The following is a 53,582-nucleotide window of genomic DNA, read 5'->3' on the forward strand; positions in this document are numbered from 1 at the left end:
CCCTTATGCTTTTAGCATTTACGGTGTTGTCGAGTATTGAGCTAAGCGAAATAAAATCTCGCACTTCAGTGTCAATCGAGCAAGAAGCTGAAGAAGCACGGCTGCGTTACGAAACAACCGTCTTACAAACCTCTGCCTTGTCTTCTCAGTCGAAGCAATCAGTGATTGATGCCATGCTTCGTCAAATGGTATTGCAGCCGTTTTTATCTGCAGCCAAAGTCATTGATGTCGAAGGAAATGTGTTTGCGAAGTACGAGCGCTCGCCTAACACTATTGTTCCTAATTGGTACTTACAGCTGGACTCCGCACCTGCCGTTAACAAGAAAATTCCTTTTTCGAACAATGATGGTTATTTGTTAGTTACGTCAGACACGTCTTATATTTACACTGAAATCACCGCTATTCTCATCAAAAATGCTGTTATCTTTTGTGGGCTATTTTTCGCCCTCGCGCTATATATCGTCACGGTAACCAAATTTGCTAGGCGCCCCATTGCCAACACCATTAAGAAGCTTAATGAGATAAATAGCCACGACTTCACCCCCTCGCAGGTAAATGCGTTTACAACAGATTACCGCCAACTTACCAGCACAGTGAACACCCTAACCACGTCGTTAGCATCAAAATTTAATGACATTGCTCAGCAATCTGAGCGATTCAAAACAGAAGCCAATAAAGATACATTGACGAAGTTGTCGAACCGCAGTGCATTCGAGCGACACACTCGCGCGCTGTTGTCTGACACGTCTAATTTCCAAGAAAAAGAGCTTATTCTCATCAGGCTCGCTCAACTTACCACTATAAATACTAAGTTGGGCATGTTAGCTGGTGACAATTATGTAAAATCTATCGCGGACTTTCTTGTGCATGAGGCGAAGCACAATTGCAAAAGTGGCTTTGTATTTCGGTTATCAGGCGGAGATTTCGCCTTGATAAGTGAAATTATGGGGCGGGACGAACGGGATTTGATGTTAGAAAATATGTCGAAGCAGTTTGCAAACGCCACGCCACTTCGAGATGGAAGCAAAGCAACGTGGATGGGCGTTACACGTTTTTCTAGCCAAATGTCGTTACAGCAGGTAATGGAAAGTGCTGACAGTGCGTTGATGGCGGCAATGAAAACGCAAAAAGGATGGCAGTTTTCTTCAGAAGTGTCTCAGGTTCATAGCAATACAAAATGGCGTGAGCGCCTCAATTACATCGTGTCGCAGCAATATGCCGATATTCTCATTCAACCGGTGATGAATGTAGAGCGAAACGCACCAGCATATTACGAAACGTTTGCTCGATTTAAAGACAAAGACACCAATGATGTTATACCCATGGCGCAACTTATCCCCGCATCAGAGCGATTGGACCTTATTCCTCAAGTCGATAAGTTGGTAGCAGGCATCGTGTTTAAAAAACTAACGGTAACGTCTCATCAGGTTGCTATAAATATTAGTAACGCCTCAATTGCCAACGGCGAGTTTAGAAAATGGTTAATTGAAGAGCTTCGAACCCGGGAAACGCTATGCCCAAGACTTATTTTTGAAGTCGAAGATGCAGCGCTTATTCACCATCGAGAAGTAGCCGAGAACTTTTGCCGTCAACTCATACAGCTGGGCTGTAGAATTACCATAGAGCACTTTGGCGATAACTTTGCCTCGCTTGCGGGTTTAAGGGCAATTCAGCCTCAATTCGTTAAGCTTTCGGGACGGCTAACCCAGGGAATTCATACCAACAAAGATAATCAGTTATTTGTCTCTAGCCTTATCAATATTGCGAAAGGCCTTAATATCCATGTTATTGCGGAAATGGTAGAAAACGAGGCTGAGTCTGTTGCACTGAGCAAACTAGACGTTGAACACCAACAAGGCTATTACTTTTCTAAACCCTCACTTTGGACAATGTACTAAGTGTAAGCTCGCTGGTCTGAGGCACTGAACGTCAGGATAAGTATTGACGCTTTATGTGAGACCCCGCGCTTTATACGAATTTATTGTGCGTCGATTCGATGAAACGTTTAAGGTGGTGTTGTGAAAATCTCTTTCATATACACCTCCTTTGAACCGCATTTACTGTTCGTTAAGCAGCTTTACAATGGCGTCAGAGCTAATGGGTTTTGAATACAGAAAGCCTTGCACATATTCAACGTTAAGAGACTTGCAGTAGTTCGATTGATTTTGAGTTTCCACGCCTTCAACAACAATGTTTAAATCGAGTTTGTGACCAACATTCACGATAGCCTCCATTAACGCGCTATCGTAGGCATTTTCCGGTGCACCTCTTAAAAATGAACGATCTATTTTTAAGTGGCTAACGGGAAACTGTTTTAAATAACTAAGCGAAGAATAACCTGTACCAAAGTCGTCAATCGATATTTCAACGCCCTGGTCGCGTTGCACTCTCAAATTCTCTAAAATCGTATTGTCAGACTTAATAAGCACATTCTCAGTAAGCTCTAACCCAATATCTTTAGGCAGTAAACCGTGCCGCTCTCGACACTCCCTTAAGCGTTCGAAATAAGCATTCTGCTCTAACTCTTTTCCTGAAACATTGATATCAACGCGAATATCAATGCCCTGCTCTTTCCATAACTGTGCCTGTTTGCACGCCTTTTCTAACACCCAATTTCCAATGTGAACAATTAACTCACTGCGCTCAGCGATGGGGATGAAGATATTGGGTGGAACAGCCCTATCCTCACCTTTAGGACGCCACCTTAACAGCGCTTCACACGATGCCACTTTTCCAGTGAGCAAATCGATTTGAGGTTGATATAAGAGTTCAAACTCATCGTTAACCAAAGACTCATGCAGATAGGCTGCTATACTTCGCTGTTGTCGAACTTTCTGACTTAAAGCGTGGGTGAAAAAATGAAAACGGTTTCGGCCTTCAGCTTTCGCCTGATACATTGCGACGTCTGCATTTTTCAGAAGATCATCAATCTCACTTCCGTCTTTAGGGTACATACTAATACCGATACTTGAAGTGATATGCACGTTTTCAGTGCTAAGCGCGAAGCTCTGCTTGAAACACTCAGTAAGTTTCTTAGCAATGTCAGCACTTTCATTTTCAGAGGTCACTTGTGTGGCGACAAAAACAAATTCGTCTCCACCGAACCGAGCCAGTAAGCCTTGTTCGCTCAGACAATCTGACAAACGCTTAGAAACAGAGCGCAGTAATTCATCACCCCAGGTATGCCCAAGCGTGTCATTAACTTCTTTGAACATATCTAAGTCAATGAAAAACAAAGCGAAGCCAGACTCATTGCGCGATGCATCCTCGATGGACGACGTCAAAAACTGCTCTAACAAGCGTCGATTAGGCAACTCGGTTAACAAATCTGTGGATGCCATTCGCTCAAGTTCTTGCCGGATGTTGTGCTGCTCACTCAGGTCAATATCCACACAATACATTTCGGGTGAATCTGTGCCTTCTTTCAGCATAACGTGAGATGAGAAAACATGGATAGGCTCGCCACTTTTCTTCTCAAGCACGAGTTCGTCTGAAGGAATTGCCTCACCGTAATCTATCCATCGCTGATGTAACTTTATCACTTCACTTTTCATGAACGAGGGAATAATGAGATCTTCAAGTTTTTGACCTAGTGCTTCGCACTCACGAAAGCCATACATGTCTTCACTTGATTTATTCCAGTAGATAACTTTTCGGTGCTTGTCATAACCTTGCACCGATACCTTTGGCAAGGCACTAATAAGCTGAAGGAACCGCCTTTCAGCCGAACCATGTTGTTCAAATAACGGGGGCTCTTGGTATTTCTGTAAGCTCATCGTACTCCCGCGAGTGCTAAATTGTTAGATAGCAAAGATATAAAAAACGGCCACCATTCTTTTAGTGTAGTCCAAATCACACAGACCACCCGACATTAAAAATGTTAAATTACTCATGAATATCGCTGAATAGAGAAAAGGGTAGCAGTGCGTGTTACGCAGAACTTGGGTAAATAAAAGATGAAATTAAATCGTAAGATGGTGCGTCTACCCTGATTCGAACAGGGGACCTCTACCATGTCAAGGTAGCGCTCTAACCAACTGAGCTATAGACGCATATAGAATTTTGTTGCACCTGATAGGTGGGCGAATGCCAAGCAACGGCGCGTATAATACTTAGCACGAGCGTTGCCTGCAAGGAAAACTTATCAAATGACGATTCAAGTGACTAATTTGACAGCAATTAGCCATTTTCTTCAACAATTGCGATTAACTTAAATCATTTTAAATGGAAGCGGCTTGATAGCGTCTACTAAAGATCCGTCGTTTACAGCACGCATAAAATACTCCCCCAATCTGTCGGTTTCTTTTAAAACCGTTTGCCAATATTTGATGCGTGTATCTGCATCGAGCACCTCGAAATCTTTTCTGTCGGGGATTTTGCTATAAGGTAAGTTCGCCACAAACGATGCAGAAGGCACAAGCATTACAACGTTATCGTAGCTTGAACGATGAGGCACTCTGCCCTTCAAGCCCTTGTCGAACCAGCCTGGAATGGGCTTGTCATAAAAATGAGGGTATAACACTAAGCCATCATCTGGTCCGAAGGACAAGTCGAAATGGTAGTCAATAATACCGCCATCTCGATACATTCCGGCTGGCGCACCTTCAATTTGCTGTACGCCCTCAATTACCACAGGAATAGAACCAGACGCTAGCAGCGCGGTATGAATATTTCCACGTGTTAATGCATGGTACTGAGTAGGCAGTTGATACGGATCGTTTATCGCAAACTCCGTACCCGGCGTTGAGAACACATAGCGCTTGTATAAACGAGAAAGGTGTCGTCGGTTCACTGTATTGGCCGCTGCACTCATCGCCAAGCCCGAAAGTTGCCTAAACTTACTTTCAAAACGAGTAGCACCTAAACATTTAGCAACGATCAGGTGAGCTTTAAAGCGGGAGTTAGACAGCACTTCTTGCTTACCTGCTTCATCCACCATTTCTTTCAGCAGGTCTTCAGCTTTAGCCGTAATTTCTCTAGGCGTAGGCTTATCACTGCTATAGGTCGTTGTTGAATAAGAAGAGGCTAGACGATTTATGGCTGCTAGGGGATCATTTTGAACAGCGCAAATGGTACGAAACGCACCTGCTGAAGAGCCAATCACGTGAATTTGATGCTTAACGTTGGCAAACCACTCAGGGAACAGTACGCGATCTAGACCAGCCAGAGAAAACCATTTCGGGCCGCCAGATGCCCCCAGAAAATAGCTAAATAACTCAGGCGTAAATCCGTTTTTCATTATGGATTCACGTGCTTTTTTACCTGCGTATATTTCTAAGGGTGCCACTCAATGTCCTCGCTGTGCGCCGAATAGAAGCGCTTGATAAATATTTAGGGGGTAGCAAGCCATGACTAATAAATCCAATAACTTCCCCATTTAATTAGTTTCGGGGGAATTTAACAGTTAAAGGCGCGAAAGTAACCTTTATAGCAATGCCCTCACATCTGCTCAGACCAGACTTTTCAACGACTTCACCCGAATCTTAAGGCGTTAGTGCATCTATCACTTTTACAAATATTCGATACTCATCTTCAGTGATATTTTCCAAACGCTTATTTTGCCAAGCCACAATTTTAGGCAACAGCGCCCGATAGATTCGTTCTCCTTCCACTGACAATGAAATTAATGTGGCCCGTTTATCTCGCTTGCTCACACGCTTAACGATAGCATCTCGCTTAACCAATCGCTCCAGCGCTCGCGAAACCTGCACTTTATCTAGTCGTGTTGCAATAGCGATTTCTTTTGCCGTTAGCAGTGATTTTGGCGAGCTTTCATTTCGGCCGCCTAATGTGGCTAAAATTCGCCACTCTGGTTTAGTAAGTTTATATTCTGCATATTCTTTTGAGAGCGATTCACTTAAATCGCTCGCAAGCATGGCTACCTTGTAGGCAAGCATATCTTCTAGCTGCATGTTTTAAGCCCTTATCACTGTATTACTCTTGCTATTTTTACTTCTGCGACCGCCCTAAAAGCCATGGTTGTTTTTCATTTACCTTAGGCGTTACTTATACCCAAAGTGTCGCTACCATCTGTCGAGCGTTCAGGCGCGTTCAACATTAACCCAGGTAACTTTCACAGCTAACATCGTGCATTAAAAACACGCAATACGTGTAACCTTGTAGTGGCCCTCACATAAAAGGTGTAAAGCTAGCGTACCAAATGACGTTGGCTCCAATCCCTCTACTCGCCCACGGCCATTGATTTACATTTCATTTACCTCTAGCCTAAACCACATAGTTTCATTTGTAACTACTTTATTTAGCATTCATCTGTACAGCCACATCGATGGCCGCCAGTGGGAGGGTTTATGGATAATTTGTCGTATTTAACGGGTTTTAATAACGAGCACGAGACAGAGGCACTGCCGGGTGCCCTTCCTAAAGGCCAGTTCAGCCCACAAAAAGTGAATTATAAGCTTTACGCTGAACAGTTTAGCAGTACAGCATTTACTGCCCCACGAGCAGAAAACCGCCGCAGCTGGACATATCGTTTACGCCCCTCTATTGCTATGGGCGACTTTGAAAAAATTGATAACGGCCTGTTAAGAACAGCACCTGAGTCTGATGTCCATTGCCCTCCGAATGTACTTAGGTGGGACCCTGTACCCTTACCAGAAAAAGACGTTGATTTTGTAGACTCGCTTGTAACCATCGCCACTAACGGTGACGCTAAAGCCCAAGTAGGTATGGGCATTCACTGCTACAGTGCCAGTGCTAATATGCAAAATCGTGTTTTCTACTCATCAGACGGAGAAATGCTTATTGTCCCCCAGCTAGGCGACATGCTGATCACCACCGAGTTTGGTAGGCTCAACTTATCTGTAGGTGAAATAGCCGTTATTCCTCGTGGCGTTCGTTTTTCGGTTAACCCTATTAATGGGCCAATTCGCGGATATATATGCGAAAACTACGGTCATCCTTTTGTGCTGCCAGAGCGTGGCCCTGTAGGCGCGAATGGCTATGCGAACCAGCGTGATTTTTGCTATCCCACGGCGTGGTTTGAAGATAATGAGACGCCTCACACTTTGGTAAACAAGTTCTGTGGAAATTTGTTCGAAGCAAAACTCGATCACTCTCCCTTTGATGTGGTGGCTTGGGTAGGTAACTCTGCCCCTTATAAATATGATTTGTCCCGTTTCAACGTTATGAACACCGTAAGTTTTGACCACCCGGATCCGTCGATATTTACCGTGCTTACCTCACCATCTGAGCTGGAAGGTACGGCGAACGTTGACTTCGTTATTTTCCCTCCAAGGTGGATGGTTGCTGAAAATACTTTTCGCCCACCGTATTACCACAGAAATATTATGAGCGAGTTTATGGGGCTAATTGAGGGGATGTACGACGCCAAAGAACACGGTTTTGTGCCCGGCGGCATGAGCCTTCACAACTGTATGACTCCCCATGGCCCAGAAGCTGAAGTATTTGAAAAAGCCTCGAACGCCGAGCTTTCACCACAGCGCTATGAAAACACGCTGGCGTTTATGTTTGAATCTCGCTATGCCATTGCGCCAACGGAGTTCGCTTTAAACAGTGATATTCGTCAACGAAATTATTTGGCGTGCTGGAAAGGCCTTAAAAAGTACTACGATGGTGAAAAATAAGCGCCCTGGGATTTGTAACGTTACACGTACCGATACCTAAACAAGCAATTGTACTGATTTTTGAACACTACCGACAAGCATCACCTTTGCTTAATAGCATTTATTTTCAACAAGTTAGGGAAAGTTAGCTTTCCCTAACTCAGCATCTCACTCACGGGTGAAAACAAAACGTTACAGCTTTGCTTTCCATGCCCAAAATCCTTGAACTCGACACCTATTGCTTGCTTTTTCACTGCGCCCTTACAATCAGGTAACAATTATAAAATGTGATTTACGTTGAGGATGTATCGCTATGGCTGATTTGTTTGAAAACCCTATTGGTTTAGACGGGTTTGAATTTTTAGAGTTCACTGCGCCTAAAAAGGGCATGTTGGAACCCATTTTTGAAGCTATGGGCTTTACCCTTGTTGCTCGCCACAAATCAAAAGACGTGGAATTATGGCGACAAGGCGACATCAATTTATTAAGTAACTACGAAAAAAAATGTCATGCAGCCTATTATGCCGAAGAACACGGTCCATCAGCGTGTGGTATGGCATTCCGCGTTAAAGATTCACAGCACGCATATAAAGAAGTGCTTGCCCGCGGTGCTCAGCCTATGGATACCCATACCGGTCCAATGGAACTGAAACTTCCTGCTATTAAAGGTATTGGCGGTGCGATGCTTTACCTTATAGACCGTTATGAAGGCGAAAATACCATTTACGACATCGACTTCAATTGGATTGAAGGCGTTGATCGCCATCCTGAAGGATGTGGCTTCCATACGCTCGATCACCTCACCCATAATGTGTACCGCGGCCGCATGAATTTCTGGGCAGGGTTCTACGAAAAGCTATTCAACTTTAAAGAAATTCGCTATTTCGATATTAAAGGTGAATACACGGGTCTATTATCGAAAGCAATGACGGCGCCAGACGGTAAAATTCGCATACCGCTAAATGAAGAGGCGGTTGGCGGTGGTGGCCAAATTGAAGAGTTCTTAATGAAGTACAATGGTGAAGGTATTCAGCATATCGCTTTCGCTTGTGACGACCTAGTGGCGTGTTTAGATAAGCTTAAAGCGAAAGGTATGAAGTTTATGACGCCTCCACCAAACACTTACTACGATATGCTTGAAGAACGTCTTCCTGGGCACGGCGAAAACGTAGATGAGCTACAAAAGCGCGGTATTCTATTGGACGGCACAACGGAAAATGGTGAGCCTCGCCTACTGCTTCAGATATTTTCTGAAACCGTTTTCGGCCCAGTGTTCTTTGAATTTATCCAACGCAAACAAGACGAAGGTTTCGGCGAGGGTAACTTCAAGGCACTATTTGAGTCAATTGAACGCGATCAGGTAAATCGCGGCGTACTAAACAAGTAAGTAGATAGCTAACGCAATACTAGGGCAGCAAGTCTCATCACTTGCTGCCTTTTTCATAAAGCGCGCACGCAGCGCCGCTTGGGTCAATAATGACACAAAAGCTGTCTTTGCCATGATGACGTATATCACCCGCCTGTTTTCCACCTTTGGAAGTAACTTCTTTCAACGCGGCATCTAAATTATCTACGGTAAAGTAATTAATCCATCCGCTTGGGTACTGCGCGTTTACACCCCGCTTATGACAAATGCCGCCCACAGGTGTGCCGTCGGCCTTCATCATGACATAATCATTGTACCCACCCATATCTATGGGCTCTTTCTTCCATCCAGTTATACCAGTCCGCATAGATAATTACCCACTCACAAGGCGCTGGCAAGTTTCCTAGCAAAGCGTGGGAATGCAGGAATGGCTGTTCCCTTTCAAATTCCCAGAATGAAGCTAGGAAGCTTGCCAGACCTTCCCGAAGGGCGAGTTTAAAATGTCCGTACTCTTTGTTGTGTCACCTTGATGTAGAGCCACTATACCTGCGGTAACACGCCGCGATTACGAACATTTTAACTCTCGCTGAGTGGGTAATTATCTATGCGGACTGGTATTTCAGCTTCATAAAAGCTGACAAGTTCGTCTGCGTTTTCTACCGTAATATCGCACCATGAAGAATCTGACATTGTCTCTCCCTCTGTTTTTTGTTTAGGGCTGTTGTTTTGTTAGGGCTCTATTTATGGTTGAGGCATTTTTTCTAGTCAGCGCTCTTGTTCTGGTTAGAGATCAGATACCTAGTAAGCTACATAACTGATAAGCGCAATGCCCCATTGCTTCAATAAGCAAAACCCAAGACTAAATTAACTACTAACAGTAGTACCTTACTGAATATTTGTTAACTAATAGATCATTTTAATGTACCGATGTTTTAAAGGTAAAAAGGCTAGAGTCTATTGACCTTTGCTGTACATCAAAGATCAACATGGCAAAAAGAGTTCGATCATTTGAATCTCGCGTTTTAGTAATACGCAAATTTCTGAAAAAAGCCATGGTTGTCAAGCTAAGAAATTGCAAAATTACAAAACATTTTTTATTTTAGTTGTAGACATGGCCTGTGGAAAATGCTTGTGAAATTGAGAATGTTATCCACTGAACATTGTTTGTACAGTTTATTTATCCCTTTAAATACATACACTTACAACAAAGCCCCAAACTACTCAACAAACTTATCCACAGATTAAGTGGATAACACGTAGCACTTAATCACAGTTAGTGGTTTAATGTGAATATCTTCGAAGTTATCTTTTTTTCGGTTTCTCATGCCCAAACAAACACTTTTAGTCAGAGAATCTTTGTTTACCATTCACAGCTTGGATCCTGAAACCAATATCCCCGCATCTGTACTTAATAGCCCTCTTTTTTTCTTAGGTAAAACAGAAGATGAACTATCTATTGTTGTGCCTGACTCGGTAGACGTACCGTCACTAGATAGTGATGAAGGTTGGCGTGCACTTGAACTGTTAGGGCCTTTGCACTTGTCCATGGTAGGGATCATGGCCCAAATCGGCCAAGTGTTAGCATCAGCAAAAGTGGCCATATTTGTGGTATCAACCTTCGACACTGACTTCTTTTTAGTAAAAGACAATAAACTAAAAGATGCCATTAGTGCGCTTAAAAAAGCTGGCTATTCGGTAAGTGAGGACGTCTAATACCGTGAATGCTAAGCAACTACAATACGCACCAGACAGTTTTACCAAGCAGTTTGTAACTTTAAGCCCATTTTCAGGGCAAGTGGTTTCACTCTCACACATTGACGATCCCTATTATAAAAGTGGCCTTATGGGGCCTGGTGCAGCAATAAGCTCAACATCAAATACTGTTTTATCGCCTTTCGCTGGCAAAGTATTGAGCGTTTCCCCGCTAGATTACGCTATCGACATACAGTCTAGCGCGGGCCTTAGATGCAAGATTAAATATGGTGGCGATACTAGTCATTTGCATGGCGCACAATTCGCCTGTTCTTTGAAACGGGGCGATGAAATAAGACTTAAACAAGTACTTTTTACCGTGAATGCTGCATGGCTAAAGCAGCGCGGTGTTAGCAATACCTGTTCAATGACGTTGCTTAATGCAAATGCGCTTATCGGCGTGGTGCCTACGCATCAAAAGTTTGTCGAAGCGGGCGAAGATACGTTGTTGACACTTTACCTCTAAGGCCTGTTGACCTAATTGTAAAACAGGCTTTCAGCCCTGAGTGATTTACTATTAAAAATCATCGCAAGTGAGTTTATCAACGTATCAACAGCTTGTATGATGGAGCACATTGAAAAACAAAAATGTACAGGCGCACTGTTTTCGGGCTATTGCGGTTTTCTATTTTCTCTAGCTCTTCGAAACAGCGCCACATAATGGCACTGTTCTAACCAGCGTCTTTCATTTACAAACAACAAAGTAGTACGGAATAAATCACCATGAGCACAATCCTTTATGGGATCCCAAACTGTGACACCATTAAAAAAGCAAAAAAATGGTTAGCAGACAACGATATCGCTTTCACATTTCACGATTACCGCAAGGATGGGATAGATAACGACTTTCTTGTACGAGCAGAGTCTGAGCTTGGCTGGGAAGCAATGCTCAACAAACGCGGCACGACCTTTCGCCAGCTAGAAGAGCAAGAGAAAGCGAATCTAGATAAAGATAAAGCACTGGCCCTGCTAGAGCTTCATCCTGCCATGGTTAAACGCCCTATCCTTGTTCATGACAACGCGTTTTATATTGGCTTCAAACCCGCGCAGTATGAGGAAATATTTTGTTAAACGACTCTGTTATTGAAATTGCTAAACAATTAATAAACCGCCGTTCTGTAACGCCAGAAGACGCAGGTTGCCAAGAAGCCATGGGCGAGTTTTTAGGTGCTTTAGGGTTTAATAATGAAACCATGGTATTTGAAGACACGACGAACCTTTGGTCTCGCAGAGGTAAAGAAGGCCCGGTATTTTGTTTCGCAGGCCACACTGATGTAGTGCCTAGTGGCCCTGAGTCAGCATGGAAAACACCGCCATTTACCGCGACAGAAGTTGACGGCTATCTGCATGGGCGGGGCGCAGCTGACATGAAAGGCAGTCTTGCCGCTATGCTAGTAGCCACCCGCGAGTTTGTGAACAAATACCCTGATCACAAGGGAAGTATTGCGTACCTTATTACTAGCGACGAAGAAGGCCCTTTTATAAACGGTACCACCCGCGTTATTGATACCCTTGAAGCCCGCAATGAAAAAATTGATTGGTGTATTGTTGGCGAACCCTCTTCAACCGACGAAGTAGGCGATATTGTTAAGAATGGCCGTAGAGGTTCATTAACGGGTGATTTAGTAGTGAAAGGTGTCCAAGGCCATGTCGCCTACCCTCATTTAGCTAAAAACCCTGTTCACAGTGCAATGGCGGCCCTTGACGAGCTAGCTAAATCTCATTGGGATAACGGTAACGACTTTTTCCCTCCCACCAGCTTCCAGATATCAAACATTCACGCGGGTACAGGTGCGGGCAATGTGATCCCGGGCGAGATGCACGTTTGCTTCAACTTCCGTTTTTCAACGGAAGTAACCGACCAAATTCTCATTGAGAGAGTCACGGCAATTTTGGAAGCCCACGAACTGGAGTACGAGATTAAATGGACGTTTAACGGTCAACCCTTTTTGACCGATACGGGTGCCCTGTTAGAAGCCACTCAAGGTGCAATAGCGGCGGTTAAAGGAACACCTACCGTGCTGTCTACTGCTGGCGGTACATCTGATGGTCGCTTTATCGCGCCAACAGGCGCACAAGTGATAGAGCTAGGCCCGGTGAATGCCACTATTCACAAAATTGACGAGTGCGTGAAAATGTCTGACCTTGAACAGCTTGCTGATATGTACTTCGGTATCTTAGAACGCTTGCTGGCTCAATAGCCGCTATTGATGGTTATGAATCAAGTGCCAGAAAAAGCGTGGTTAGGCCAGCACAACGACTATCTCGTTGATGCTGGCAACGGCCATAGACTGCATCGCGACGTGATATCGCCGTTTCTTGCCATGCAAGATGCTGCGCAAAAAGACGGTATAGACTTACAGTTGGTCAGTAGCTTTCGAGATTTCGACAGGCAAACTGCTATTTTTAACCGCAAATGGGCAGGTCAAGCACAGCTTCTTGATACCAACGGTGATGAACTGCCATTCGAGGCACTAAGCGATAATGAAAAGCTTCATGCTATTTTGACATGGTCAGCACTTCCCGGCGGCAGTCGCCACCACTGGGGCACTGACATCGACGTGTACGACAGAGCTGCCGTGCATAACTGGGGGGGCAAGTTTAATCTTGTCGAACGCGAATACCTTTCTGGCGGACCGTGCCATGCCCTTTCATGTTGGCTAGCTGACAATATGGAACAGTTTGGCTTTTATCGCCCTTTTTCGGTTAATACGGGTGGCGTCGCAGTAGAGCCATGGCATTTAAGCTTTCGAAACACAGCGTGTGCTTTCGAAAATGCCAGGCACTTAGATGGCTTTACGAAAGCCATCGAACAAAGCGATATAGAAGGCAAAACATGTATTTTGCCACAGCTACCTAGCTTGTATAATCGCTATGTATTGAACAAAGGGCTGTAGCCTACGGAATTTTTATGAGTACTACCTGGGTCATCATCATTATTGTTTTAGTATTGGGCGTTGTGATTGGGAATATCACGCTGCTTAAATACAGTGCTAGATTTAAATTTCCGACACCTTCTAAACCTTATGATGATAGTGACGACGATTCAAACAAGGGCAGTGAAAGCGCGAGTACATCCCTTAAAGACCATGACCAAGATAAAGACAGCAACACCCCAATGAAATAACCCTATTCTAATAGCGTCAATCGCGGCATTTTAATCGAAGCCTAAGTAAAGCTTTTATAATTCGAGGCTTTTATAATTAGAGGCTTTTATAATTAGAAGCTTTTACCCATTGTTTATGCCGACGCGGGCACTTCAGTATTAGGGCTCTCAATTATTCATTCACAAATCACTTTTCACATTTAAACACACTCTAAGAGGTTCTAGACGTGTCTAAAAAACAATCCTTACTGGGCAATATCGGCGTACAAGTTGTCATTGCCATGATTATTGGCACCGCTGTTGGCGCCTTTATGGGTGAAAGCGCTGAAATGTTCGCACCACTAGGTGCCATTTTTATTAATTTAATTAAAATGCTGGTCATTCCACTGGTGGCAGTAGCGCTTATCTCTGGCGCTGCGGGGCTTGGCAACAGCACTAATGCAGGAAAAGTGGGGCTATCTACCCTTGCTTATTTTGCGTTAACGTCAGCACTTGCCGTAACACTGGCCCTCATTATGGGTGAGGTGTTTAAGCCAGGAATAGGTATCGACGTTTCTGCGGTAGAAGGTATGTTCTCTGGTGAATACGCCTCTAAAGGTGAGCTACCTTCATTTTGGGCTACCGTTACGGGTATGATCCCCACTAACGTATTTGCCTCGTTAACCAACGCGAACATTCTTCAAATTCTGGTGTTTTGCTTGTTCTTTGGCCTCGCCCTTTCTAAACAGCCTAAAAAGAACCGCGAGCCTATTTTAAATGGCGTGAACACTATCGTTGATGCCATGGTGTGGATGATCAACTGTGTGATGAAAATCGCGCCTATCGGCGTATTTGGTTTAATGGCAGAGGCGGTAGGAACATTTGGTTTTGCCGCGCTCATGGTGGTATTCAAACTCTTCTTGGTGTTTACTGCGGCAATTTTAGTATTTGGTTTTGTGGTTTACCCCCTTTTGGTACAGCTATTTACAAAAACGTCGGCTAAATCATTTCTCGTGGCTATGAAAAAGCCTCAGGCGGTAGCTCTTTCGACCGCGTCATCCATGGCGACACTGCCGGTTACTATGAACACAGTAGAGAATGAGCTAGGTGTAAGAAACGCAACGGCATCTTTTGTACTGCCGTTAGGCGCCACCATCAACATGAGCGGAAATGCCATTTATTATGGCTTGGTAGCGGTGTTTTTTGCGCAGCTTTTCAATATAGATTTATCAATGGGTGCATATGTTGCCATCGTCCTAACCTCTACCCTTGGCGCGGTTGGTCAAGCGGGCGTTCCTGGGCCATCATTCTTGGTCGTTGCGGTGTTGCTTGCTGCCGGCATTCCCATTGAAGGTTTACCCCTGCTATTTGCCTTGGACAGAATTTTCGACATGATCCGCACTGCGCTAAATATTACGGGTGATGCAGCATGCGCAGTGATCGTAGATACGATTGCCATTGATGCTGATGCTGTTGAAGAGCAAGCAATAGAAAATGCGGCCAAATAAAGCCTAGTCTTACAGATAGAAAAGGGCAGCAAAGCTTTTTGAAACGCTTAGGCTGCCCTTTTTTGATTGGATTGTGTCGCTTTTTGCTTATCGCTATTTTATACCAGTCCGCATAGATAATTACCCACTCAGCGAGACTTAAAATGTTCGTAATCGCGGCGTGTTACCGCAGGTATAGTGGTTCTACATTAAGGTGACACAACAAAGAGTACGGACATTTTAAACTCGCCCTTCGGGAAGGTCTGGCAAGCTTCCTAACTTCATTCTGGGAATTTGAAAGGGAACAGCCATTCCTGCATTCCCACGCTTCGCTAGGAAACTTGCCAGCACCTTCTGAGTGGGCAGTTATCTATGCGGATTGGTATTGATCGGCACTTAATTGATAAACGTTAATTCACCAAAGCATACGCCCTTCATAATCTTATAAAGGGGTTGTTTTCACCGCGGTACCGCTAATGCTCACCATAAGCATACTGCCTTTATCGCCAATCACTTGATAGTCTAAGTCGATGCCAACCACTGCATTTGCGCCCATGCTTCTCGCCTCGTGCTCAAGCTCCGTAAACGCTAACTTACGTGCGGTGGTTAACTCTTCTTCATACGATCCAGAACGACCGCCAACGATATCGCGAATAGAAGCGAAAAGATCTTTAAATACGTTTGCGCCCATCACGGCCTCGCCCACAACAATACCGTAATAAGCTTCAATTTTATGCCCTTCAAGCGTTGGGGTAGTTGAAACAATCATGCGTAACTCCTTTTAATGTGAACTGTTTATTTGTCGCTATTAAGGGCGTGCGCCCTCTAGCTGTTGTCTTCAAACCACTGCTTAACAGACTTAACAAGTGCCTGAGCATCGTTAGTGTTATATGCCACTGCTGGCTGGTTGCCCCACACCGGTTTTGGCCACGCACAATCATTTTCAAAACGTGCGACGTGATGAACATGAAGCTGCCTTACCACATTGCCTAGTGCTGCCACGTTAAGTTTAAGCGGTGAAAACAAGGCCTGCATGGCTCTTGATGCCAATGCAGACTCTTTGAGTAAAGTAATCTGATCTTCTTCTGACAAGTCGAAAATTTCCGCTATGTCATTTTTCATTGGCACTAAAATAAGCCACGGAAACTGACTATCATTCATTAACAGTACACGACACAGCGTAAGATCACAGACAAAAAATGTATCATTGTGTAAACGGCTATCAAGTTTAAACATCTAGTTTTTCCAGCGTAGTAGGCACAACGGTTAATAAGGCGCGTTGTCCAATGGCCACTTTTGCATTCGGGAAAACAATGGCTTCGCCATCCTGCTCTGCTATGTACTCTTTACCCGGTTCAGAAGCCAATACCGTGCCTTTAGGGTAGTCAGTGAAGTTTGGCGTATCGTCATTGAAATGAAGCGTAAACTGTTCTTCATTTCGATTAATGACTTGGTTAACGCGATAGATATCCAACTCATTCATATCGACGGTTGGCGCGTATTCGGATTGGGTAATGAGCTGTGTAATTGCTTTCCTAGCATCTTCAAATCGACGCATATCGTTTTGCCCAAATGGACGCACTTTGCCAAGTTCAACCGTAAACGCGTGCGCGTTGTATCGATATGACGAGAAATAGCTAAAGGTGGTTGTCGAACTTTCCGACAGCAATATGGTTTTCACGCCACACGCTGCGAGAAATGCCAGCTGCCCTTTGCTGTGTATTCTGTCATGAAGATAAGGATATACCGCAAACTTTTCATTTTTAGAGGCCCGAATTGCAGTGTGTAGGTCGTAGTGATATCGGGTGCCCTCACCCGCTTCAAAGAAAGACGCCACAGCATCTTCGAGCTGTTTAGCACGAACGCGCTCTGCGTTCACTAAACCTTCGCCCTTCGAGTGTGCACCGCTAAACAAGCGGTTCATGTTTTCTTCAACGAAACGCTCTGCAATATCCATCGCGGGCAGGTTGCCAAATAAGAACAAAACATCATGTGCCAGCGTTATGTTCCCTGTAAGGATCCCCTTAACCAAATCATCACAGATTTCGATAGGTGCGGTTTCATTACCGTGAACACCACACGATAAAACAATGCGTTTATTAGGCTTAGAGGTTGGTTGAACTGAAAAACTAATAATGCCAGGTGCGGTAATATCGACGAGCGTACCATTAGCTAATGTAAATTGATGAGAGCGTTCAAATAATGCGGAATTACGGCGAGAAAGTGTTAAAAATTGGCCGCTTTCGATAAGTTCTTGCATAAGTGTGAGCTTTGTCTACGTTGTCTAATCTCGAATGCTTCCAGTGTACCCAGACAGACCTTCAAAATCACGTTATCTCACTGTTTAATTCCCAGTAGCTGTAAGCATTGAACAACGGAACTACAGATTGCCGCACTTTCAGATACTATGCTTGAGCGCGTCTAGGCGAGTTTCCGATAATTATCTCTTGTTGGGTAAGCTGTACGAAATCATCGAATGGAATGGCGCGAGAGAATAGGTATCCCTGCCCTTGTGTAACCCCTATTTCTCTGAGTATGTGAAGCTGCTCTACGGTTTCTATGCCCTCGGCGACTACACAGCACTCTTTTGCATGCCCTATCACTTTCGCCGCTTCGATAATGGCGCGATTAACAGGGTGAGCTTCAAGTTCCATCACAAAGGATTTATCGATTTTCAGCGCATCCAAATCCAGATCTCGAATATAAGCAAGATTTGAATACCCTTTACCAAAATCATCTACAGAAATAGATACGCCTAAGCTTCGCAGCTCATCTAACTGCTTTTTCACCATTAATGAATTAGACAGTGCCACGTCCTCGGTAAGCTCCAACTCGATTAACGAAAGCGGCATTGAATACGTACGACTCAGCATCGTCAGGGTTGGAACTAACTGGTTGTCGTATAACTGTGTAGGAGAAATATTCACAGACAGCATTAGAGACCGCCTCATTAGGTCCAATTCCGAGAGCGCCCTAAAGGCTTGCTCAAGCGTCCAGTAGCCCAGTTCGCTCATCATATTATAAGACTCGGCCGCTTCGATTAGCGGACCTGGGAATAAGACGCCATCAAGAGGGTGATTCCAGCGAAGTAAGCACTCAGCCCCCACTACTTCTAGCGTTGTCAGATCGACTTTTGGTTGATAGTAAAGCTCGAGTTCATTTTGTGTTAATGCACGTTTTAAATCTGCTTTTAGCGCCAAACTTCTGCCCGTGTCGGTTTTGTCTAACTTAGTCAATGCGAAGTAATTTTCGTATTTGTTTTCTTTTGCTTGTTTTAAAGCCGCTTCTGCTCGGGAAACAAAGGAAGTGATATCAAAGTCATTCTTAATACTGCACACCACACCTACGTTAAAGTCTGCAATAAAAGCCGTACCGTCATAGTGCATAGGCGTTTTGAAATGCTCGACTAAGCGTTCGAACATCTGTCGCATTACAACCTCATTGCTTTCATTAGGAAAAACGATGCCAAAAACATCACCGCTGATACGCCCAATTGATACCGATTGCCCAAAGAGAAGTTGAATGCGGTTGGCTATTTCAAGTAAAAAGCGATCGCCTACATGAATGCCCAGACTGGTTGTTACATCAGAAAAACGTACTACATCGACCAGCATCAATGAAATAGAAGCACTGCGAGACGCTTGCTTCGAAATGCTATCGATAAACGCATAGCGATTGGGAATGGTTGCCAGTGATGTGTGTTGGCTCATGATGTTTTCCTTGAGCTTTACGCTTCGAGGTACTAAAAACAACTAGTTATATAAAACCATGGCGCTACGAAAGGCGCAACGACAGTAGCGTATTATTTTGCATACCGTCTTATACTTTTGTACAACATTAGCCTAATTATGGACAAAAAACATGGCTGTAGTACTTATTTCTGGTGACGTTAAGAACAAACTGTGCCGTATTTTGAACCCGATACGAAACAATGAAGAAGTATTTAGAGGGTAATAAAAAACCCGGCGAGTGTACCACTGCCGGGCTATTTCTTTACGGTTCTGCGATTAGCTTTCAATCTTACACGGTGAAAGTTTCCAAACGCGTTCTACGTAGTCACGAATTGAACGATCTGAGGTAAACTTACCCATCTTCGCTGTATTGATGATGGCCATTTCCGCCCAACGCTCTTTGTCGCGGTATGCAGCATCAACTGCAATTTGTGCATCAGAATAAGCACGGAAATCTGCAAGCACCATGTACGGGTCACCGTTGTCAAGTAAGCTTTGCTTAATTGACACCAATGCACCTGGTTTACCTGGCGTAAAGTAATCCGTTTCTAACCAATCCAGCACAGCTTTAATTTCTGGATCTTTATAGTAGTAGTCATGTGGGTTATAGCCATTCGCTTTAAGCTCGTTCACTTCTTCTACTGTAAGTCCGAAGATAAAGATGTTGTCATCGCCGACTTCTTCAGCAATTTCAACGTTTGCACCATCAAGTGTACCAATAGTTACCGCACCGTTCAGTGCAAGCTTCATATTACCGGTTCCAGATGCCTCTTTACCTGCCGTACTGATTTGCTCAGATACGTCCGCCGCTGGAATCATTTTTTCAGCGAGTGATACACGGTAGTTTGGTAAGAATGCTACTTTAATCTTGTTATTTACGCGCGGATCATTGTTGATCTTATCCGCTACCTTGTTAATAGCGAAGATAATATCTTTCGCAAGCTTGTAGCCCGGTGCGGCTTTAGCACCAAACACAAATACACGCGGGTGCATATCGTAATCAGGGTTTTCTAGAATACGACGGTATAGCGCCATAATATTCAGAAGCGCTAAGTGTTGACGCTTATACTCGTGCAAACGCTTAATCTGCACATCGAAAATGGCGTTGACGTCTACTTCTATATCAAGTGACTTGCGAATTTCCTCTGCTAGCAACTCTTTGTTCTCAAGCTTCACTTTCATGAACTGCTTCTGGAACGTTTTATTGCTTGCAAATTTAGCCAACCCTTGCAGTTTGTCTAAGTCGCGCGGCCAGTCGTCACCAATCTTTTTATCGATTAGCTTAGACAGCGCTGGATTACACGCTTTCAACCAGCGGCGTGGCGTAATACCGTTGGTTACGTTAGTTAGCTTACCAGGATATAGTTCATCGAACTCTGGGAACAGAGACGACTTAACAAGACGAGAGTGCATTTCTGCCACACCGTTAACAGCAAATGAACCGATTACCGACAGGTGGCCCATACGAACCATCTTCTCGTTACCTTCTTCAATGATTGAAAGCTTAGCTTTCATGGCATTGTCGCCAGGCCACTTCTTATCAACCTCTGCCATAAAGCGGTGGTTAATTTCATAAATGATTTCTAGATGACGAGGAAGGATCTTCTCAATCATGCGCGCAGGCCACTTTTCAAGTGCCTCTGGTAGCAAGGTGTGGTTGGTATATGCAAATACTTTTGTACAAATCCCCCACGCTTCATCCCAACCAAGCTCTGCGCGGTCAACAAGAATGCGCATTAGCTCTGGTATAGAAATAGCTGGGTGCGTGTCGTTTAGCTGAATAACAACCTGATCGGCGAAACGGCTCCAATCGTCACCATGAGCACGCTTGTAACGACGGATAATGTCTTTAAGCGAGCACGAGCAGAAGAAGTACTGCTGAATAAGGCGAAGCTCTTTACCCGCTTCGGTCTCATCGTTTGGATAAAGTACTTTTGAAATAGTTTCAGCTGATACATTTTCACGCTGTGCATCAACATAACCACCAGCATTGAATACGTCCCAATTGAAGTAGCCAGACGCTTCTGACTGCCACAACCGCAATACGTTTACGGTTTTACCTTCATAACCTACAACAGGAATATCCCACGGCACACCTTTTACAATTGAGCCAGGGTGCCATTCTTTCAGCACACGACCGTTGTCGCCGTATTTAGTCTCTACATAGCCGTAAAGTGATACTTCTTGAATAGATTCTGGACGGCAAATTTCCCAAGGATTACCGTAGTGACGCCAGCTGTCTGGACGCTCGATTTGCTCACCGCTTTTAATTTCTTGGCGGAACAAACCGTGCTCGTAATGAATACCATAACCTATTGCAGGTAATTCCATTGTCGCTAATGAGTCGATGAAGCAAGCCGCTAGTCGGCCAAGGCCACCATTACCCAGCGCCATATCTGGCTCTTCTTCAAGAATGTCTGAAATTTCAACACCTAGCTCTTTCAACGCGCCACTCGCTACATCGAATAAGCCAAAGTTTTGCAGGTTGTTTGAAAGCAAACGGCCCATTAGGAATTCAGCAGAGAAGTAATGAACGGCGCGCGTGTCGTTCAGGTAATGACTTTTCTGGGTTTTACGCAACCCTTCAAGTACTTGTTCTTGAATGGCAGCACAGGTTGCTTTCCACCAAGCGTGATTGTTTGCTTTGTTTTCGTCGGTGCCTAGCGTGCAGTGTAAGTGTTTAATAACCGCTGCTTTGAATGCAGCCCTATCGATCACTGGAGAGGGTTGCGTCTTGGTCGCTTTTGCGTTCATTTTGCGTCTCACTCTTAAGTAGAAGCGGTGTTTACACACCGAAAACGTAATTTAATTACAGAATAACTTCAGAATATGACAGCAATATAGCAGCGCTTAAACGATTATGTTGTAATAATTTTGTTAAAATAACAAAAAATCGCATGAATTCGTATGCATTCATGCGATTTTTAACAATTAATTTACAAAAAGGAATTTAAAGTGATTCATTTTTGTACTTATTTGATTATTTTTCCGACTAAGGCTTCGGCTTCAGCAATTAGCTCCTGTAAGTGGCTTTCACCGTTAAAGCTTTCCGCATAGATTTTATAAATTTGTTCGGTGCCAGAAGGACGCGCTGCGAACCAGCCATTTTCTGTCGATACTTTAACGCCACCAATTGCCGCGTTATTACCTGGCGCATGGGTTTGAACGGCCGTGATAGGCTCGCCCGCCAACGTATCGCTAGTGACGACAGATGCATCCATCGCCGAAAGCTTTTGCTTTTGTTCAAGGGTTGCTGCCACGTCAACACGGCTGTAAACCGGCGCTGCAAATTTTTCCGTTAGCGCTTTGTAGTGCTCGCCAGGATCTTTGCCTGTGATGGCTAGGATTTCAGCTGCCAGCAAACAAAGAATAAAGCCGTCTTTGTCTGTCGCCCACGTGCTTCCATTGCGTTCAAGGAAAATTCCACCAGCACTTTCTTCACCCGCAAAACCAATAGTGCTGTTTGATAAACCATCAACAAACCATTTAAAGCCTACCGGCATTTCAGCCAAAGGTTTACCTAAACTGTTGGCTACGCGGTCAATCATACTGCTAGACACCAGTGTTTTACCGATATTTAGATCGCTAGGCCATTCTGGACGGTGGGTATAAAGGTAGTTAATAGCCACGGCCAAATAATGGTTTGGGTTCATTAGGCCCGCGCTTTTGCACACAATACCGTGACGATCGAAGTCAGGATCATTGCCCCAAGCTAAGTCAAAGTTATCTTTCAGCTCGATAAGCCCTGCCATCGCATAGGCAGACGAACAATCCATGCGAAGCTTACCGTCTTTGTCGCGGCGCATAAAACCAAACTGTGGGTCAACCGCGTCGTTAACAACGGTAATGTCCAAGCCATATTTATCTGCAATTCGCGACCAATAACCTATGCCTGCACCACCTAATGGGTCAGTACCTAACTTCAAGTTAGCTTTTGCAATCGCTTCCATGTCGATAACGCTTGCAAGGTCTTCAATGTAAGGTTCCATGAAGTCTTCTTCACGAACCAATTTGCGCGCGGTAGCTTGACGAATATCAATGCGCTTAACGTTTTTATTGCCATCGGCAATTAGTTCATTCGCGCGTTCTTGAATTTGTTTGGTTACATCACTATCGGCAGGCCCACCATGAGGCGGGTTGTACTTAAATCCACCGTCTGAAGGAGGGTTATGAGAAGGCGTAATGACGATACCATCTGCCTTGTCGGTGTTACCTGCGCGATTGTAGCGAATAATAGTACGTGAAATAACAGGTGTCGGCGTATAGCCCATGCTTTCATTGTCTGCGCGCTGCACCACAACATTGACACCGTTTGCACACAAAACTTCGATAGCGGTAATCATGGCAGGCTCAGATAACGCGTGGGTATCTTTACCAACGAACAGCGGACCGTCGATACCTTCTTGTTTACGATACTCTACCAATGCTTGGCAAATTGCACTGATGTGGGTATCGGTAAACGTAGCGTTGGAAGCTGTACCTCTGTGACCTGACGTGCCAAAAGAGACCGCTTGACCCGGGTCATTCATATCCGGTTTATAGCTGTAATACTGGCTCACTAACTGCGCTACGTTAATGAGTTGCTCTTTTGCTGCATGCTGTCCAGCCTGCGGATGTAATGCCATGAAAAAAATCCTTATTTAGAAGTTTCGTTGTTCTATACCTTGGCTTGCTATTTACCTTCTGAAGAGAAACGCGCAATCACGGTTTCAATAACATCGGGTTGATAGCCTAAGTTACGCAAAACTTGTTCCAGCATATTCGTTTTCTTGGCAGTATTGTTATTTGTTACCACCCAGAACGGGCTATCAGGGATAGCTTTAGGATTAGTACTGCTGCCGTTTTCCAACAATGCCGCCTTACTTGTCGCAAAGTACGTACGGTTTTTACCTTTTATACTTTCAACACGAGTAAAGTTTTCTGCATTAAGCTTGTGCGCTGCACTTAAAACAAACAGGAATTGATCAACGCGCTTGGTAAATGTGCCTAATGCATCTTTTGACACCGCTTCAAGAATGTCTCTTTTCGAGTGAGATTCTGTTGCTGGCGTTACTGAAGAAACTTCCGAAACCTTTTTAGCTGCCCTTGAGCTCGCAGGCGCTTTTGCTGCCGTTGCTTTAGCTGGAGCTTTCTTCGCTGCAGCCTTTGGCGCTGCTTTAACTGCTGAACTGGCTGTCGCTTTAGTAGGCGCTTTGGTTTGTACTTTAGTCGCCACTTGAGTTTCAACTTCGGGTGTTGACTCACTTGCGTTATCTGCGGTTTCTACAACGTCTGTACTTTTTGGTTCGCTTGTTTTTACAGATGTAGATGAAGCCCCACCATGCTGGACACCATGGGACACGGCACCGTCTTCAGGCAAAAGTAAACGTCTTAAAATTTGTGATGCACTCTCACCAATATGCTTCGTTTGGCTGGCGATGAAGGCATATAAATCGTCATCTATTTCAATGCTTTTCATAACTACTTCCTTTTTAAGAGGCACCATTATAGACAACACAGATAAACTACGCAGCACTTAATAACAGATGTTTTGCGGGAATCTATGCTAATAAGGTAAGAAAGTGACGTTTTACTGCTTCCCGTTCCGTCGTATTTGCTGTCGATAAAGTCCATGTAAGCCGTTTTTACTTTTTCAAAAATAGACGTCGCCTTAACAACATTAAGAACATAGGAGAAACAACGCAACGAACCATCAAGTCGCTGATATACCTGCGTATAAAATTTAACAGGTAATTCAATAGAAAGCCTTTCACTATCGTTGCTATTATTAAGAAGTAGTGACCTTCGAAACACCACATTGTCGGCACTCGTTACCGTTCGCTAAACATGTAAGCTAGAACATGAACTCAGACATGAACTTAAACATCATTGCGCAACATCCTTAGAAAAGCCTTAATCGCTTTCTCACTGTTTAATACGTAGTGTGACAGAGTAACTTTAAACTTAAGTGACAATCATATGCGCCAAGATATCATTAACGTACAGCGGGCTCTTAGTCAGAAAATTATTGGTAAAGATCACCAATTAAAACTCGCAATAACTTGTTTACTTGCCAATGGCCACTTATTAATTGAAGACTTACCGGGAATGGGTAAAACCACCCTTTCTCATGCGCTTTCACAAGTTTTTGGCCTACAATATTCTCGCATTCAATTTACTTCTGACTTACTCCCATCAGATATGTTAGGCGTAAACATTTTTCACAGTAATGAACAAGACGAGGCAAAGCGCTTTTCGTTTAGACACGGCCCTATTTTTAGCCAAGTGGTGTTAGCGGACGAGCTAAACAGAGCCAACCCCAAAACACAAAGCGCCCTGTTAGAAGCGATGGAAGAGCGACAAGTAAGTATAGATGGTGTAACCCACGCGCTACCCTCTCCATTTTTTGTTATTGCTACACAAAACCCAAGCTATCAATCGGGCACTTATCCTTTGCCAGAGTCTCAACTCGACCGTTTCTTTATGCGTATCTCTTTGGGCTATCCAGCGTGGGAAGCAGAAAAAGCCATGCTATTGCAACAGGATACATTAGCACCGCTTTCACAAATACTAAATGAGGAGAATTTGCGCGAGATGCAACGAGAGGTAGCCGTTATTCATACCAGCGATGCCATTATTCATTACATACTAAGATTGGTGAGTGAAAGTCGAGAAAGTAATGATTACCCTAACCCCCTATCGCCACGAGCGAGTAGAGCGATACTCCAAGGTGCCAAAGCCTGGGCGTTTGTTTCCGGAAAATCATATGTTACTCCCGAAGATGTACAGGCCGTCTTCGTGGCCATTACCGCTCATAGGCTAACATTGTCTTCACATCAGTTGGCACAAGGGCAGCAAACCCATGCTTTTGACGGTGAAAAACTGAGCCAGAAATTACTCGATAGTATTGACCCACTGGCAGCCTAGCATTTATGAATTTTCGGAGCGCTAAAGGTGCGTAGAATGCCAGCTTCACTGTCGAATTACCTACAACGCAGGCTACTGAAGTGGTTAGACAGGCGAGTTCCGGCTTCTCACGAACATCACCTCAACGTAAACAGTATTTTTATATTGCCGAGCGGATTCGGTTGGTCTTTTATTATTCTATCGCTGTGTTTGTTTTTACTTGGCACTAACTACCAAAACAATTTGATGTTGCTGCTTAGCTATTTGTGCTTAAGCATTATGCTATTAACGCTGTTTTACACTCATCAAAACTTTGCGCGTTTAGCGCTTAAAGCGACGCCCCCCAGTCCATTTCACTGTAACTTACAGGGTGAATTACAGCTTCAGGTTATCCCTCACCCGGCAGCGCCAACGAAAACCTGCAATGGTGTATTAGCAATAAAGTGGCTAAATACAGTGCGCCCCATGGATACGACTGCTCATGCAAGCAGTGAAAATATCTCAGTGGCTCAGCAAGCGTACAGCTTTTCTTTAAACGACAATAAAGTTACGGATACAAGACAAACGCAAACCCTCAGCGTGCCTCTTCCAATACCAGTACGGGGCCGATTTGCACTGGGCAGACTAACCATTGCATGCGATTTTCCGTTGGGATTATATAAATGCTGGACCCACCTCGATTTTGACCAACAGGTCACTGTCTACGCAAAACCTCAAGAAGGTCCGGTCACTATTAATAAGTTAGCGAATTCTAATGAGTCGGATAGCGTCAGTCAGGTTAACGACCTTACAAGTAACGAAGACTTTTACGCATTAAACGATTACGAAGTTGGACAGCCGCTTAATCGCGTATCATGGAAGCATGTGGCGAAAAACGGGAACTGGGTTTCGAAATCCTTTACCTCCTTGCAAAGCGACAGTTTTGTACTTTCAGTTCCCTCAAACATAGATGTGGAAACTGCCGTATCGGCACTTACCTATGCAACATTGTCTTGGACAGGCGCAGACCGGGTATTTGGAATACAGTACAAAGGGCTTAACATTGCCCCTGCTCACGGGGTAAAACATAGGCACGAATGTCTTAGTGCACTTGCTTGTTTGAATTCGCATTCACAACAAGCTTCTTCAACCTCAAATAAAACGGCCTCAATATCTTCCATAAAGAATGAAAGAGCGAGGTCAACGAAATGAACTCCGCTATTTTAAGCCGTTTAACGCAATTAACCGTTGTTAAAAGCGTGTTTAGCCAACCAACGTCCGTGGCTGTGCTTATGCTTTGCATAGCTTTCTCTCTTATTCTTTTTACTCTCACCGCGCCGCTTATGACATGGGTAATTATACTAGGTGGATGTGCTGTGATAGTGAGGACCGCAGGCCTTAGTGCGTTAAATAGTCTGCCCACATCACGCACGGTTAACTTGCTGGCGATATTGGCAGTGTTCGCATTATCGTGGTTCGGCTTTTCTGTAGGATTGCTTGATAGCATGATCAACCTATTGACCGTCGCATGCGCGCTCAAAATCATGCTGGTTGAAAAAAAACGAGATTTTCACTTAATTGTATGTACCTGTTTGTTCTTAATCGGCTGCGGATTTATTTCGTCTCTAAGCGTATTTGCGTGGATTGGCTATACAGGAATACTGGCCCTGCTGCTATTTGCGACTGCCATTTATCACGGTGCAGGAATACCCAAATCAAAAAGCATTAAATTCGTGACCGTACTTATTGTCCAGGCTTTCCCCATCGCGCTGCTACTGTTTTTACTGCTTCCCCAACTCCCTCCGCTTTGGCAGATGCCCACGTCAAAGTCGACCGAAACCGGGCTTTCTGACACAGTGACACCAGGTGATATTGCGTCACTTGCAAGTTCATCTGAATTGGCTTTCAGCGCCACATTTGAAAACGCAGAAGCAGTCCCTGTTGCACCGTCTAGGTATTGGCGCGCTATGACCTTAGAACATTTTGACGGGAAAACCTGGTCTATTAGCGACAAACGCAAACAGGCAGAGCAGCAGTTAGCTTACATGGGCAAGTCAACACCCTTGTCAGCTCTGGCCGAGGAAAATACGCTTCAAGTGATAAGTTATGAATTGATCGTGGAACCCACACAGCAAACGTGGCTGTTTGCGTTAGCGCCTTCGACCCCCAACAACCGCGAGAACAGTATTTTCGTAAAAAGTCTCTTTGATTTTACGTTAAGGGCGAATAGCCCAATATCCAGTAAAAAAGCGTTTTATCTGCGCTACTATCCAACTGCTCAAATCACTAGCGGAATAGGAAATTTTGAATCGCAACTAAACCTTCAGGTTTCCATGAATGGCAACCCTCAAGCCAGAGCATGGGGACAGACACTTGCCAAACAATACTCAAGCGCACAGCAAATAGTTAGCGCAATAATGCGTGAATTTAATCAAGGGGGCTTCCGCTACACCCTATCGCCGAACGCCATGCCTACCGACCCCATCGACCGTTTTTTATTTGAAGAACGCTCAGGTTTTTGTGCCCATTACGCAGGCGCCATGGTGTATGTGCTTCGCGCCGCAGGGGTACCGGCAAGAATGGTGACAGGCTACCAGGGCGGAAGCGCACTTAATGACAATGTGCTTCAAGTAAGGCAGTACGATGCACATGCATGGGTGGAAGCATTTATCGATGGTGTATGGATTCGACACGACCCAACGAGTATGGTGGCACCGTCTCGCCTAACCTTCGGACTTGAACGTGCGCTGGAAGAGCTGGGGGAGTCACGTGAAGCCAGTATTTTGGGCGACCTTAGCAATGCTGCTATTATTGCAACGTTACAAAGCTGGTTGCAACAGCTCGATTACTCGTGGAGTAAGTGGGTACTCGGTTTTGACAATGCTGCGCAAACCAACATGCTTGAAGAATTACTAGGCTCGCTAACGCCGCAAAAAATGCGTGCTGTATTTCTTTCCGCCATCGGCCTAATCGGGCTTATTTTAGCGCTGTATTTTTTACCCACAACGCATCGCAACACACGGTCGCCCTCACACAGAGTTTTACTAAACGCAATAAAATGCGTTGAAGCTAAAACAGGAAAAGAAAGAGGAAACAAAACCTTGTCAGCCTATTTGGCTGAGGTTAATCCTTTAATAAATGAAAATGCTGCCAAGGCACTAACACTACTGTGTGAGCTATTTGAGCACGAAAAATACGCACAACAGACACAAGAGGCAAAAGTTTATCCAGCCATGAAGCGGCAGCTAAAAATGTTAAAACAGGCATTAAAGTAGGAAATGGTAAAACCGGTTGCACCTTAAACAGTCACACTCCCCCCTTTTTAGTGCAGACTAATTAATGGTGCCTTGGCGCAAGCGCCTATCAACACAACCACAACTTTGTGCAAGTCATTGTTTTTAAGAAAAATAACTAACACATTTGCGTACATTTTGGTTGTTGGCACTTTTTTAGCTTTGTACAAATGAATTACAAAAGTACGAGGGCGCTTAAACAAGTTTTAGGTGCTAACGGGCTTTAGAGTACAAAGGCGTACATATAACTAACGGTTTATTTGTTAGCTACTACAATGCATGAGTTTCGGACAAAGGCGTCCCCAGTTCTTTCTTACGAGAGCGCTGCGGACGCCTTTTTTTGATCTTCTGGAACGCATTGAAACAGTAAACGCCAACACACAGATGACAACTTATTAATAACGACAACGTGAGGTGAAACCATGGCTTATCTTCTCCCCGCTGAGTTTGCAACCAAGATGGTAGATGCAGGCGAAGCCAAAATTTATATGTCTACGCGAGATACTCTAATCCGCGCTTATATGGCAGGTGCAATATTGGCCCTTGCCGCTGTTTTTGCCGTTACCATTGCCGTTCAAACCGGCGTGTTTCTTCTTGGCGCAGTGTTATTCCCAGTGGGCTTTTGTATGCTCTACCTTATGGGGTTTGACCTATTAACCGGCGTGTTTGTACTTACCCCACTCGCTTGGCTTGCACAGCGACCTGGCGTCACGCCAAAACAAATTCTACGGAATTGGGGATTAGTATTCTTAGGTAACTTTGGCGGCGCATTAACCGTGGCCTTTATGATGTCGTTTATTTTTACCATGGGGTATAACGTGGATGGCGGTGCCATCGCGACTAAGGTAGCCAGCATTGGCGAAGCGCGTACATTGGGCTACGCTGAACACGGCGTTGCAGGCTGGTTCACCATTTTTATTCGCGGCATGTTGTGTAACTGGATGGTGTCGCTAGGCGTAGTGGGTGCAATGATTTCAACCCACGTTAGCGGAAAAGTACTAGCCATGTGGATGCCAATCATGCTGTTCTTCTTTATGGGTTTTGAGCACTCAGTAGTAAACATGTTCCTTTTCCCATTTGGCCTTATTATGGGCGGCGACTTCTCGGTTATGGACTACTTCATTTGGAACGAGATCCCAACTGCACTTGGAAATCTTGTTGGTGGCCTCGCCTTTACTGGACTAACCCTGTACACCACCCACGTTAAGACGCTACCCAAACGTACTATCCCTGTTGATAAAGCCGCTGCATCGCAAACACTGCCTATTTAATTAAGGCGCTTATCTTAAAGCCATCATGCCTTGTCCCTACAAGACACGTCATGATGGCGTTATCCGTTTCCTTGGAAATAACTAATTGGGCTCATAATTAAATATGCAGGTAAGAAGCAATTAAACATGAATGAGCGAGCCGCGTTAAACGCCCCAATTAACCCACCAGCTAACACGCTCAGTGTAAGTGCATTTTCTACAGCCGGCGTTAAAGCGATAAACCAAGATGCATACGCTTTTCATGTTTCTGATAAACCTAATCAAAGCAGCGTTTTTGTTATCGCCGACGGTGTAAGTAGCAGTACGGTTAGCCAAGTTGCTAGCGACTTTGCTACCAGTCAGTTTATTAAACTGTTTAAAATAGCGCCGGAACAATGGTCGGTTAAGACGCGCGCTGAAACCATTATTAAAGAGATAAACGCGCTGCTTTACACACGTACGCAAAGAAGTCCCTTTTGCTATACACCAGAAAAAGGTTATGTGTGCACGTTAACAGTGGCAGTGGTAACAGGCAATCACATGGATGTATTTCATGTGGGGGATTGTCAAATTCAGGCTATTTCTAAGAACGCACAGTCGCCGGTCTTACTCACAAAACCTCATCGTCAAGTATCGGAAAGTGAGCCTTCGCAGAGTTATCTTACTAAAGCATTAGGCGTTCAAGCACATATAGATATCGACCACACAACACTCACCCTCAACTCATCGAGCACGTTTTCGATAAGTAGCGACGGCGTTTATGAGTTTGTTTCGCTACCCACCATTCTTATGAAAATCAGTGAGGCCGATACGCTTTCTGAAAACCAAGCTGCGTTGGTAGTACATGAGGCATTTACTAGAGGAAGCGATGACAACCTCACCTTACTTCTCGTAAAGGTTCTTGTAGCTAGCCATGATGGCCTAGACGATCACAGACACCCACTGTATACAGGCGTTTCAACTTCACCTCATTCATCTGTACACAGACCGTTGGGCAACCAACTGATAACCAATTCTGAGGTTTCTGATGCTGCGATTCATTACTCAAATCAGCAGTCTGATGAACATGTATGCGAAGAGCCTGCTGCCGCAAACTTTAAGACGGGTGATGATGTTGATGGACTGAAGCTAGAACGACAGCTTTATACGTCGGCCCGAAGCCATGTTTTTATTGCCACCAATTCGTCTTGTGAAGCTACGCACACAAACAGCCCTGTGGTTGTAAAAACACCGGCTACCGACTTTACCCTATCACCAGAAATGGTAAATGGGCTCCTAATAGAGAGCTGGTTTTCGAGACGGATTAATTCGGCACACGTTATTAAAAGCCCAACGTTTACTGATTTGGGTTTACCGTACCCTCCTTCTGCTTTTTACAGCGTAAGTGAATATATTCAAGGTCAAACGCTAGCTCAATGGGCTGTTGATAATCCTACGCCGCCATTAGAGCAAGTTAGGAATATAATCGAGCAGGTTGGTAAAGGTTTACAGGCAATGCACCGTCAGGGCATTGTTCATAGGGATATACGCCCTGACAATATTATTATTAGCGAACAAGGGCACTGTACAATTATAGATTTGGGTTCAGCAGCCTTAGCCGATGCCCCAAGCCTCTATAGTGACACACCTATTCCTGGCGCTGCACTTTTTTCCGCACCTGAATACTTTTTAGGAAATGTAGGCACAGAGCGCTCTGATCTGTTTTCCTTAGCCGTACTCACCTACTATCTCTTGTGCGGGCGTTACCCCTATGGCACAAAGCTCGTTCATTGTCGCACGTTGGCCGAGCAGAAAAAGTTAAAATACCAAACCGCATTGGCTCCTAATCGGCCAATACCTAATTGGGTTGATAGCGCCCTTAAGCGTGCTTTGCATGTGAGCCCTGATAAGCGATTTTCTTCACTATCTGAGTTTCTTTTTTCGCTTCGCTACCCAAATCCATCACAACATACGGCGTACGAGCCGTTAGTAAAACGACACCCTCTTTTTGTGTACAAGGTGCTAATACTGGCACTTATTTTCAGCAATCTAGTTACGCTCATTTTGTTTAACTAACTCTTTAAGGAAATGCAAATGATTACATCGAGAACCCAAGTTACCGACATGATCCAGTCAGCCAAAATTTTAAAAGGCATAAAGTGGAGTCAGATTGCCGAAGTTGTTGGTCAGTCAAAAGAATGGAGTACAGCAGCTTGCTTAGGACAAATGGCCATGACAAAGCAGCAAGCTGAAGCCGTGGGTGAGTTACTTGAGCTTACCGACGAAGCGATTGCCTGGCTTCAAATCGTGCCTTACAAAGGCTCGTTACCCACAGAAGTCCCTACCGACCCGCTTATTTACCGCTGGTATGAATTGGTGAGTGTGTATGGCACTACATTAAAGGAATTAATTCATGAAGAGTTTGGCGACGGCATCATGAGTGCCATTGATTTTTCTATGGATTTACAGCGCGAAAACGACCCTAAAGGTGACCGTGTCAGCGTAGTGATGTCAGGGAAGTTTCTGCCATATAAGATGTACTAAACGTATTTCAGGATGGGACACCCGACATAAAAAAAGCCGGTCATGCGACCGGCTTTTTAGTATTTCTTGAAGCGTAAGCTAACCCAAGGTCAGCTTACGTTCGCAAAGGCTAATTACTTAGCAGCTTTACGTGCTTTCGCTTCTTCAATTACTTTGTCAGCTACGTTCTGAGGACAAGCTGAGTAGTGGCTGAATTCCATAGAGAACTGACCACGACCAGATGTAATAGTACGTAGGTGACCGATGTAACCAAACATCTCAGATAGAGGTACGTCAGCCTTGATGCGAACGCCAGTAGCGCCAGCTTCTTGGTCTTTGATCATACCACGACGACGGTTAAGGTCACCGATTACGTCACCAACGTTGTCTTCTGGGCTGAATACGTCAACTTTCATCACAGGCTCAAGAATTTGAGGACCTGCTTTTGGCATTGACTGACGGAATGCACCTTTAGCTGCAATTTCGAACGCGATTGCTGATGAGTCAACTGCGTGGAAACCACCGTCGAATAGCTCAACTTCAACGTCTAGTACTGGGTAGCCCGCTAGAGGACCTACTTCCATCATACCTGCAAAACCTTTTTCGATTGCAGGGAAGAATTCTTTAGGAACGTTACCGCCCACAACAGTAGATGTGAACTTGAAGCCAGAGTTAGTTTCGCCCGGACGGATGCGGTAATCAATCTTACCGAACTGACCAGAACCACCAGACTGCTTCTTGTGCGTGTAGCTGTCTTCAACTGCTTGTGTGATAGTTTCACGGTAAGCAACTTGAGGTTGACCAACTTCTAGCTCAACGCCGTAAGTACGCTTCAAGATGTCTACTTTGATATCTAGGTGAAGCTCACCCATACCTTTAAGGATGGTTTCGCCAGAATCTTCGTCAGTTTCAACTTGGAAAGATGGGTCTTCTGCTACTAGTTTACCGATAGCGATAGACATCTTTTCGTTAGCGCCTTTGTCTTTTGGCTTAACAGCAATCGAGATTACTGGCTCAGGGAAGATCATTGGCTCTAGTGTACATGGGTGCTTAGGATCACATAGTGTGTGACCAGTTTGAACGTTCTTCATACCAACAACAGCTAGGATGTCACCTGCTTGTGCTGAAGTAAGTTCAGTACGTTCATCAGCGTGCATCTCAACCATACGGCCGATACGCTCAGTTTTACCCGTTGCGCTGTTAAGAATAGTGTCGCCTTTGTTTAGCTTACCAGAGTAGATACGAATAAACGTAAGGGCACCGAAACGGTCGTCCATGATTTTGAACGCAAGTGCACGGAACGGCTCGTCAACAGATACTGTTGCAACTTCACCAGTAGGCTCGCCCGTTTCTTCGTCAGTTAGATCTTGTGGATCTACTTCTGTTGGAGAAGGTAGGAAGTCTACAACCGCGTCTAGAACTAGCTGAATACCTTTGTTCTTAAATGCAGAACCACAGTATGTTGGGAAGAACGCTAGGTCACGAGTACCTTTACGGATACAACGCTTGATGTCTTCTAGAGACGGCTCTTCACCATCCATGTAAGCCATCATTAGGTCGTCATCTTGCTCAACAGCAGTTTCGATTAGTTGCTCACGGTACTCGTTAGCCTTATCAACCATATCTGCTGGGATATCTACAACTTCGTAGTTTTCAGGAAGACCTGAATCGTCCCAGATGTACGCTTTCATGTCTAGAAGGTTAACAACACCTGTAAACTCGTCTTCGATACCGATTGGAAGCGTCATTACTAGTGGGTTAGCAGCAAGTACTTTCTTAACTTGGCCAACTACACGGTAAAAGTCTGCACCCATACGGTCTAGTTTGTTTACGAAGATTACACGCGCAACTTCTGATTCGTTAGCGTAACGCCAGTTAGTTTCTGACTGAGGCTCAACACCGCCAGAACCACAGAATACACCGATACCGCCGTCTAGTACTTTAAGTGAACGATATACTTCAACTGTAAAGTCAACGTGTCCCGGAGTATCGATGATGTTCATGCGATGATCTTTCCAGAAACAGGTTGTTGCCGCTGACTGGATGGTAATACCACGCTCAGCTTCCTGCTCCATGAAGTCAGTTGTTGATTCACCATCGTGAACCTCACCAGTTTTATGGATTTTACCAGTAAGCTTCAAGATACGTTCTGTTGTGGTAGTTTTACCCGCGTCTACGTGGGCGAAAATACCAATGTTTCTGTAATGAGATAAGTCTGACATTAGTTCACTTTCATTGGTTCAGAGTAAAAAAACGGCCGGATTATAAAGGATTTCTATACCAGATTTACACCTTTTTTAGCATAAACCTTAAATTCGTTTGCTAAAATCCGCACCACCATCAATTCTTTTCTTTAAGTATCAATAACTTATTAATTAATGACACTTTTTTGAAAAATAACAAAATCACACCTCATCTTTTGAAGTGCGAACAATTGTTACTGTAACTTCATCTCTGTCGTGGTAGAGATGCCTCACCTTCACCGCAAATGCATCTTCCAAGGCATTTAATCGGCCTCTTAGCAACGTCATGGCTTCAACTACAGTTTCATAACGTTGTTTCATAGGTAACTTTAAATTGAATATTGCGTGCGTTGCCCAGTGCTTAACTAACCAATCACCCATCAATTTAGCTACCCTATCGGGTTGCTCTATCATATCACATACCAGCAAATCTACACGACCAAATTGTGGTCGATAGGTAAACCCGTCTGCCGCGTGATGTTCAACCAAGCCCGTGCTCATTAAGCTATCGGCTACAAGTCCATTGTCGATAGCTTCAACATACATTCCGCGCTTCACCAGCTGATATGTCCAACCACCCGGGCATGCACCTAGGTCCACGGCACGTCCACCGCTTCGAAGTACCTTAGCCTGCTGTTTGTCGCTCAGCATATTCACTAAAGCATCTTCAAGTTTAAGCGTCGAGCGGCTCGGCGCATCACTTGGGAACTTTAACCGGCAAATACCCAAGTGATCGCCACTAGCATGACTGGGTAATGTATAGCCAATATGGCAAATCTCAAATGACTCAAAGAAAATATGTAGCTTTGGCTTACCTAAATTTTCCTTTGCGGTGAGCCATCCCGCTTTTCTTAGGGCTTGGCGAAGAGGAACAGTAAACTTTCGGCAGAACTTTGCGAGGGTTTTACCTTCTTCTGTATCTGGGTATTCGACGTCTATGGCGCCAAAAATTTGAAATGGTTTTTCTACCTCTTTCAAAGCCTCGAGCACTTGCCCTACCCTGTCCTCTTTCTCTATATCGTTTAGCGTGGCAAAAACAGCCACCAGTTGACGAGGGAAGATACTGTCGTGAACAGCAAACTGGGTAATGGTTTGCTCAAGCTGCGTGGCATCATATAAATGATAAAGTACAAAGCCACTGTTCTTCTTAGATAATGGGTAGCCATAACACTGGGCTTCACCGTAACGAGAGGTAAGCTCGTTAGCCGTATCGTTTTCATAACCAGGTCGGCAATAACCTAAAATACTGGCGTTAGACATTACCTGCCCCCGGCATGTGGTGAGTTTTGTTCTGCTCTTCTTTTTGTTGCTTGTTTAAATCATGACCTTTTATCAGTCCTATCACTAACAACACCCATCCAATAATAAAGAACATGCCACCCAAAGGCGTTATTGGGCCAAACCATTTAATACCGCTTATTCCTAGCGCATATAAACTTCCACTAAACAACACCGTTCCGGTAACAAAACAAAACGCTACCCGATTAGCCCACGTCGATGAGACAACGCCTGACAGCACAGGCAAAAGCAGCAAGGCTAATGCGTGATACATTTGATAACGCACGCCAATTTCAAACGTGTTGAGCTGCTGTGCAGTTAATACGCTTTTTAAACCATGTGCGCCAAACGCACCTAGTACTACAGAAAGGCCCGCTAGCAATGCGCCAATAATAAGGTAAGGTTTAGCAACGGAGGCAAACCTAAGTTTTTCAGTTTTCATTAAATTAGTCTTTCGCTCTGATTTCTAATTAACCATTAATTATTTAAATGGGCTTCAATAAAAGAAGCGGTAAGCGTGGCAGCGGTAACAATATGTTCTTCCTGCGTTTTGCCACTTGATTTGCGAGGCTTAAAACTGTGATCGCCGTCGTCTAAATAGGCGCATTCAATGTCTGTAGATAATACGCTGCGCTTTTTGTAATCCTCTACTTCGCTCTTTGTACCAAAGGTATCTCGTTCACCCTGAATAATAAGCAAAGGCTTAGACGCCGTTTGCAGATGTTCGGTTCGTGTTTTTTCTGGCTTACCAGGAGGGTGAAACGGATAGCCCAGCGCTATCGCGCCTTTTACATTGCTCACCGCTTCGTACACCATGGTCGCCATACGCCCGCCCATCGACTTTCCACCGATGAACACAGGCAAGTTATGCAAGGCTTTGTTATCTTTGCTGCAGGTTTCAATCACCGCAGTAAAATGTGACATAAGTTTATCGGCTTTATCGGGAGGCCTACGCTTACCGGTAGCTTTTATGGTTTGCATATAGGGAAAGTTAAAAAGAACGGTTGATATACCTCTAGCAACCAGTTCCTTCGCAATGTCTTGCATGAACTCATGTTCCTTACCGGCGCCGGCTCCATGGCCTAGTATCAAACACGCTAAGGGCTTATCGGCTTCATGCAATTCAATGTCAAAACTAGGCTGTTCAGCAATGGTGTTCAACTTAGTCATATTACAACAAGTCCTCTTGTTCAGCTTCGACCAGCGCTAAAATCCAGTCCCTAAATGCCGCAATCTTACCTAGTTCAGCCTGTGATTCCTCACACACGAGATAAAACGCATCGCGACTCTCCACTCGTTCTTCAAACGGCATAACTAGCCTTCCCGCTTCAATTTCCGGCCTTGCAAGTACCGTGTTACCCAACGCAATGCCTTGACCGAGTGCAGCGGCTTGCAAAACTAGCATGGAGTGACTGAAAACCGGTCCTTGGTTAACGTTTACGCCAACCACACCTACATGCTTCAACCAATTTTTCCATGCAGTACGGCTTAAGTCGTGAAGCAACACGTGGTGCCTTAAGTCAGACAGGCTGGATAAAGGTTTGGGGCCTTGAAAAAGCATTGGAGAGCAAAGCGGAGTTAGAAACTCTCGATGTAGCTGGTCGGCTTGAAGACCAGCCCAACGACCTTTACCGTAATATATCGCAACGTCTACATCGTCTTCTAAGAAGCCTTCATCGAAATCAACTGCCTTGATGCGTACGTCGATGTCTGGATGCGCCAAGCTAAACTTATGAATACGGGGTACCAGCCATTGGCTCGCAAAGCTGGGCGGCATCGCTACCGTGATAGCACCTTTACTGCCCTTCGCAAGTAGCCTTTCTGTCGCATCTTGTAAGTTTTTGAAGATATCTTTTAGCTCAAGAAAATAAGCTTGACCTTCTTCGGTTAGAAGCAGGGTTCTATTTCTTCGAAGAAATAGCTTCATCGATAAGAAATCTTCAAGCGCTTTTATCTGGTGGCTAACGGCAGCTTGCGTAACAAACAGCTCATCGGCAGCCTTAGTAAAGCTCAAATGGCGAGCAGCCGCTTCGAACGATTTCAAGGCGTTGAGAGGGGGTAAACGTCGATGCATATATCGTTTTTAATCCAGTGTGACCGAAGCATGACAAATTCATTAGTTTTTCTAATGACAACCCATACTTTTACTCGTTTTATTTTTCACCACCCACTGACTATAATTTACCCGAAATTAAAAAAGAACATTTAATTTCAGCATTTTATGATGAACATTTGTTAAACATTTTAACATTCATCAACAATTATTTAATTATTTTTATTAGGTGTGAAAATGAAAAAATTACTTTTAGCTAGTGTTTCTGTAATGGCTTTTGTAAGCGCTGCTGCAAATGCTAACGCACAACCAGAAAAGATCAATCTACAATCGTTAATCAACACAGCAATGACCAGCGTAAAAATGGCCGAAGTACTGCCAGAAAACGATGCGCACATTGTTGTGAAAAAGCAGTCTAAAGCGATTTTAGCTGAAGAGACGCAAGTTCAGCTTCACAAGAACTTATTAGCAATGACAAAAGGTGAAGAGCGCGTAAACGTTTCTGAAGCGGAATAAGCAACTCACACACCTGATACGCATGCCGGTGCTTGCACCGGCATACGCCATCAAATACTAGCTTAGGTATTACTTGTATCTAACGCGTCAAAACCTTTCACCAATTCATCTAGTGCTTTCATCTGCTGCAAGTAAGGCTCTAATTTTGCCAACGGCAGTGCGCAAGGCCCATCACATAGTGCTTCATCTGGGTTAGGATGCGCTTCTATAAATAGCCCTGCCAAACCTAATGCCATACCACTTCTGGCCAACTGTGCAGCTTGCGCTCTACGACCATCTGCAGACGTCGCTCGGCCACCCGGCATTTGAAGTGCGTGAGTCGCATCAAATATTACTGGGGCATATTCTTTCATTGCGTCCATGCCAAGCATGTCCACAACTAAATTGTTATATCCAAAGCAGCTACCACGCTCACAAAGAATAACCTTATCGTTCCCCGCTTCGCCTAGTTTTCCTATGATGTGACGCATTTCATGCGGTGCTAAGAATTGAGGCTTTTTCACATTGATAACGCTACCGGTTTTTGCCATTGCAACCACAAGGTCGGTTTGGCGCGCCAAGAAAGCAGGCAGTTGAATAACATCCACCACTTCAGCTACGGGAGCTGCTTGGTGCGGTTCGTGCACATCAGTGATAAGCGGAACGTTAAAGGTCGACTTAATTTCTTCAAAAATACGCAACCCTTCTTCCATGCCAGGCCCACGGTAAGAAGTCACAGATGAACGGTTCGCTTTATCAAACGAGGCTTTAAAAACGTACGGAATATTGAGCTTTTGCGTTACTTCAACATAGTGTTCTGCAATACGCATAGCGAGATCGCGAGACTCAAGTACGTTCATTCCACCGAACAGAACAAACGGCAAGTGGTTGGCAACGTCAACGTTACCTACATTAATAATCTGTTGAGATTCAGACATTATCTATTTCCAATTAAATCTTAAAAAAGAGGTTGTTTGGTTACAGCAACCATAGCCGTTGCCATAAGCACAACAAGCGCTGCTACGAAAAAGCTCCATTTGCCTAACGCTGTTTTGGCTTTTTTCAATGCAAACAATCCAAACAGTATGTACAGCACCACGCCCACAACTTTAAATGTGAGCCATGCATTAACTAAAGGATATTGAGACAAAATAATGCATAGCCAAATTGCGCTGGCTAATAGTACGGTATCAATGATATGTGGGAGAATTTTAACCCATTTTTTGCTAAGTGCTGTAGCGTCGAATTGACTCCATATAAAGCGAAAGACAAAAAATAAGATGCTTAAGCCAACGGCGGTCATGTGAAGGTGTTTAGCCATCATGTACATAATGTGTTCCTGTTCTTATTAGATAGTAAGGCTGCTTCTGGTTACTTTAACACAGGTGTTAATTGAGCCGATTTAGTTTTACAGCAATGCAAAATTAAACAGACTCAGAATACGAGTAGCAGACTCAAAAAAACAGGTGCATGTAGCACCTGCCTTCGTTTTAATTATGGCGCCTGTCTAGAGGCTGTTATTGTAACGTATTACAGTACGTAAATAACGGAGAAATAAATCATTATGCGTCAGGGAATTGAGCTTGAATTGCCATAAAGGCCGGAAGGTCATTTAGCATACACTGAACTAAATCAGGGTCGAAGTGCTTGCCACTTTCCTCTTTCAATACGGCTTCAACCTTGTCAATTGTCCACGCTGGCTTATACGGCCTTGCGTTTAACAGTGCATCAAACACATCAACTAACGTGGCAATACGGCTTTTTATATCAATTTCTTCGCCTTTAAGCCCGTCTGGATATCCCTTTCCATCCCAGCGTTCGTGATGCTGCTTTGCTAACATTGCTGCAAGTTGGATAGTGGGCCGGCTTGAATCTCGCAAGATCTGGTAACCAAATTCAGCATGCTGACGTATTTTAAATACTTCCTCTTCGGTTAACGGCGTCGTTTTGTGCAAAATAGATTTAGGCACTATAGACGTCCCAATATCATGGAGTGGCACGGCAAGGCGTAATGCGTGGATGTCTTGCTCGTTCAGCCCAACCTTTTCTGCCAACAGTTGCGCCATTTCAACCATTCTTGTGAGATTATTTGATGCATTTGACTCATGCTCTAACGCTCGACCTAAACGCTCAATTATTTCTTTCTGCGTCGCTTCAACATCTACGGTTTTAAGTACGTTGTCAAAAGCAAGCTGAACACTGTCTGAAAAGCGTTTTACCAGATGACGATCACTTTCCCCTATTCGTCTCGGTAATCCTGACAAGTACAAGAGTGCGCCATTGTGGCTTTTACTGTTGCAATAAGCCACAACGTGATCTTCTGCATAAACAATTTGCTTATCGCGCATGGCTCTTGCGCACAGGGCATATTCTTGTGCGCTAATCGCGTCTTTTAAAGGCACACCTTCCTTACTGGCGTACTCACCGTTGCCAGCAAAAACATATAGTTCGTCGTCACCCAGTTTGTTGTTGCTGGTATTAATAGTACGCGATGTGGTTGCCACCGCTGTAGTAATGTAGGCTGCATCCTTTGAACAGCCCAGAATAGACGCCAGCTGTTGAATGATGCCCTGCATGAACTTTTCGAGGGAACGGGAGGAAAATAAATCCACAGACGCATCTATAATTTTTTCAAGGCCGCGTCTATTTTCTTCGATAACGATAATATCTCGATATGAGCGGAGCGCTGCAATGATAACAGTAAAGAGTTTTTGCGCGGTCAGTTCGGTTTTCGACTTGTAGTCGTTGATGTCGTAATTAATGATGACATCTTTTTCAGGGGCTTGGCCAGGTTGTCCAGTACGCAAAATAATACGCGTGAAATGATTGTCTAATTCGTTACGAACATACTCCGCCACTTTAAGACCGGCGTCATCAGTCTCCATAACAACATCAAGTAACACAACGGCGATATCATCATGGGTTTTGAAAATGGCCTTCGCTTCCTCTCCGCTATAGGCACTAACAAACTCAAGGGTTTTGCCATTTAAACTAAAGTCATTTAGCGCCAGCTTGGTAACGGCGTGTACTTCGGGTTCATCATCAACAATGAGTACTTTCCAGCTACCCAGATCATCTACTTCATTTTCATCGTCATCTTCTGCGAAAAGAAAGTCATCATTCATCTGGTACGTCCTGTAGTGTAAGAGATTGTTTAACTTAGTGCTTTTTGAGGTCTTACAACCGCTTAATAGATACTAATGTAAAACAAAATATAAGCAAGTTTGCAATTAAATTTTGATAACTACAGAAAAGATAACTTCTTTGGAGGTTAAAAACTACTGCCACTGTCCTAGCGTTACACGGTCATTGTTGCCGTAATCTTTAACAGTTTTGACGTCTACAAATCCCGCATCTACGAGCAAAGCGTTAACCGCAGCCCCTTGGTCAAAGCCGTGTTCGAATGCAAGTAAGGCACCTTTATTGAGATAATGCGGCGCGCTATTGATGATGTGTTTTATGTCGTCTAGGCCGTCAGTGCCCGAGGTTAATGCTGTTTTAGGTTCAAAACGCACGTCGCCCTCATTAAGGTATGGACTGGATTCTTCTATATAAGGTGGGTTTGAAACAATAATGTCGAAGGTTTGACCTGCCAGCGCACTAAACCAATCACTTTGAACAAAATGCGCATTGACTATGCTATTAGCTTGGGCATTACGGGTAGCAAGGTTCACCGCACCCGCTTGAAAGTCTACGCCAGTAACGGATGCTTCTGGCAGTTCGCTCGCTAATGCCAACGCAATGGCGCCAGTGCCTGTTCCCAAATCACAGATTGATAGGGATGCAGAGGATTGTTGATTTACCCAATTAAGTACCTGCTCAACCAAGACTTCAGTATCCGGTCGCGGAATTAATGTATCTGGCGAGGTAAACAGTGACAGGGTCCAGAAATCACGCTTACCGATAATATACGCTACGGGCTCACCCCGTTTACGCTTGGCCACATCCGCTTCAAATTGGGCTTTCTGGGCGGCATCCAAGGTTTTATCAGGCCATGTGAATAGGTAAGTTTGTGACTTACCTAGAATGTTCGCCAACATGACTTTCGCGTCAATAGAGGGTGACTCCCCACCCTCTAGTTGCTCAGCAGCCCATGTTAAGGCGTTGTCTATGCGCATTGTTTTTCTATAAACAGTTTGTTTAACAAGACAGCGTTATTCGTCAGAAAGAGAGGCCAGCAGATCGGCCTGATGCTCTTGCAAAATTGGGGCGATAAGCTGTTTCAGATCACCTTCCACCACTTCATCTAATCGATAAATAGTCAGGTTGATACGGTGATCGGTTACACGTCCCTGCGGGAAGTTATAAGTACGAATTCGCTCAGAGCGGTCGCCGCTACCGACTAGGCTCTTACGGGTAGATGCCTCTTCTGCTGCACGCTTTTCTTCTTCAATCTGATTTAAGCGCGCTTGAAGTACCGACATCGCTTTCGCACGGTTTTTGTGCTGTGAACGCTCGTCCTGACATTCCACTACCAAGCCTGTTGGCAAGTGGGTAATACGAATAGCCGAGTCGGTTTTGTTAACGTGCTGACCACCCGCACCTGATGCACGGAAGGTATCGATGCGAAGCTCTGCAGGGTTAATTTCAATTGCCTGCGACTCTGGAATTTCTGGTAATACCGCCACGGTACATGCCGAGGTATGGATACGGCCTTGTGATTCGGTTTCTGGTACACGCTGTACGCGGTGACCGCCCGACTCGAATTTCAATACGCCGTACACGCCATCGCCGCTAACATTCGCAATGACTTCTTTATAACCGCCGTGCTCACCTTCATTGGCGTTAACCAACTCTACACGCCAGCCACGACTTTCGGCATAACGGCTGTACATGCGGAACAAGTCACCTGCAAATATTGCCGCTTCGTCACCACCTGCACCTGCGCGAATTTCCAAGAAACAGTTGTTATCATCGTTAGGATCTTTTGGCAGGAGTAGCACCTGAAGTTCAGTTTCAAGGCGTTCAATTTCCGCCTTGGCATCTTTCATCTCTTCCTGTGCCATCTCGCGCATTTCAGCGTCATCTTCGTTCAACATTTCCTGCGCTGAAGCCAAGTTTTCTTGTGCTTGCTGATAAGCATTAAAGCCTGCCACTACATCTTCTAGCTGACTGAACTCTTTTGACAAGTTGCGAAACTTATCCTGATCGCCGATAACTCCAGGGTCGCCTAACAACGCCTGAACTTCTTCGAAACGCTCGACTAAGTGTTCGAGTTTCCTAACTACCGACTCTTTCATATGCTTCTTATTACCTTATTTATTATCGTCTGACGAAAAGTCAGATAAATCTAATGCCTGTCCCATCCATCGGCTCAATGCCGGGTCATCGTGCATGGCAGCCTCGCGTAACGCTAAGGTTGTTGGGTGCAATAGCGTATTGGTTAATTTATACGCCATTTCTTCTAATACCGTTTCGGCATTTTTACCTTCCGCTAATTGCGCTTTGGCTTTTTCCACAATATCGTCACGCTGTGCCATGCCTTTTTGGCGATACTGTCTTACTAAATCTATCGATTGCTGCGACTGCTTCCACGTCATGTAGTCGCCAGCTTGTTTGTTGATGAGCTTTTCGGCTTCTTTTGCTGCTTGCTCGCGGTTTTCTAAATTCTTCTGAACAATATGCTGCAGGTCATCAACAGTATAAAGATAGGCATCGCCTAACTCGTTTACCTCTGACTCAATATCTCGTGGTACCGCAAGGTCCACCAAAAACATCGGCATATTTTTGCGCTGTTTAAGGGCTTTCTCCACCATACCCTTGCCAATTAAGGGCAATTGGCTAGCGGTAGAGCTTATCACGATATCAAAGTCTTTTAAGTGCTCTGGCACCTGCGATAAGGTAAATACACTTGCATCTAGTGTTTCGGCTAAGGCTTCTGCTCGCGCTACGGTTCTATTCGCCACCGCCAAACAGCTCACGCCCTGCTCTTTCAAATGCTGAGCCACAAGTTCAATGGTTTCGCCAGCTCCCACTAATAACACTGAACGTTTTGGTAGTTCAGCGAATATATGCTTGGCCAACTGAACGGCTGCATATGCCACGCTTACCGCGTTTGCACCTATATCTGTTTCACTGCGAACTCGCTTCGCCACCGAAAACGTATGTTGAAACAGCTTATCAAATTCGCTGCTCACCATACCTGAGTGTTTTGCATCACCAAACGCCTGCTTCACCTGACCTAAGATTTGAGGTTCTCCCAAAATCAGTGAATCAAGTCCGCTGGCTACACGCATAATGTGCTTTACCGCTTCATCCTGCGCGAGCACATAGCTGTTATTGGCAATCTCTTCTACATCCAAGTGATGGAAGTCACTTAACCATTGTAGAAGCTTTTGGCCGGTGTCGTCTTGAGTATTAACGTATAGCTCAGTGCGGTTACAGGTCGATACAATGACAGACTCATCTACGCCTTCCAGCTTTTTTAAACTCGCAAGCGCTTCCACCAGAGAATCTGGTGTAAAGGCCACTTTTTCGCGAAGTGCTACTGGTGCTGTTTTGTGGTTAATACCGAGGGCGAGTAAAGTCATTAAAATCTGTGCTGGCAACGTCGGAGCGGCATTGTACGAAAAACCCAAAATGATTGAAAGTGTTGGTGAAACTGTGTTCCCATAATGTCACAATTAAATGTGTTTTATTTTTATACAGGTAACGCGCCTTAATGATTCGCTTTATTTCCCTACTGTTGTTTCTCTGCTTCGTACTGAGCGCATGCACAACCGCTCCCAAAGGCCCAGAAAACGCGGTAAACCTCACGGCCCAACTTGAAAAAGTTGCTGAAGTATATCAGTGGCAAATGCGCGGAAAAATTGCATTTCGCCAAGGAAAGGAAGCGGCCAGCCTTAATTTAGTCTGGAAAAACGATTCCGGTGATTTTGATTTTCGATTAACCAATTTTCTAGGGGTAAGTCTGGTTAGCCTTAACGTTACCCAGCAGCAGTCGGTATTAGAGGCTGACGGCGAAACGTATGTAGATGCTCTACCAGAACCACTTATTTACCAGATAACGGGAATGGTCATTCCGGTGGAATCACTATTGTCTTGGGTAAAAGGCTTACCGCTAGACGGTGATAAATTTAGCCTAACTGAAAAAGGATTGGTTAACACCCTTGAAAGCTATTGCCAAGGTTGCCGCAATTGGCAAGTTGCTTACGGTAATTACGGTAGTGTTGAGCTAGATGATGGCACATCTGTATGGTTGCCTCACAGCATAACGCTTACCCAGAATGAAACGCCGGACATGCCTAATACTCAGCTTAAAATTAAAATTTATCAGTGGACTCTGTAGTGAACTCATCTGTTTCAGAACATAAAGATTGGTGGCCTTCGCCCGCTAAACTGAACCTTTTCTTGCATATACTTGGCCGCTACGACAACGGCTATCACCAGCTTCAAAGTCTGTTTCAAATGCTGGATTACGGCGATGCACTCTCCTTTGACATAAGTACAGACGACACAACCATACGCATGGAAACCCCACTGGATGGGGTTCCAGACGATGACAATTTAATTGTAAAAGCAGCGCGACTGCTGGCAACAAAAACAAAATGTAATAAAGGTGCCGTTATTTCGGTAGACAAGCGCCTTCCTATGGGTGGCGGCATTGGCGGGGGATCATCGAATGCAGCAACCACGTTAGTGGCGCTTAATCACCTTTGGAACACAGGGCTAAGTGAAGATGAACTGGCTGAGCTCGGGCTAGCTTTAGGCGCTGACGTACCTATTTTTGTGCGAGGTCTAACGGCATTTGCAGGAGGCGTTGGAGAAGACATAACGCCAGCTCCCCAAAAAGAACAGTATTTTCTTGTAGCGAACCCAAATGTTCATGTCAGCACAGCCGAAGTGTTCACCTCGCCCGATTTGCCCAGAAATACACCAGCGATACTTTGGGAAGACTATAAATTTGAAAAAACTTGGAATGATTGTCAGCAATTAGTCGCGAATCGCTATCCTGAAGTTGCAAAATTATTACAGTGGTTGGTACACTACGCACCGTCGCGAATGACGGGCACAGGTGCATGCGTGTTTGCCACTTTTTCTGACTACACTTTAGCCGAACAAGTTAGGGCTCAAATGCCTGAAGCTTGGCAGAGTTTTGTCGCAAAAGGTGTGAATCGCTCACCACTATTAGACAAATTAGAACAACAAAGATAGCGTGTACGCCACATCGGACAAGAACTTAAAAATTGGGGTATAGCCAAGTTGGTAAGGCAGCGGGTTTTGATCCCGCCATTCGTAGGTTCGAGTCCTGCTACCCCAGCCAAACCTCTTTTATCAACGCACTGAGGAACCACTTGTGCCAGATATGAAGCTCTTTGCAGGTAATGCCGTACCAGAACTTGCCCAGAAAGTTGCCGATCGCCTCTACACCAAACTTGGAAATGCCAAAGTTGGCCGTTTCAGTGACGGTGAAATCAGCGTAGAAATTCATGAAAACGTCCGTGGCTCGGACGTTTTTATTATCCAGTCTACGTGTGCGCCTACTAACGATAACCTTATGGAACTTATTGTGATGATCGACGCACTACGTCGCGCATCAGCTGGTCGTATTACAGCAGTAATTCCTTACTTTGGTTATGCACGCCAAGACCGTCGTGTTCGTTCAGCTAGGGTGCCAATTACTGCGAAAGTAGTGGCTGACTTCCTGTCTAACGTTGGTGTTGACCGCGTACTTACTATCGACCTACACGCCGAACAGATTCAAGGTTTCTTTGATGTTCCGGTGGATAACGCATTCGGTACTCCTATCCTTCTTGCTGACATGGTAAGACGTGATTTTGCCGACCCTGTAGTCGTTTCTCCTGACATTGGCGGTGTTGTACGTGCACGTGCTACTGCGAAACTACTTAACGACACCGACCTTGCCATTATCGATAAGCGTCGCCCTAAAGCGAACGTGGCTCAGGTAATGAACATCATTGGTGACGTAAAAGACAGAGACTGCATCATTGTCGATGACATGATTGATACAGGCGGTACGCTTGCAAAAGCAGCTGAAGCACTTAAAGCACATGGTGCGCGTCGTGTTTATGCTTACGCAACTCACGCTATCTTTTCAGGTAACGCTGCAAACAATCTTAAAGAGTCTGTTATTGACGAAATTATCGTTACCGACTCTATCCCATTAAGTGCAGAGATGAAGCAAATTGGAAAAGTAAAACAGCTTACTTTATCTGAGATGCTTGCAGAAACTATTCGTCGTATCAGCAACGAAGAGTCTATTTCAGCAATGTTTGAATACTAAAATTTAAATATTGTTACTCCTACCAAAGAGCTGGCCCATGTAAGTGGCGCCGGCTCTTTTTTTTACCTTTCTTTTTTCTTTGAAAGCGAACATCGCCTTAAGAATAAGAACAGTACATCAAGCCAAACACATTCCGTTTACGCCTTAAATATACTTTATTGCCGTTTTCCGACTCGTTAATGTGACTTTCTTTTCATCAATTTTAGGTTTAACGTTAAGAATTGTTGTGCGTTAAAACTAATATTAAGGACATAAAATGAAAACAAAAACACTATGCCTTGTTGCAGTAATTGCTGCCCTTTTAAATACAGCGGGCTGCTCTGGAGATGACGACTCAGTGAAACAAGCAGATCTTGAGAAACAAGGAACTGAAATGAAAGACAAATCTTCCACAGTTCAAGCTAATGATAAGAGTTCTATGCCCAAGGAACTGGTAGCCGAACCAGTTACTCAGGCTGAAGCCGTAGAAGATAATGCAAAAGGTGAAGTCACCATGAAGGGCAGTATTATTTATAAAGATCTCGAAGGCGGTTTTTATGCTTTTATTGCTGAAAACGGCGATCGCTATACGCTACATGGTTTAGATGAAACTTATCAAAAGAACGGCCTTGTTGTGGAAGTTAAAGGTACGCCTAAACCTGATATGATGACCTTTACGCAATTCGGTACGGTACTTCAAGTATCAAGCGTTAAAGTACTCGATACCAGTAAAGTCATTGATAACCTGCAAACACAATGATCGTGAATGTAGCTATGCGTGTAGCAAATTACTTATAAAGGTAATGAAGCTAGCGATTTAGCAATTATAGAATTTTTGCTTACGCGTGAATGTTGCGTAGCAACACTTAAAAGGACGGTTATTGATGATAAATGCATATGCCGCTAAAGAAGCGGGTGGAAAACTAGAAAAGTTTCAATACGACCCCGGTAAGCTTGGTTCACATGATGTTGAAATAGACGTTGAAAGCTGTGGTATCTGCCACAGCGACCTAAGCATGCTCGATAATGAATGGGGCATGACAGAATATCCCTTTGTACCTGGTCACGAAGTTGTCGGCACAATTAGCCAAATAGGTGAACATGTAACGTCACTTAAGGTGGGACAGCGTGTCGGTTTAGGCTGGCATTCAGGCTACTGCAATAGTTGTAGAACCTGCGAAGAAGGCGATCATAACCTGTGTGCCGATGCTACGATGACCATAGGTGGTCGTCACGGTGGATTTGCAGATAAAGTGCGCGCCCAAGCACGTGCCGTTATTCCCCTTCCCGATGCTATCGATAGTACAAAGGCAGGCCCTCTTTTTTGCGGAGGTATTACCGTCTTCAACCCATTAGTCCAGTTTGGTATTAGTCCTACCAGTGAAGTGGGTGTAGTTGGTATTGGCGGCCTAGGTCATCTTGCCCTGCAGTTTTTAAATGCGTGGGGATGTAAGGTAGTCGCGTTCACTTCAAGCGAATCTAAAAAGAAGGAAGCGCTAGAGCTAGGTGCATCAGATACAATTAATAGCCGTGATGAAGATGAAATTAAAAAAGCGCGCGGTCGGTTTGACTTAATTATTTCAACCGTAAATGTAAAGCTAGACTGGAATTTGTACCTATCTACATTGGCACCGAAAGGCCGCCTTCACTTTGTAGGCGCCACCCTTGAACCTCTAGATATTGGTGCGTTTAACTTAATTGGTGGTCAGAAAAGTGTGTCAGGTTCACCAGTGGGAAGCCCAGCGACCATTAAAACCATGCTAGATTTCGCTGCACACCACAATATTGAACCTGTGACCGAAACCTTCAAGTTTGATAACGTAAATGAGGCAATTGCGCGATTAAGAGAAGGTAAAGCCCATTACAGAGTGGTGCTGACGAAGTAAACGCTTGTGTAAAAAGTTGCTATGTTCCCAAGGCCTGTTGACCTTGTGAAGCCATAGGAAAGAGACATTAACGGTCAAGTTAGTCTTAGCAAAGTGCTTTTTCTATAAATATGATAGAAGCGCGCCAAGGTGCGCTTCTTTTATTGTGAGTAACGCAAATACTTGCATTAGCTTGGTTGGATATTTTATCTGCCTTTGTAATTGTATGTTTTGGTAGGTGGTGTTAGAATTCGCCGCCCTTGAATTTTGGGCTGGTGTTTTATTGCGCATAAAAAGTTATTTTTAAACGTAATTCACATCATTTTACCGTGGGTTTTGGTCGCAAAAATCCACATCATTAGACTTATATTTTTGGAGACAGACAATGTCTGAAGCAAATTTCAAACTAGACGCTTCTGTTCGTACAGACCTAGGGAAAGGTGCGAGCCGCCGCCTACGTCGCGAAGACAAGCTACCTGGTATCATCTACGGTGGTGAAGAAGCGCCAGTTTCTATCACACTAGATCATAACAAAGTAAACAACTCTGCTGACTTTGAAGCGTTTTATTCTCACGTTCTTGAGATTAACCTTGACGGTAAAGTTGTTGAAGTTCTAGTTAAAGATATGCAACGTCACCCGTTCAAGCCAAAGATCACACACATTGACTTCCAACGTGTAATCGCTGGTCAAGACGTTCACACTAACGTACCACTTCACTTCGTAAATGAAGAAAAATCTGCAGCTGTTAAAGCTGGCGGTATTGCTGAGCACCACGTAACTGAAATCGAAGTTACTTGTCTACCTAAGAACCTTCCTGAGTTCATCGAAGTAGATATGGCTGGTGTTGAAATGGGTCAAACGCTACACCTTTCTGACCTAACTCTTCCAGCTGGCGTTTCTTCAGTAGAACTTGCGAAGAACGACGAAGCTCACGACCTAGCGGTTGTAACTGTTAAGCCTGCTCCTAAAGCGGCTGACGCAGAAGAAGACGGCGAAGAAGCAGCTTCTGAGGAATAATCCTCTTGGCTGATATCCGCCTTATCGTGGGTCTGGGTAATCCAGGCCCCGAATATGAAAATACCCGACACAATGCCGGTGAATGGTTTCTCAACCAACTAGCCGACACCTACAACGCCCCGCTAAAACCAGAAACCAAATTCTTCGGTAAAACTGCTCGCATTACAGTTGCAGGCAAAGATATCCGTTTGCTCTACCCCACTACCTTTATGAATAAAAGTGGACAAGCCGTAGCAGCACTGGCTAACTTTTACCGCATAGAACCAGAACAAATATTAGTAGCGTTTGACGAGTTAGATTTACCCCCAGGTGTTGCAAAATACAAAGTGGGCGGAAGCTCTAGTCAAAATGGCGTACGTGACATTGTGGCTAAAATGGGTAACAACAAGAATTTTTTGCGTTTGCGCATAGGTATTGGTCATCCAGGTCATAAAAGCCGCGTTACCGGCCATGTTCTTGGAAAACCACCAGCAGAAGAAAAAGCAGCCATTGAAAGTGCCATCGATGAAGCGGTACGCTGTACAGAAATTTTGCTGAAAGAAGACCTTAAGCAAGCACAAAACAGGTTACACTCGCACAAAGGGTAAACCTAGCCAGTTATCACTTTTCCAAACTAAGGATCCATACCATGGGTTTTAAATGCGGTATTGTTGGCCTACCAAACGTAGGTAAATCAACACTTTTCAATGCATTAACTAAAGCAGGTATTGAAGCGGCAAACTTCCCGTTTTGTACTATCGAGCCAAACACAGGTGTTGTTCCTGTGCCAGATCTTCGTTTGGACAAGTTGGCTGAAATCGTAAAACCTCAGCGCATTATTCCTACTACCATGGAATTCGTAGATATTGCTGGCTTGGTTGAAGGTGCTTCTAAAGGTGAAGGTTTAGGAAACAAATTCCTTGCTAACATCCGTGAGACTGACGCTATTGGTCACGTAGTACGCTGTTTTGATGATGAGAACATTGTTCACGTTGCAGGTCGCGTTAGCCCTAAAGACGATATCGATGTTATCAACACCGAGCTTGCACTTGCCGACTTAGAAACAACAGAAAAAGCACTTCACCGTGTTGCTAAGCGCGCAAAAGGTGGCGATGCTGAAGCTAAGTACGAAATGAAAGTGCTTGAGAAAATTAAGCCGCACCTAGACGAAGGCTTGTTACTGCGTTCACTTGAGCTGACTAAAGAAGAGCTTGCGGCAATCAGCTACATGAACATGCTTACCCTTAAGCCAACCATGTACATTGCAAACGTGAATGAAGACGGTTTTGAAAACAACCCGTACCTTGATCAGGTTAAAGAAATTGCAGCAGGCGAAAATGCCACTGTAGTTGCAGTGTGCGCGGCAATCGAGTCTGATATTGCTGAGCTTGAAGACGACGAACGCGAAGAGTTTATGCAAGACATGGGTCTAGAAGAACCAGGTCTTAACCGCGTAATTCGTGCGGGTTACAGTCTTCTTACACTACAAACCTATTTTACTGCAGGCGTAAAAGAAGTACGTGCGTGGACCTTCCCTGAAGGCTCAACTGCACCACAAGCGGCAGGTAAAATTCACACCGACTTCGAAAAAGGCTTTATTCGCGCTGAAATCGTAGGCTACGAGCACTTCGTTGAGTTCAATGGCGAGCAAGGTGCGAAAGACGCAGGCAAATGGCGTTTAGAAGGTAAAGACTATATTGTTAAAGACGGTGACGTTATTCACTTCCGCTTTAACGTGTAATTTCTATTGTAGAAATTAGCACTGTTTACTAAAGCCACCGCAAGGTGGCTTAATTAGATGGTCCGCCTCACCTCTAAGCTAGTCTTAGAGTTAGGCAATCAAAGAGGCGAACCATCATGTCTACTATTAAAGTTCTTGGAATCGATTTAGGCAAATCATCTTTTCATGTGATAGGCCGGGATTATTCAGATAACCAAATCATTCGCAAAAAATTTTCCCGTTCGGCACTCATTCATTTTCTTCATCAGTTAACGCCATGCACGATTGCATTCGAGGCTTGTGGCGGTGCACACTGGCTTGGCAGGCAGTGTGAGTCGATAGGGCATACAGTCAGGCTTATTCCTCCGCAATATGTAAAGCCCTTCGTTAAAAGCAACAAGAATGATTTCATAGATGCAGAAGCTATATGCGAAGCGTCGACAAGACCCAATATGCGCTTTGTCAGCGTAAAGTCAGAAGAAGCCCAAGTTATTTCCGCTATTCATAAAGCTAGGCACGGTTACATTAAAGACCGAACAGCGTGTATGTCCCGCATAGGCGCATTACTTCTGGAGTTTGGTGTTGCGCTGCCTACAGGCCATAGCGTGATGAAGCAACTGTTTAACTGGCTTGCTCAGCAAAAACAGACAATACCAGGGTTACTTATGCAAGAGCTGATGGAGCTTCACGAGTACTATCTGTTTCTCAATGAAAACATCGATAGACAGGATAAAAAGTTGAAGCAATTGGTTGAAACAAACCCGATAGGCCAGCTTCTTAAAACGATTCCTGGGA

At 44.5% G+C, this 53,582-nt stretch carries 48 protein-coding genes and 2 tRNA genes (1 of these 50 only partly in view); 27 read left to right on the plus strand and 23 right to left on the minus strand.

What is annotated here, in order from left to right:
* A protein-coding gene (locus MHM87_RS13955) for an EAL domain-containing protein (RefSeq protein ID WP_239259677.1) crosses the window boundary here: on the plus strand, positions 1-1,898 show its 3' portion. The gene continues 37 nt to the left of window position 1, outside the view; the window shows 1,898 of its 1,935 coding nt (coding positions 38-1,935); its start codon lies off the left edge, out of view; its stop codon occupies positions 1,896-1,898.
* A gap of 159 nt (positions 1,899-2,057) precedes the next feature.
* Here the strand turns inward: MHM87_RS13955 and MHM87_RS13960 are convergent, their stop codons facing one another.
* The 4 genes from MHM87_RS13960 to MHM87_RS13975 form a co-directional block, all read right to left on the minus strand.
* Entirely contained in the window at positions 2,058-3,776 is a 1,719-nt protein-coding gene (locus tag MHM87_RS13960; protein WP_239259679.1) for an EAL domain-containing protein, read from the minus strand.
* Positions 3,777-3,975: 199 nt separating this feature from the next.
* Positions 3,976-4,052: transfer RNA gene (locus MHM87_RS13965), tRNA-Val, on the minus strand.
* 158 nt (positions 4,053-4,210) lie between these two features.
* Complete coding sequence (locus MHM87_RS13970) at positions 4,211-5,287, minus strand: patatin-like phospholipase family protein (protein WP_239259681.1); 1,077 nt, start codon at positions 5,285-5,287, stop codon at positions 4,211-4,213.
* Positions 5,288-5,483: 196 nt separating this feature from the next.
* A complete protein-coding gene (locus tag MHM87_RS13975; RefSeq protein WP_014976177.1) occupies positions 5,484-5,912 on the minus strand; it encodes a MarR family transcriptional regulator in 429 nt (142 codons plus the stop codon).
* A gap of 396 nt (positions 5,913-6,308) precedes the next feature.
* Here MHM87_RS13975 and hmgA point away from each other — a divergent pair, with 396 nt between their 5' ends.
* A complete protein-coding gene (gene hmgA, locus MHM87_RS13980; RefSeq protein WP_239246156.1) occupies positions 6,309-7,604 on the plus strand; it encodes a homogentisate 1,2-dioxygenase in 1,296 nt (431 codons plus the stop codon).
* Positions 7,605-7,896: 292 nt separating this feature from the next.
* Positions 7,897-8,970, plus strand: coding sequence for a 4-hydroxyphenylpyruvate dioxygenase (hppD, locus tag MHM87_RS13985; RefSeq protein ID WP_014949049.1), 1,074 nt, complete (start codon positions 7,897-7,899; stop codon positions 8,968-8,970).
* Between the two features lie 37 nt (positions 8,971-9,007).
* On the opposite strand, the gene MHM87_RS13990 is transcribed toward hppD, so the two are convergent.
* The gene (locus MHM87_RS13990; protein WP_239259683.1) at positions 9,008-9,316 is read right to left on the minus strand and encodes a VOC family protein; all 309 of its coding nucleotides are present in this window, start codon (positions 9,314-9,316) and stop codon (positions 9,008-9,010) included.
* Positions 9,317-10,272: 956 nt separating this feature from the next.
* Here MHM87_RS13990 and MHM87_RS13995 point away from each other — a divergent pair.
* From MHM87_RS13995 to MHM87_RS14025, 7 genes are all read left to right on the plus strand, one after another.
* Positions 10,273-10,662 (plus strand): ACT domain-containing protein, encoded by a 390-nt coding sequence (locus tag MHM87_RS13995; RefSeq protein WP_014949047.1) that lies wholly within the window; start codon positions 10,273-10,275, stop codon positions 10,660-10,662.
* A 4-nt stretch (positions 10,663-10,666) separates the two neighbouring features.
* A complete protein-coding gene (locus MHM87_RS14000; protein WP_168463478.1) occupies positions 10,667-11,167 on the plus strand; it encodes a PTS glucose transporter subunit IIA in 501 nt (166 codons plus the stop codon).
* A gap of 257 nt (positions 11,168-11,424) precedes the next feature.
* Complete coding sequence (locus tag MHM87_RS14005; RefSeq protein WP_014949045.1) at positions 11,425-11,772, plus strand: ArsC family reductase; 348 nt, start codon at positions 11,425-11,427, stop codon at positions 11,770-11,772.
* Positions 11,766-12,902: a succinyl-diaminopimelate desuccinylase gene (dapE, locus tag MHM87_RS14010; protein ID WP_075176318.1), complete on the plus strand. Its 1,137-nt coding sequence runs from the start codon at positions 11,766-11,768 to the stop codon at positions 12,900-12,902. Before MHM87_RS14005 ends, dapE begins: the two co-directional genes overlap by 7 nt.
* Positions 12,903-12,911: 9 nt before the next feature.
* The gene (locus tag MHM87_RS14015; protein ID WP_187447306.1) at positions 12,912-13,598 is read left to right on the plus strand and encodes a M15 family metallopeptidase; all 687 of its coding nucleotides are present in this window, start codon (positions 12,912-12,914) and stop codon (positions 13,596-13,598) included.
* A gap of 14 nt (positions 13,599-13,612) precedes the next feature.
* On the plus strand, positions 13,613-13,828 hold the full coding sequence (locus MHM87_RS14020; RefSeq protein WP_239259685.1) for a DUF2897 family protein: 216 nt from the start codon (positions 13,613-13,615) through the stop codon (positions 13,826-13,828).
* 206 nt (positions 13,829-14,034) lie between these two features.
* Positions 14,035-15,294, plus strand: a complete 1,260-nt coding sequence (locus tag MHM87_RS14025) for a dicarboxylate/amino acid:cation symporter (protein ID WP_239259687.1) — start codon at positions 14,035-14,037, stop codon at positions 15,292-15,294.
* A 421-nt stretch (positions 15,295-15,715) separates the two neighbouring features.
* Here the strand turns inward: MHM87_RS14025 and MHM87_RS14030 are convergent, their stop codons facing one another.
* The 7 genes from MHM87_RS14030 to seqA form a co-directional block, all read right to left on the minus strand.
* A complete protein-coding gene (locus MHM87_RS14030; protein WP_014949040.1) occupies positions 15,716-16,042 on the minus strand; it encodes a heavy metal-binding domain-containing protein in 327 nt (108 codons plus the stop codon).
* 56 nt (positions 16,043-16,098) lie between these two features.
* The gene (locus MHM87_RS14035; RefSeq protein WP_239259689.1) at positions 16,099-16,509 is read right to left on the minus strand and encodes an HIT domain-containing protein; all 411 of its coding nucleotides are present in this window, start codon (positions 16,507-16,509) and stop codon (positions 16,099-16,101) included.
* On the minus strand, positions 16,502-17,533 hold the full coding sequence (gene astE, locus MHM87_RS14040; RefSeq protein WP_239259691.1) for a succinylglutamate desuccinylase: 1,032 nt from the start codon (positions 17,531-17,533) through the stop codon (positions 16,502-16,504). The genes MHM87_RS14035 and astE overlap by 8 nt, the downstream gene beginning before the upstream one ends.
* 145 nt (positions 17,534-17,678) lie before the next feature.
* On the minus strand, positions 17,679-18,983 hold the full coding sequence (locus MHM87_RS14045; RefSeq protein ID WP_239259693.1) for a bifunctional diguanylate cyclase/phosphodiesterase: 1,305 nt from the start codon (positions 18,981-18,983) through the stop codon (positions 17,679-17,681).
* Positions 18,984-19,280: 297 nt separating this feature from the next.
* Positions 19,281-21,758 carry a glycogen/starch/alpha-glucan phosphorylase gene (locus MHM87_RS14050; protein ID WP_239259695.1) on the minus strand — a complete coding sequence of 826 codons (2,478 nt, stop codon included), beginning with the start codon at positions 21,756-21,758 and terminating at the stop codon, positions 19,281-19,283.
* Between the two features lie 218 nt (positions 21,759-21,976).
* Complete coding sequence (gene pgm / locus MHM87_RS14055; RefSeq protein ID WP_049588979.1) at positions 21,977-23,629, minus strand: phosphoglucomutase (alpha-D-glucose-1,6-bisphosphate-dependent); 1,653 nt, start codon at positions 23,627-23,629, stop codon at positions 21,977-21,979.
* A 47-nt stretch (positions 23,630-23,676) separates the two neighbouring features.
* A complete protein-coding gene (gene seqA, locus MHM87_RS14060; protein WP_239246171.1) occupies positions 23,677-24,462 on the minus strand; it encodes a replication initiation negative regulator SeqA in 786 nt (261 codons plus the stop codon).
* Between the two features lie 500 nt (positions 24,463-24,962).
* Here seqA and MHM87_RS14065 point away from each other — a divergent pair, with 500 nt between their 5' ends.
* The 6 genes from MHM87_RS14065 to cynS all read left to right on the plus strand — a co-directional run bounded on the left by MHM87_RS14065 (position 24,963) and on the right by cynS (position 32,934).
* The gene (locus MHM87_RS14065; protein ID WP_239259696.1) at positions 24,963-25,910 is read left to right on the plus strand and encodes a MoxR family ATPase; all 948 of its coding nucleotides are present in this window, start codon (positions 24,963-24,965) and stop codon (positions 25,908-25,910) included.
* Positions 25,911-25,946: 36 nt separating this feature from the next.
* A complete protein-coding gene (locus MHM87_RS14070; RefSeq protein ID WP_239259697.1) occupies positions 25,947-27,080 on the plus strand; it encodes a DUF58 domain-containing protein in 1,134 nt (377 codons plus the stop codon).
* Entirely contained in the window at positions 27,077-29,143 is a 2,067-nt protein-coding gene (locus MHM87_RS14075; RefSeq protein ID WP_239259699.1) for a DUF3488 and transglutaminase-like domain-containing protein, read from the plus strand. The genes MHM87_RS14070 and MHM87_RS14075 overlap by 4 nt, the downstream gene beginning before the upstream one ends.
* 440 nt (positions 29,144-29,583) lie before the next feature.
* Complete coding sequence (locus MHM87_RS14080) at positions 29,584-30,432, plus strand: formate/nitrite transporter family protein (RefSeq protein ID WP_014949030.1); 849 nt, start codon at positions 29,584-29,586, stop codon at positions 30,430-30,432.
* 126 nt (positions 30,433-30,558) lie between these two features.
* Positions 30,559-32,466 carry a protein phosphatase 2C domain-containing protein gene (locus tag MHM87_RS14085; RefSeq protein ID WP_239259701.1) on the plus strand — a complete coding sequence of 636 codons (1,908 nt, stop codon included), beginning with the start codon at positions 30,559-30,561 and terminating at the stop codon, positions 32,464-32,466.
* An 18-nt stretch (positions 32,467-32,484) separates the two neighbouring features.
* The gene (gene cynS, locus MHM87_RS14090) at positions 32,485-32,934 is read left to right on the plus strand and encodes a cyanase (protein ID WP_014949029.1); all 450 of its coding nucleotides are present in this window, start codon (positions 32,485-32,487) and stop codon (positions 32,932-32,934) included.
* A 113-nt stretch (positions 32,935-33,047) separates the two neighbouring features.
* On the opposite strand, the gene fusA is transcribed toward cynS, so the two are convergent.
* The 5 genes from fusA to MHM87_RS14115 all read right to left on the minus strand — a co-directional run bounded on the left by fusA (position 33,048) and on the right by MHM87_RS14115 (position 38,508).
* A complete protein-coding gene (gene fusA / locus MHM87_RS14095; protein WP_061485411.1) occupies positions 33,048-35,135 on the minus strand; it encodes an elongation factor G in 2,088 nt (695 codons plus the stop codon).
* 183 nt (positions 35,136-35,318) lie between these two features.
* Positions 35,319-36,416: a 23S rRNA (cytidine(2498)-2'-O)-methyltransferase RlmM gene (rlmM, locus tag MHM87_RS14100; protein WP_075176307.1), complete on the minus strand. Its 1,098-nt coding sequence runs from the start codon at positions 36,414-36,416 to the stop codon at positions 35,319-35,321.
* A complete protein-coding gene (locus MHM87_RS14105) occupies positions 36,409-36,876 on the minus strand; it encodes a DUF423 domain-containing protein (RefSeq protein ID WP_239259703.1) in 468 nt (155 codons plus the stop codon). The genes rlmM and MHM87_RS14105 overlap by 8 nt, the downstream gene beginning before the upstream one ends.
* 35 nt (positions 36,877-36,911) lie before the next feature.
* Complete coding sequence (locus MHM87_RS14110) at positions 36,912-37,604, minus strand: alpha/beta family hydrolase (RefSeq protein ID WP_075176305.1); 693 nt, start codon at positions 37,602-37,604, stop codon at positions 36,912-36,914.
* A 1-nt stretch (position 37,605) separates the two neighbouring features.
* Positions 37,606-38,508, minus strand: a complete 903-nt coding sequence (locus tag MHM87_RS14115) for a transcriptional regulator GcvA (protein ID WP_014949024.1) — start codon at positions 38,506-38,508, stop codon at positions 37,606-37,608.
* Positions 38,509-38,724: 216 nt separating this feature from the next.
* Between MHM87_RS14115 and MHM87_RS14120 the strand changes: the two genes are divergently transcribed.
* A complete protein-coding gene (locus tag MHM87_RS14120) occupies positions 38,725-39,003 on the plus strand; it encodes a hypothetical protein (RefSeq protein ID WP_014949023.1) in 279 nt (92 codons plus the stop codon).
* Positions 39,004-39,065: 62 nt separating this feature from the next.
* On the opposite strand, the gene kdsA is transcribed toward MHM87_RS14120, so the two are convergent.
* The 6 genes from kdsA to hemA all read right to left on the minus strand — a co-directional run bounded on the left by kdsA (position 39,066) and on the right by hemA (position 45,512).
* Positions 39,066-39,920, minus strand: coding sequence for a 3-deoxy-8-phosphooctulonate synthase (gene kdsA, locus MHM87_RS14125; protein ID WP_014949022.1), 855 nt, complete (start codon positions 39,918-39,920; stop codon positions 39,066-39,068).
* Positions 39,921-39,940: 20 nt separating this feature from the next.
* Positions 39,941-40,306 carry a SirB2 family protein gene (locus tag MHM87_RS14130; RefSeq protein ID WP_239259705.1) on the minus strand — a complete coding sequence of 122 codons (366 nt, stop codon included), beginning with the start codon at positions 40,304-40,306 and terminating at the stop codon, positions 39,941-39,943.
* Between the two features lie 238 nt (positions 40,307-40,544).
* Positions 40,545-42,107, minus strand: a complete 1,563-nt coding sequence (locus MHM87_RS14135) for a response regulator (protein WP_014949020.1) — start codon at positions 42,105-42,107, stop codon at positions 40,545-40,547.
* Between the two features lie 153 nt (positions 42,108-42,260).
* Positions 42,261-43,100, minus strand: coding sequence for a peptide chain release factor N(5)-glutamine methyltransferase (gene prmC, locus MHM87_RS14140; RefSeq protein WP_168532822.1), 840 nt, complete (start codon positions 43,098-43,100; stop codon positions 42,261-42,263).
* 36 nt (positions 43,101-43,136) lie between these two features.
* A complete protein-coding gene (gene prfA, locus MHM87_RS14145) occupies positions 43,137-44,222 on the minus strand; it encodes a peptide chain release factor 1 (protein WP_239259707.1) in 1,086 nt (361 codons plus the stop codon).
* 15 nt (positions 44,223-44,237) lie between these two features.
* Positions 44,238-45,512, minus strand: a complete 1,275-nt coding sequence (hemA, locus tag MHM87_RS14150; RefSeq protein ID WP_239259709.1) for a glutamyl-tRNA reductase — start codon at positions 45,510-45,512, stop codon at positions 44,238-44,240.
* 131 nt (positions 45,513-45,643) lie between these two features.
* Between hemA and lolB the strand changes: the two genes are divergently transcribed.
* The 10 genes from lolB to MHM87_RS14200 form a co-directional block, all read left to right on the plus strand.
* Positions 45,644-46,270 (plus strand): lipoprotein insertase outer membrane protein LolB, encoded by a 627-nt coding sequence (lolB, locus tag MHM87_RS14155; RefSeq protein ID WP_239259711.1) that lies wholly within the window; start codon positions 45,644-45,646, stop codon positions 46,268-46,270.
* Positions 46,270-47,136, plus strand: coding sequence for a 4-(cytidine 5'-diphospho)-2-C-methyl-D-erythritol kinase (gene ispE, locus MHM87_RS14160; RefSeq protein WP_239259713.1), 867 nt, complete (start codon positions 46,270-46,272; stop codon positions 47,134-47,136). Before lolB ends, ispE begins: the two co-directional genes overlap by 1 nt.
* A gap of 33 nt (positions 47,137-47,169) precedes the next feature.
* Positions 47,170-47,245: transfer RNA gene (locus tag MHM87_RS14165), tRNA-Gln, on the plus strand.
* Positions 47,246-47,278: 33 nt separating this feature from the next.
* On the plus strand, positions 47,279-48,226 hold the full coding sequence (locus MHM87_RS14170; RefSeq protein ID WP_014949014.1) for a ribose-phosphate pyrophosphokinase: 948 nt from the start codon (positions 47,279-47,281) through the stop codon (positions 48,224-48,226).
* 256 nt (positions 48,227-48,482) lie between these two features.
* On the plus strand, positions 48,483-48,965 hold the full coding sequence (locus MHM87_RS14175; RefSeq protein WP_014978888.1) for a hypothetical protein: 483 nt from the start codon (positions 48,483-48,485) through the stop codon (positions 48,963-48,965).
* Between the two features lie 124 nt (positions 48,966-49,089).
* A complete protein-coding gene (locus MHM87_RS14180; RefSeq protein ID WP_168463538.1) occupies positions 49,090-50,091 on the plus strand; it encodes an alcohol dehydrogenase catalytic domain-containing protein in 1,002 nt (333 codons plus the stop codon).
* Positions 50,092-50,455: 364 nt separating this feature from the next.
* On the plus strand, positions 50,456-51,088 hold the full coding sequence (locus MHM87_RS14185) for a 50S ribosomal protein L25/general stress protein Ctc (protein ID WP_014976150.1): 633 nt from the start codon (positions 50,456-50,458) through the stop codon (positions 51,086-51,088).
* 5 nt (positions 51,089-51,093) lie between these two features.
* Positions 51,094-51,675, plus strand: a complete 582-nt coding sequence (gene pth, locus MHM87_RS14190; RefSeq protein WP_014949010.1) for an aminoacyl-tRNA hydrolase — start codon at positions 51,094-51,096, stop codon at positions 51,673-51,675.
* Positions 51,676-51,716: 41 nt separating this feature from the next.
* Positions 51,717-52,808, plus strand: coding sequence for a redox-regulated ATPase YchF (ychF, locus tag MHM87_RS14195; protein ID WP_239259715.1), 1,092 nt, complete (start codon positions 51,717-51,719; stop codon positions 52,806-52,808).
* Positions 52,809-52,924: 116 nt separating this feature from the next.
* A partial coding sequence (locus tag MHM87_RS14200; protein WP_239259717.1) for an IS110 family transposase occupies positions 52,925-53,582 on the plus strand: 658 nt, incomplete at its 3' end.

It is taken from the genome of Alteromonas sp. Cnat3-28 (assembly GCF_022348265.1).
GTDB lineage: Bacteria > Pseudomonadota > Gammaproteobacteria > Enterobacterales > Alteromonadaceae > Alteromonas > Alteromonas macleodii.

Coding starts and splice junctions, on each gene's coding strand:
- hmgA (WP_239246156.1), top strand. CDS start 6,309: ATGGATAATTTGTCGTATTTAACGGGTTTTAATAACGAGCACGAGACA.
- MHM87_RS14050 (WP_239259695.1), bottom strand. CDS start 21,758: ATGAACGCAAAAGCGACCAAGACGCAACCCTCTCCAGTGATCGATAGG.
- pgm (WP_049588979.1), bottom strand. CDS start 23,629: ATGGCATTACATCCGCAGGCTGGACAGCATGCAGCAAAAGAGCAACTC.
- MHM87_RS14175 (WP_014978888.1), top strand. CDS start 48,483: ATGAAAACAAAAACACTATGCCTTGTTGCAGTAATTGCTGCCCTTTTA.
- MHM87_RS14045 (WP_239259693.1), bottom strand. CDS start 18,983: ATGAGCCAACACACATCACTGGCAACCATTCCCAATCGCTATGCGTTT.
- ychF (WP_239259715.1), top strand. CDS start 51,717: ATGGGTTTTAAATGCGGTATTGTTGGCCTACCAAACGTAGGTAAATCA.
- MHM87_RS14120 (WP_014949023.1), top strand. CDS start 38,725: ATGAAAAAATTACTTTTAGCTAGTGTTTCTGTAATGGCTTTTGTAAGC.
- MHM87_RS14185 (WP_014976150.1), top strand. CDS start 50,456: ATGTCTGAAGCAAATTTCAAACTAGACGCTTCTGTTCGTACAGACCTA.
- MHM87_RS14035 (WP_239259689.1), bottom strand. CDS start 16,509: ATGTTTAAACTTGATAGCCGTTTACACAATGATACATTTTTTGTCTGT.
- MHM87_RS14115 (WP_014949024.1), bottom strand. CDS start 38,508: ATGCATCGACGTTTACCCCCTCTCAACGCCTTGAAATCGTTCGAAGCG.
- fusA (WP_061485411.1), bottom strand. CDS start 35,135: ATGTCAGACTTATCTCATTACAGAAACATTGGTATTTTCGCCCACGTA.
- MHM87_RS14135 (WP_014949020.1), bottom strand. CDS start 42,107: ATGAATGATGACTTTCTTTTCGCAGAAGATGACGATGAAAATGAAGTA.
- hemA (WP_239259709.1), bottom strand. CDS start 45,512: ATGACTTTACTCGCCCTCGGTATTAACCACAAAACAGCACCAGTAGCA.
- rlmM (WP_075176307.1), bottom strand. CDS start 36,416: ATGTCTAACGCCAGTATTTTAGGTTATTGCCGACCTGGTTATGAAAAC.
- MHM87_RS14070 (WP_239259697.1), top strand. CDS start 25,947: ATGCCAGCTTCACTGTCGAATTACCTACAACGCAGGCTACTGAAGTGG.
- MHM87_RS13990 (WP_239259683.1), bottom strand. CDS start 9,316: ATGCGGACTGGTATAACTGGATGGAAGAAAGAGCCCATAGATATGGGT.
- astE (WP_239259691.1), bottom strand. CDS start 17,533: ATGCAAGAACTTATCGAAAGCGGCCAATTTTTAACACTTTCTCGCCGT.
- MHM87_RS13995 (WP_014949047.1), top strand. CDS start 10,273: ATGCCCAAACAAACACTTTTAGTCAGAGAATCTTTGTTTACCATTCAC.
- lolB (WP_239259711.1), top strand. CDS start 45,644: ATGATTCGCTTTATTTCCCTACTGTTGTTTCTCTGCTTCGTACTGAGC.
- MHM87_RS14085 (WP_239259701.1), top strand. CDS start 30,559: ATGAATGAGCGAGCCGCGTTAAACGCCCCAATTAACCCACCAGCTAAC.
- MHM87_RS14080 (WP_014949030.1), top strand. CDS start 29,584: ATGGCTTATCTTCTCCCCGCTGAGTTTGCAACCAAGATGGTAGATGCA.
- MHM87_RS13975 (WP_014976177.1), bottom strand. CDS start 5,912: ATGCAGCTAGAAGATATGCTTGCCTACAAGGTAGCCATGCTTGCGAGC.
- MHM87_RS14180 (WP_168463538.1), top strand. CDS start 49,090: ATGATAAATGCATATGCCGCTAAAGAAGCGGGTGGAAAACTAGAAAAG.
- prfA (WP_239259707.1), bottom strand. CDS start 44,222: ATGAAAGAGTCGGTAGTTAGGAAACTCGAACACTTAGTCGAGCGTTTC.
- MHM87_RS14030 (WP_014949040.1), bottom strand. CDS start 16,042: ATGATTGTTTCAACTACCCCAACGCTTGAAGGGCATAAAATTGAAGCT.
- MHM87_RS14110 (WP_075176305.1), bottom strand. CDS start 37,604: ATGACTAAGTTGAACACCATTGCTGAACAGCCTAGTTTTGACATTGAA.
- MHM87_RS14075 (WP_239259699.1), top strand. CDS start 27,077: ATGAACTCCGCTATTTTAAGCCGTTTAACGCAATTAACCGTTGTTAAA.
- prmC (WP_168532822.1), bottom strand. CDS start 43,100: ATGCGCATAGACAACGCCTTAACATGGGCTGCTGAGCAACTAGAGGGT.
- MHM87_RS14065 (WP_239259696.1), top strand. CDS start 24,963: ATGCGCCAAGATATCATTAACGTACAGCGGGCTCTTAGTCAGAAAATT.
- MHM87_RS14130 (WP_239259705.1), bottom strand. CDS start 40,306: ATGATGGCTAAACACCTTCACATGACCGCCGTTGGCTTAAGCATCTTA.
- MHM87_RS14020 (WP_239259685.1), top strand. CDS start 13,613: ATGAGTACTACCTGGGTCATCATCATTATTGTTTTAGTATTGGGCGTT.
- kdsA (WP_014949022.1), bottom strand. CDS start 39,920: ATGTCTGAATCTCAACAGATTATTAATGTAGGTAACGTTGACGTTGCC.
- hppD (WP_014949049.1), top strand. CDS start 7,897: ATGGCTGATTTGTTTGAAAACCCTATTGGTTTAGACGGGTTTGAATTT.
- MHM87_RS13960 (WP_239259679.1), bottom strand. CDS start 3,776: ATGAGCTTACAGAAATACCAAGAGCCCCCGTTATTTGAACAACATGGT.
- MHM87_RS14015 (WP_187447306.1), top strand. CDS start 12,912: ATGGTTATGAATCAAGTGCCAGAAAAAGCGTGGTTAGGCCAGCACAAC.
- MHM87_RS14105 (WP_239259703.1), bottom strand. CDS start 36,876: ATGAAAACTGAAAAACTTAGGTTTGCCTCCGTTGCTAAACCTTACCTT.
- cynS (WP_014949029.1), top strand. CDS start 32,485: ATGATTACATCGAGAACCCAAGTTACCGACATGATCCAGTCAGCCAAA.
- seqA (WP_239246171.1), bottom strand. CDS start 24,462: ATGAAAAGCATTGAAATAGATGACGATTTATATGCCTTCATCGCCAGC.
- MHM87_RS14005 (WP_014949045.1), top strand. CDS start 11,425: ATGAGCACAATCCTTTATGGGATCCCAAACTGTGACACCATTAAAAAA.